Consider the following 57,671-nt stretch of genomic DNA (forward strand, 5'->3'; position numbering starts at 1 on the left):
TCACGAACTTTTCCTTACCGCCATTAAGTGCTACCAGTTTCTCAAAATCATGAGGCATGAACCAAGAGTAGGTCCAGCTGGTAGATTCGTAAAAATAATTTTTCCAAGATCCCGGATAAGTTTTAAAATCTATGTCCAGAAATTTCCCCGACAGCTCTTTCGGCACGATAAAACCCTTGAAGCCATCGCTTTGTGCATCCTTGTTCCATAAATTCACCCATTGCTTACTCCTGTCAAGGTATTTATGGTAATCGTCTGTTTTGCCCAGACCTCTTGCCACCAATGCGGTACAATAATCATTATAGGCATATTCTAGAGTCATGGAGCAGTTCATGATACCGGCAGGGATCCATCCTTTTTCTTTGTAGGTATTATTTGCGCTATCTTCCTTTCTCCATGCAAAACTTCCTAAGCGTTCTTGATCTGCATCATGCTTCAAAACCTTGTAAGCCTCTTCCCAATCAATCCCTTTAATACCTTTTAAGTAGGCGTCTGCTATAATATTATCCACATTATTACCACCCTGTTCGCTATTCATGTCATTACCATTTACAAAAGCATCTTTCACGACGCCATACTTTTTAAACCGGGCGATGAAAGAATTAACTGTTCCGCTAACCATATCCGGATTAATTAAAGTTTGCAAAGGGTACATGGTACGCCAAGTGTCCCAAACGGCAAAATGATTATCCCAAAAAGGCACATCTTTACCAAAATTTCGACTATCATTTGTTCGGTTGGCCGGCATTATTTGGGTATGGTACAGTGCGGTATAAAAAATAGATTTCTCCCTTTCAGTACCCCCTTCTACCTCAATTTTTTTCAAGGCCTTGTTCCATATTGATTTTGCATTACTTTTAACTTTTTCATAGTTAAAAGCCGGAATTTCCTGATTTAACCAAAGCTTAGCCTGTTCGATACTTTTAAATGAAACAGCAATTTTTAAATAAATCTCTTCATTTTCTTTGGTGATGAAATGAAGAATTGCCCCAACCCTATCACTTTTTTTAAGCAACTGTTGTGTGCTAGCGCCAGCCGTTATGTCTCCGTTTATCCAGGTAGAAATTTTAGATGGTTTTTTGCTAAGCTCAGCAACGAAATAAACTGGATAACTACCACCACCAAAACCACCTAAATAAACCCCGCTCCCAGTTATAAGATTTTCGTTGACGGTTATTTTCCCTTCAGAAACATGGCCGCCAATGCGGGTTTTAATATCCATTGGCAGGTTGTGCGTAATATCAACCAACAGACTCGCACTATTTGACTTTGGATAGGTAAAACGATAAATGGCACTATGATAGGAAGGGGTAACTTGTGTGGTGATATTGTACCTGTTTAATTTAACTCCATATTCGTAAGGAAAGGCTGTTTCGTTTGATTTAGGTGAGTCATGCGCAGCTTCGCCAACAGCAACTCCAATTTGCGGAGATAAAAACACCTGTCCATTGGTACCCCAACCCGTACCACTTACGTGCAATTGGCCAAAACCTCTTATGGGTTCTTTAGGATCGTAACCATCATCACTTCCATTTATGGTTTGCGGGCTTGGATTGATGGAACCAAAAGGCAGCTGTGGACCAACCACACAACTTGAGGCATCTGGACCGTCCAGTACGCCGATGAAATTATTTACATAATCTATTGGTTGTTTCTTTTGCGCATATCCTGTTGCTATACTACTTAAAAAAATGAATGCCCACATATAGAATTTACTGATCGGGCGGGCTGCCATGGGTAAAGAAAAAATACCTGTGCAATTATATGTTGCTGCATTGTTGAGCTTCATGAACGGATTTACTTAAATGTTTTTGCTTGAAAAATTACCTTAAAATACTCTCTTTGAAATTTATTGCCAGAATGCCAATTGGCTATATGCAATTGACTTATGTTTTGCCTAGCTCATATTATACCCCACTAACATTAGGGCTTTTTATTTTCCCATAACCTAAAATCATCCCAATATACCTGCAAGGTTTTTCCCTGAGATTTTACATAACTTATTAGTTCTTTAGATGTATAAAGCTTCATCGGGTTGTAACCAGTAAGTCCATTTGGTGCCGGGTCTTTCGTCATGTGGGTAAAATTATGCACATCAAAAACAACCTGCTTTGAGCCACCTTCTGGGGTAATGGCCATCCAAAAGCGGCCAGTTTTCGCATTACCTTCCTTGAAATAATACTCCATGGTAAACCATTTGCCTATTGGCACTTTTACCTTGGTGTTATTACCTGCCCACACTTCTTTTTGACCAGCATTTTCGGCATTTAGTATAAAGTTAAGCTCACTTGATTGAGCCGTAGGCTTGCCAATTCCAAGCGTTGTCCTAAACCCATAACGTTCGGTTTCTACCCACCACTCATTGTTCCAGAATTCTGTAATAGTACACCAGCTTATGCCATGGGGGTAGTTTTTTACCACCTCAAAGTCTTTAGTTAAAAAAACCCTTACCGATTGATAAATTTCTTTATATTCACCTTTTATCCCATACAAATTAGTTTGAATCCGGGCTTTCTGCTGACCTTCGGAAGCCAGCCATGAATCATCCAGCCAATACTTAAGCACGTGATTTTGGGGATTGCCAGGCTCGGGAACTACCTTTGCAAATCTTTTGGTAGAATCGCCACCAGTGTATTGCACCTCCATGTAACCGCCCTTTAATTCTGGAAACCAATCCTTATTCCAATTACTTTTACCCTTCAGCGAATTATCGTAACCTTCCATGTGTTCTTTTAAGGCACCGTGGTCATTGGTGTTTGGTTCCTGAACGACCTTGGTATTGCCCTCAAAGCCAGATTGAAAAACTAGCCTAGGTTTCGTTGTTGTTTTTTTACGCTTCTGAGCATCAACAGATAGTGTTAACAATCCGCAAATCAAAATGCATCCTAATGGTTTTAGTGACTTCATCATTGTGTGTTATGTTTAGTAGTAGTGTGCGTTTAGCCTAAAGTAGAAATGTAAAACAAGTCATCTGGGTTAATACAAAAGATCGCATCATGCACTTGTTATTTTTTTAACAACTTTTCTAGGTAAGCCAAACTAATGGGAACCTGAGTTGCTGTATGATCACTTTCATCTTCAATAAAATAATACTTGATGGCCGATGATTTTGCTGCTTTCATGACCTTTGAAAGGTTAATCTGACCCGTGCCAAGTGTCACATCATTGTTCACTGGCGTTACACCAGACAAATCACCTTTTACTCCTTTTTTTAAATCCTTAACGTGCATTAAACGGTACCTAGATCCATATTTTTTGATTAATGCTGCAGGGTCAGCTCCCGGATGAAAGGCCCATAACACATCTAATTCAAAACTTACATAGTCTGGGTCTGTATTGGCCATCAGATAATCGTAATAGGTTCCATCGCCATATTTGGCAAATTCATACCCATGGTTATGGTAACAGAATGTTAGGCCGAATTGCTCTTTTAAAATTTTACCAGCGGCATTAAAATCTTCTACCGTCTTTTTAGCGTCATTGATGGTAAAACCCACCTTATTATCATGAGGGACCCAAGCTACTCTTACAAAAGAGGCACCAAGTGTGCGGGCATTATTTGCAACCTCGTTTGTTTTTGTAACTAAATCTGAATAGGTAACACCGAAAGACGGACAAGACATCCCTCTATCATCCAGTAATTTACGTAATTCCGCCGCTGTTTTGCCGAAAAGGTTAGAAAACTCAATCGTATTAATACCCAATGTTTTAATATAATCTAAAGTAGCGGCAACATCCTTTTCAAAGCTTTTTCTAAAGGTGTAGGAAACCACCCCATAATTGGTGACTGCGCCAGTGGTCGATGTAAGCTCCTTTATTTTTATGTTTTTATAAAAAACCTTGTTCCCATGATCCTGAAGTAGAATATTCCCTCTGTTGATCAAGCCAAAGCCAGCAATATCCTTGTACTTACTCCCAGCCACCAACTGTTTAAAATACGTACCTCCACGTTCATATTCAATTAATTTTGTACCATTTAACCAATGCTCCACATGGTTGCCCCTAGCTATGACCCTAGCGGTGTTCCATTGGCCAACCGGCTTAACCGGTTTATCTACAGGTGCTGGAATCAGGTCATACAATGAACCTAGTTTACGATTACCGTCTTTCCCTAGCTTGGCATCCGGGTGGCGTTCATCATCCAACAGCTGAAACTCCAAGCCAAGGGCAGAACGTAGATTTTTAGGTGCCGGCTGGTTTGGATCCACAAAATATTTAATGCCACTGTTTGCACCTTCTGTAAGTTTAAAATCAATGCTGAGTTCAAAATCCCCATAGGTTTCTGTTGTAACAATATCGCCGCCATTTGTGGATTCAGCTCCGTCAGCAGGCTGCACGATCATACAACCATCCATAATTTCCCAACCAGTGGTTGGAAAACCACTTTTAAAAGCCCCTTTCCAACCATTGGTGGTTTTACCATCAAAAAGTATTTTCCAGCCCTGCTTTATTTCTGCATTAGTTAAGGTATTATCTTGGGATTTAGCCGAAAAGATGCTCATCATCAGTGTCAAACCGGCATAACATACTAGTTTTAAAAATTTCATTTTAGGGTTTTATCAGTTATTTAAAAATATACATAACCAAGGTATTTTGAAGATTATTTTTTACAAGTTAACACTAATGCATCGTTGCCTTTCAGTTGAACTCTAGTTCCCTTGGGTAAACTGCCATATAAGCTACCTGTAATCTTCCAACCATCTTTTAGCTTGATATCGCTATCGGCTTGCTGGGGATTATAATTAATAAGGACTATCACGGCTTCGCTTTCACTGATATAGTGTTCGGTAAGTCCCACCGATGTATTTCCCTGCTGTATGATGCGGTCTTTAATCAAAGGCTCGGCAATCTTTTTATAGATGGCACTGTAATTTGAATGTCCAGGCTCAAAGGAACCTGGCTTCTCGATGGCATTCATTTCCATGGGGAAGGTAAGTAAATAAATTTTACCTTTTCCGTAAGATGATTCGATGAATGCAGGGTTGCCGTCTGGTTCTTTTCCCAAAACCTTAGCATTTTTAGGGATGATGCTATACTTTCGAGCTGCTGGCATTTCAAAATTCAAACTTGCCCCTAATAAACTCGTAGAAGCGAATTTTAAAGCACCTCTCCTTTGTACATTGATGCTGATTTCTAAACCCAGTGGCTCTGCCAATGTAGGGAGATACGCATCATCTAGCGATAAATACAAAGTAGCACCCTGCTTTACCTTATCCAGTAATTTATACCAATAATCATTAAACACAGGATCGATACCCTTAAGTGAAGGAAGGATATACAAAGGTGCGTCCTTTAAATCCTGACCGGCTTTCTGAAACTGAAAATCAAAGCCTGCCTGTTTGGCCAATATGAAACCAGCATAGGCCACTGGCCAGCTTGCTTGCCCTTCGGTAAGGATATAAACCGCTTCTGTTTTGCGTGGAGGCAGGTTTTTAAAAGGTAGTTTATCGATAAATTCGCTAAATTTCTTAAACGCTGCAAGTACAGGCTTAGGCGTACGGTCTTCTCTTATAAGGCCTAGCTCTCCTTCTACCGATGCGTAATTATAGGGCGGATATTTAAAACTCACCTGATCATAAGCGCACCACCAGAAAGTGCCCCTGCAATCATGGGCCCAATTAGAAAACAATGCGGTTCGGGCAAATGCCACCTTTTCATTTTCTCCTCCTGTCATCGGCCCCATGACACCTGTTTCTTCCAACAAAGCTGGTTTTCCGCCAATATCACCGTACATTTTAGTTTCGGCTGCGCCATGCAAAATAGTTCTCATGGTGTTTATCCCGTCCTGACTGGCGTATGGTGTCCATAAGGAATACGGATGGGTCGTTAAAATGTCGGTAGTGGCAGCCTGGTCCACAATGCGCCAGGGATCTTTATTTGAGGGACTTAAACTATGCATACCCGATATGACTGGGCGAGATGGATCGGCACTCTTGATGGCTCCAGCCATTACCGCTGACCAAACATAGCCTTGATTGGGGTTCGTGATTTTTTCCATGACATTGCATTCATTGCCAAAATCCCAGGCAAGTATAGCCTCGTGATATTTGAAACGATTAACAAAGGTGCTTATGAATTTATGTTGCCAGGCCATGGATTCCGGGTCAGTTATGATATTTTTACCTTCCAGTGCAGGTGGAACATATAGTTGCCCACTCATCCAGCCGGTAATTAAACCTACTACCAGTTTAAGATTATACTTTTTAGCCAGATCTGCCATCGTTTTAAAATGATCCAGTTGCTCCTCACTCATCCCATTGGCAGCAGCACCTGTGGATGGTAAAGGTTGCCCGTTTTTAAAGGCGATGTATTTGCGCTCGCCTTCACCCGCATAAATCTGGTGTATAGGCTGAAAATCAGGCCAGAGTGGAAAAACCCTTAATACTTTTATGCCGTTTTCAGAAAGTTGTTTAAAATCGGCCTCTACCACTTGTGGCCTCCAATCACTCCAGGTATGGGTACCGGCATGTGAAGCCCAATAATTACATCCAATAAGAAAAGCGCCAGGAGTATTTAGCACATTTTCTTGACAATAAACTTTAGCTGGCAAGCCCAATATGGCAATCAGACCAAAGAAATAATTCCACTTTTTTATATACTTTAACATTCTTTTAAGGTTTTAAGCACATTTTAATCCAATTATTTTCAGTGCTTGAGTTGATTTTTTTATTATTATTCTTATATCGTTACACTTTTACTTCCCAACCTTTTTCATACTCCCTGCTCCACAGCTTCATGGCATCTTTATCGTTTAAAATATGTCCGTTCGCAGGGTCGCATTTGAGCTGCCTACCCACCCGATAGGAAATATTGCCCAATTGAGGTAAAAGCGTTGATTTGTGCCCTTCAAGAATGGGGGCATTCAGTTTTTCATTTCCTCGGATAGATTCTATAAAGTTTAACATGTGAGCTCCTTCTAATGCCGCCAATGGACTTACGGTGTTGGTGCCATCATATGGTGTGCTATCGTTCACTTCAAGCTTTAGCTTATTTTCAGAATCGTATACTTTATAGCTATTTCCGCCATTATAAACAATGGTTCCCTTATCGCCATAAAATACAACACCACGTTCTGATCCTTCTGATTTAAAGTTATTGCAGCTTCTACCCTCCCATGTACAGGCGGTGTTATTCGCAAACTTGTATGTAATTGTTTGTGTATCGGGAGTTTCCCAGTCATCCTGGAAATGAAAGCGCCCTCCTGAGGAAACCACTTCAGTCGGATAATCTACACCAAGGCCCCAACGTATCACATCCAATTCGTGGGTGCCATTGTTTAAAGACTCCCCTGTTCCCCAATTCCAGAACCAATGCCAGTTATAGTGCAAAACGTTAGAGCGAAAGGCTGTACGTGGTGCGGGGCCTTGCCACAAGTCGTAGTTAAGTTCTGCAGGTGGGGCAATTAATTTACCATGCCCTATGGTTTTGCGGTTATTGGTATACCATGCCCTTGCAAAATAGGTGCGACCGATGATGCCTTCATGAATAGACTTGATCATTTGCTTGACATTGCTAAATGTTCGCCTCTGGCTCCCCATTTGTACCATACGATTATATTTAGCAGTAGCTTGAACCAACAATTCGCCCTCACGGGGGTTATGACTGCAAGGCTTTTCCACATATACGTGTTTTCCAGCTTGTAGACCCAAAATTGCCGCAGGAGCATGCCAATGATCTGGTGCGGCAATGACCATGGCATCCATCTCTTTCACTTCCAGCATTTTTCTAACATCTGTAAAGCCCTTAGGCCTTTTCCCCGTCAACTTCTCAATTGTATCCTGGGTACGTGCAAGTACGTTTGCATCCACGTCGCATATAAACGCGACCTCGGCATTTGGCAATGCGGCAAAGCTTTTGGCCAAAAACGTACCCCTGCCATTTACACCCATGAAACCTACCGCTACCTTATTATTGGGCGAGCCACTAAAAAAGCTGTTGGCAGAAGATAGGGTTGGAGCCAATAGCATACTGCTAACAGCAACAGCTGTTTTTTTGATAAAATCCCTTCTTTTGTTGGAGTCTTCCATATTCGGTTCTACTTTATTTCATTTGTTTACCCGCCCATAAGCAGTGAGATAGCTGCTGGTACGTTGTAATGTTCACGTGCAAGCACCATAGACCTTATCTATGATACAAGCGAAACCCGCTTCACGAAATTCCATTTCAGAATTTGTTATCCTTATTTGCTTATAAAGAATGATTGTGTGCAGGTAGCCGTCACTACTGAAAGACAATTAAAACATGCCCAAGGAGTACAGGAAAAAATTTTTCAGCCAACAACAAGATTTTGATATATCCAAAGCCTTGATTGCATATTAAAAGGACCCAAATAAAACACTGATAATTAGCGCAAAGCCCATCAAACAACCTAGATCATTTAATTTTAGGCAAACTTGGAATGAAACCGTTCTGGATAAGAAAATTAACCCCTCTATCGAACCATTTGTCTGGAGTGGAGCCATTATTTAAACCGTAACCATGGCTACCGGATTGGTACAAGTGCATTTCTGCCTTTACATCTTCTTTTAGCAAAGCCTCATAAAATTTAAGGCTGTTTTGGATAGGTACATGTTTATCATTTTCAGAGTGGACTAAAAATGTTGGTGGAGTTTGTGGCGTAACCTGCTTTTCGTTAGAGTATAAGTCGATTTGTGCAGGGCTGGCATCCTGACCTAAGAGTTTTACCTGCGACCCACGATGAGCAAATTCGCCAAAAGTAATGACGGGGTAAATAAGCATCATGAAATCAGGGCGTATGCTGGTATTATTAGGGTTAGCAATCAGTACTTTGTTGAAATGTGTTCCAGCAGTAGAGGCCACATGTCCACCAGCAGAAAAGCCGATTATTCCAATTTTGGCAGGATTTAAGCCCCATTCCCTGGATCGCTCCCTTACCAGCTGGACAGCTCGTTGAGCATCCTGTAAGGAGCCGATAGACTTATCGGCCATGATTTTGTCGCTAGGCAGGCGATATTTTAAGACGAAGGCGGTAATCCCTATTTCGTTAAATTTTCTGGCCACCTCCGCCCCTTCGCTCTCTACAGCTAAAAAACCATACCCACCACCGGGACAAATCACAATCGCTGCCCCGTTAGCCTTATCGCTTGCCGGAAAATACGGGGTAATGGAAGGGTCGGTCACCATACGCACATTGTTCAATTCCCTTGTTTCCAAATAATCTGCTGGCGCTTTTTTACTATTGGGGACACCATTGGGATACAAAAAAATGGCGGGCTGCTGGCAAAAGATTTCAGTATTGAAGGTTAGCAAGGCTACGGCCAACAAAATAAATGAGCTTAGTTTCATAATTGCAGGTAATTTATAGTTATATAGGTAAGCATTGGTTTTGGTTCATAAAACCTAAAAAGTTGTTGTACTTAATAACATCTATAGTTATATTATTAATGCACAGTCAAAAAAAGACAAAGCTTAATCCTAAATAAAGTTAAAACATCTAAACATTGCAGGACATCAAATATCATCTGCTGATTTCAACTCTTTCTCGGGTGGTTTACTGCCCCACCATGTTGCAATTAAAGAGAAGGTTGTATTCATAATTGGACCATTTACTGCTGGAGCTAGGCCTACAGTAGCAATTTTACCCATTTGTACCGCAATGCCCGATGCCAAGCCCCCATTCTGCATACCAACCTCTATGGCAATAGTACGGCTGTTTAATTTGGACAGGCCAAATAGACGTCCTCCCCAGTAGCCTAATAACACGCCGATTGTCATGTGCAAGAACATCGCAAAAACCAGTGCCATACCTACGTGCAGCATGTTATCACGGCCTGCAGCTGTAATAATAATAATGATACATGCAATGCCAGCCATTGAGATTTTTGGCATTACCTTATCTATCCAGAGCGCTTTTTTATGAAAAAAATGATTGATGAAAACGCCCAGAAAAATAGGAATGATTACCAGTTTTAAAATATCAATAAACATGTCTAGAAAACTTACCGGCACAAATTGCCCACCCAAAAGTTTCATTAATAAAGGCGTCATTAACGGAGCAAGTAAGGTAGAAACAGCAGTTATCGTAACTGATAAGGGTAAATTAGCTTTCGCAATAAATGCGATAACATTACTTGCCAAACCACTGGGCATACAGCCCACCAAAACCACCCCTGCGGCAATTTCTGGCGGAAATCCAAACATTTTGGCAATGGCAAATCCTACAAAGGGCATGATGGTATAATGGCAGAGCACACCTACTAATACAGCCTTAGGCATTTTTAACACACCCGAGAGGTCATGCCAACCCATGGTACAGCCTACACCAAAGGTGATGAGCTGCAATAATGGAACAATTAATTTTTTGAGATGAAAATCACCTAGCTGAATAAAATACTGGGGAAACGTCATCGAAACACTAACTGAGGCCAAAATAATAACAGTGTAAGCAAACTTACCCAGGGCTTTTGTTTGCACCATGTAACCGGAAAGAAATAGCCAAAAAGCAGTCAGGATGAGGCCAGCCTCTATATTTTGATCACTAGCAAACAAGTATAGCGCTACAACAAGCAAGATAAGGGTTGCTACTAGAAATACTCTTTTAAGAATCATAATTTATAAGGATAAATCCATGTCAAGTAAAGCGGTGTTGATTATGGCTAACTCTGTAGGTGTTAGCTTAAAGCTTGCGGCTTTTACATTATCAAGCATTTGAGCGGCATCCCTGGCTCCTACCAATACCGAGGTAATGGCTGGTTGTTGCATTGTCCAGTTAATGGTTAATTGAGCCAAGCTGATGTTTCGGTCTGTAGCAATTTGCTGGATATTTTCAAGCACTTTCATCACTTCTTTATGGTTATGCTCTTTAAAGTATGGCGTGTTTGGCCTGTGGTCGCCTTCGTTAAAAATATGCCCAGGTTTAATTTTACCCGTTAATAAACCTTTTTGTAACGAAGTATGAGGCAAGATTCCAATCCCGTTTTCCATGCAAAAAGGCACCATATCTTTTTCTATACCGCGATTAACCATGCTATAAGCTAGCTGATTGGTTGAAATGGGTAATACCGCGTTAGCCCTTGTTAACAAATCAACTGGGCAATTGCATACACCAGCCGCCCTAATTTTACCCTGCTGTATTAAAATTTCCAAAGCCTCCATTGTCTCTTCAATTGGCGTGGTGCTATCGGGCCAGTGCATTTGCAGTAGATCAATATAATCAGTTTGGAGGCGTTTTAAACTACGTTCGCATTCTTCGATCACACTTTGCTTGCCGTTAAATTTGTAGACTTTTACTGGCTTACCGTCATTATCTTTAGTATCAAAAGCAAAGTCCCCATCTTCAGCATCCCAGATCATCCCGAACTTTGTTAATAATTGAACCTGATCCCGTTTACCCTTAACGGTGTTTCCAACAACCGTCTCGCTATGCCCCATTCCATATACTGGTGCAGTATCTATGGTAGTAACACCATTGTCTATTGCCGCTTCTATGGCTTTGATCGCCTCGCCCTCATCCGCACCACCCCAAAACCAGCCCCCGATAGCAAATGCGCCATAAGTGATGGGAGAAAGCATGATATTTGTACCCGGTAATTGCTTATTGTTCATGTTTTTGTCTTTATTTTTCTTTTTATTTTAATTGAAGTCCTTTGGCATTACTGGCCGAGGATGGATGACTATAGGTTTTTTTCTATATTTTCTATCTACATCAACTTACCCCGTAGGGTCTTATTTTTTTTAGGATGAATGCCGTTTTTCTGCAGCAATGGCCGGCCATCTTCGTTGACTGGGATCTTATAGCATTCGTTTGATTCTTTTACCATTTAATAACCACCGTCTTCAAATCAAGAAATAGGCTTTACGACAATGCCAAACTATCTCTTCCATATTCGGCTAATTCGTTGTCCTGCAACACTAAATCACCCTCTACTTTTTTACCTTTTCTGCCACTTACGCCGATGCCGCCAATTATCTGGCCGTTATAGGTAAGGATGATGCCTCCGGTAAATCCGGAAAAATTATCGTCCGTCCAGTTGCGCATGTCAAAATCAACCGTTTTTTCATTTTTAGGAAAGGAAGCCCAGTTGATAGTATCTTTTTGACCTAACACGGCAGAGTATGCTTTACTTTGCGCCAATTTGATACTGGCTGGAGCCACGTTATCCATGGCAGAAAAAGCTTTGAGCCGAGCAGCTGCATCTACCACGGCTACCGCTACGGGTGCTCCACCATCGGCTACTGCAACAGCAATAATTTTATTTACGATTTGCATTGCTTCAACTGTTGTAATGCAAAGTATGGTTAAAGGCATATTTTTATTTATTAATTGAAAACCCAAAAGGATTTTTAAAAGCCTTTTTGGGTGCTAAAACTTGCGTTCGTGTAACTCGGATTTACCTTGTCATTTCATCCGCTGCAAGCATAATGATGCCCGGTACAAAACCACGGAAGTTCTTGTCCATTAAGTCAACTTTCTTCTCTTCAGCAGTAACTGCCCAACCCGTATAGGCGTTATGAACCTTCCCTTCTGTATCTACACTTTGTTTGATATAGTCCCAACCTTTAGCACATAAACCGTTGTAGTTTGCCGGAATCCAGCCGTTTCTCATCCCCTCCTTCACAGAGGCAATGACCATGGCAATTCCGGTAACTTCTTCGGGCGATGAAGGATCATCAACCAATACGTGCAGTCCGCCGTTTTTACTTTGATATTTTACAGCACCATCTGCAATGGTTTTCATAGCAGCAGCTGCTACTTTAAAATACGGATGCGTTTTAGGGAGGTAGCGTAATAAGCCAGAAATTGCCCAAATTAACCAGCCTTGCGAACGGCACCAATAGGTTTTGGCTGGCTCGCCTTTAAACAAACCCGTACGTACAATACCTTTTTCCTTATCCAGAAAATATTTTATACCCTGATCTAATTGAAATATGGATTGTTTCCAATACATATCGGCAGAGCCTTTATCAGTACTTAATGAAGCGGCTATGGCGTTAGAACGGGTAGCCCAATAAGCGGTATCAGGAATCGCAAAATCCATATAGTTGTAATCATCGTGAGCCAGCATACCAAACCTATCCCGGCCTGCATAATGCAAGATAGCATCGGCCACATCAAAACAAACCCGTTTAGCTTTTAGGTCTTTTGTTTGCCTGTAAAGTTCGTGCACCGGAAAAGCAACGCCCAGATTGGCAGAATAAATAACGAAAGCAAGTGGACCATCTCTTAAAATACGAGCACGTGGGCCTTCATATTGTTTGTAGTATTCTTCGTCTGTTAATTTATTATCGTGCGTTACATGATAATCAAACCATTTTTTCGAATAATCCAATCCTTCTTTATATCCGCGATTAGCAAAACGAAGCAATCCTTCAATTTGTATAGTTCCATCCCAGTCAGTATTAACAGTTTTAAATTCTGCCTTTAAAGTGTTTCTTACTAGCTGTTTGATGTTGTTGGGGAGTTTATCGGGTAGGCCGGCAGCAGCTGTTAAACCATAAAAAGTTTCGGCATTTTCGGCCTTGCTTAATAATGGGGCCAACAAGCTGCCAGTTGTTAAAGACATGACTAATCCTGCAAATTCTCTTCTTTCCATTTTATTTTTTTGTATGTTGTATAACGGTTATTTCTATAGGATTAGCCAAACGGTCAGCAGTTTCCTGTAAGTATTTTTCAAAGCCTTCTTTGGTAGAAAACATGGTATCTGTTTTTTCCCAGCAAGCAAAAAAACGAAGGCTATTCATTTCCTTTTTTACTGGTTTCAAGGCAATGTATGATGTATTTGGAATACTATCGGCCGCAAGTGTGGTTGCATGCCCTGCATATTGGTTGGCCTGGAATAAAATGGCCAGTCCCAATTTAGTTTGGGTACCATCGGCCTGTGGGCCATATAGCGAAACAGAACTAAATTTTTTGTTATGCTTTTTATAAACAAATGGGTTAGTACCGAAATTGGCCATACCCGAAATGAGGTGTTGACTTTCGGCCAAATTAAGCTTAACCTGATTGAAGTAAAAATAGTCGCCCCTGGTTATTGATAATTGCTCTGTTCCATTTTTTAACAGTGCGGCAACATCCCAATTGGTAAAATCAAGTTTATAACAAGCTTTTAAGGGCCCCTCGTAAAGTGCTTTAAATGTAGTATTATCCGCATCGGCCAGACGGAAAATTTTTCCTTGTTGCTTAACACCAAGCGCACCGGCTCCCAATGAATTTCCGGTACGTAAAATATCCATACCCCAGCTTTGTAAAGTATGCCAGCTTCCGGTTAAGCCAACCTCATCAAGAACAGGTGTTGCCATCAGTTTACCATAAATATCTTTTCCATTACGCTTATCAAAAAAGCTCCTGAAAGCAATTTTATCATTTTCAATACCTGGACCTTCCATTTGATACGCCGGGTTAGCGATGTTTTGTGTAAATCCACGCTGCCGTTCTAAATAATTTATTTCTTTTTCAGGCTGCTGTGTTTTGCTTTTTAAACTGAAACGAATATTAGTAGCTTTTTCAAAGTTTGGGTAATCTACTTTTTTAATCCATATTACAGCAATTTTATCTTTGGCGAGGGCTTTAATGCTTACTTCAACTAATAGTTCATCCCATTGTCCGTCCATATCTTCATCAACCAGCTGGCTTATACACACTTTGTTTCCCTGTTTTAATAGGGGATAACTATGAACCGGAATGCTTGCAAAATCATTCTTATTAACACATATCACCTCTTTATCCCTGTTTATATTAAGTTTATTACTTATCAGGAGGTATTCATCAGCTTTAGTTTGTGAAAACCCAACCCTAGCCCCAAATACAGATAATAAACCTATTAAACCCATTTGTATAATTTTACCACTAAATGTCCATTTCAATAAAAATGAAGTATGCATTTGCAACGGTTCTATAATTTTTTCAATGTGAGTGTTATAAAATTAAGCGGCTAAGGCGTTATTGCCCCAGCAGTGGGCAACCTGTTTTCATGTATTTCAAGATCATCCCAATATATCATTAATGATTTTCCAGCATCTTGAAAAGGTTTAACAGCAGCCGCACTGCAATATAATTTCATCGGGTTAAAGCCGTTAAAACCAGTTGGATTGGTGTTAAGGCGATGCACGTTAGTAGCATATTTATCACAAAGCTTGTTCCAGACACCTGTATTGGTAGCATTTACATCACGTACCGCAAAATAACTTCTTCCTGAGTTTATATCACCTTCCTTAAGGTATATCTCTGCTTCCAACCATTTCCCGGCGGTTACTTTATAATTTAGATTTTCTACTTTCCATATATTTACTGGTGCTGAATTTACGCCCATCTCGTCACAGGTCATGATAAAATTAAACTTGGTTGTACTTAAATTATTCGGCCTGGTAATATAAACACATATCCTGGAATCCTTACCGGTGGTAGTGGGTACGTGATTCCTAAATTCCCATAACAACAACCAATCGCCTGCTCCCGGTATTGGAAAGCTGGAGGCCTGAAGCAAATTAAAATCAGTTGGAAGGTAAAACTTGACTTTTTGATAATATTCCCTGATATCAGACGATACTGCCTTGTCTGAAGTGGTGGCATTAGGTGCAAGCGATTGAGAAAACATTTCAGCAGCTACACGGCCCTTCATCACGCTACCCTCTGGAATTACCGCATTGGTGAGCCTGAAACTAAGCACATTTGCACTGCTATTGCTATTCACATCGCTCACAGGGTTGGGTATTATTTCGGCCCTACGGTCGGCATAATTGCCCATTTCGTAATTTAGACGGAACATTTTATATTTAACTGGACTTGAAGTTTCCAGGTTATCTATCCAATTACTATTGGCTAAATTAATAGTCGTACCCTTGATATCTTCCCCTTGGGCAGTCGGATTGGAAACAATTTGAGGATAGTTTGTATTAGTGATCATCCCAGGCTCAAAACCAGATTGAAACACTAAGGCCTCAGGCTTGGACGGAACGCTTGGAATAACGACTGGTGGCTCAGGATTTAGCGGTGTTTTTGTTGCCTTTTTACAGCCGAAAAAGGTTGCAAGTAAAAGAAGCCCTAAAAGCAAGTTATTTTTTATCATGACATGAACAGTTTATAGGTTATATTATCTTAATTATTTAAGTAAAGGTTTTTAATGAGCGACCGACAAAGGTGACTTATCAATGATAAGCGGACACCAGCTTTGTTATATTATGTTTCTAAATATAAATGTTAGACAAAATAGATTTTGCTTAGGAGTACATCGATAGAAAATATTTACACCAGTAGCAGGCAAATCAAAAAATCGCTTGTATGGTAACCCTGCTCAGCTTGCTTAGTGGATTGCTAACTCCAATCCACCCCGAATTTACGCCTGCTTATCAATTAGAGACATAAAGTATTGACTAATTGTTAGCAAAGCAACCAAAATGATAATAGTCCTGGCTTATATTGTTAGTGTTTCTTAAGCCATAAACACGGCATCTTTTTAATAACCATGTACCCTTTCCAATGGTTGGCTGTGTCTTGATGATGAACTTAAACATATTATAGATTGAAAAACATATTAAAAACAGCTGTTTTAGCAACCCTAGTCTTCTTGATGGCTGAGCCAACTTTAGCACAAGCGCAATTAAATGTTGCGAAGGAAATTAAATATGCAGAGGCGCAGTATAAAGGAATGCTGTTCACCCATAAGGATTTAAGCAAATTCCCACAGTCCATCTCTACAGATGGGAATGCCCGGGATATGCCTTCTGAATGGTGGTGCAGTGGTTTCTTTGGTGGGTCCTTGTGGTATTTATACGAGTACACAAAAGATGATTATTGGAGAAAAGCGGCCCACAAATGGACCATGGCCGTGGAGAAGGAAAAAGCTAATACCAGCACGCACGATTTGGGTTTTATGCTTTATTGCCCTTTTGGAAATGGCTATCGCTTAACCAAAAACCCTATTTACAAAAATATCATGTTGCAGGGCGCTCAATCCTTGGCTACCCGATTTAACCCTCGATATGGAGTTATCAAATCATGGGATGGCTGGAAAGAATACGATTACCCCGTTATTATAGACAACATGATGAATCTGGAATTCCTATTTTGGGCAGCTAAGACTTCGGGCGACAAAAAATTATATGATCTTTCGGTCGTACATGCCGACAACACCCTCAGAAATCATTTTAGAGATGATTACAGCAGTTACCATGTTGTATGTTACGGCGAAGCTGGAAAGGTGCTTGCCAAAAAAACACATCAAGGTTTAGCGGACAGTTCTGCGTGGAGCCGAGGGCAAGGATGGGCCTTGTATGGGTATACCGTTATGTACCGGGAGACAAAAAACAAAAAATACCTTGAACTGGCCGAAAATGTAGCGAAGTTTGTATTAAATCATCCAAACCTGCCAAAAGATAAAATACCGTATTGGGATTTCAATGCTCCTGGCGAGGAACGCGATGCTTCTGCAGCGGCGGTAATAGCATCGGGCTTACTGGAATTGAGCCAATACAGCAACCTCAATAGCAAGCTATATTTTAATACGGCAAAAATGATGCTTACCAGCCTAGCATCCCCAACTTACAAAGCAAAAATAGGAACCAATCGATCTTTTATATTAAAACACAGTGTAGGTTCTAAACCACATCAGTCTGAAGTCAACGTCCCTTTGGTTTATGCTGATTACTATTACCTGGAAGCATTGCTCCGTTACGATCTAATAACTAAAAAGAGAAAGCTAGTGTTTTAAGCTGTCTGGAAATAACATTTATCAATTTGCTATACGATGTCCTAAAGAATCCTGATTTTTACAAAGTACCTTATGTATCCTTTGGTCAAATCAAAAACCAAATTCTTCCTATCAGGTTTCTTTCTCTTGCTGTTGTCTTTGTTGATTACTTATTGATCGCCAACGATCGAACGACGCCGCTGCATTACCCCTAACTTTCGGGGAAGCATAAATTTTTAAAAAATGTTGGATTATATTTCACAGTCCCACTTACGGGTACCGTTAGCCTGATTAAATAGGCCTAAGGGCGATTTTTTTACCGAAATGAGTAAAAGAAATACGGATTGAAGTAATTGAAAATAGACTCCTTTCCTGTTCTTTGCTAAATAAGATTAACCATTTAATCATTCTGAACCAGTAATTCTAAAGTTGAAGTATTCCCGTGTGCAAGCAAAAAGCGGTAATACTTTTTCGATCTGGCGATAGTGCTTGAGGTGGTTTTAAATCAACCAAATATAATTCTAGTAGTATGTACAAGGAAAATTGTTATCAGGAAGAGCTTAGACTTGTTGAATTGATGGCTAGCGATAGTGAATATGCTTTTCAATTATTATATAACCGTCATCATAATCGTATTTATAGACTTGCCCTACGATACCTTAAATCTACTTTTATTGCTCAGGAAGTTGTGCAGGAAGTATTTTTAAAACTTTGGCTGCACCGTAAATCAATGATGGAAGTACGTTCATTGGAAGGTTGGTTAGTCACCGTTTCCAAAAATAACATTCTAAATAAGATCAGAAAAATTGCAAATGAATGGAAAGCAATTGATCAGTTAGCCCATACACAAGTTTTAGAAGATAATAGCATGCAGGATGGCATAACAGACGCGGATTACCAATTGTTATTAAATGACGCCTTAAAATCCCTATCTGTTAAACAATTGCAGGTATTTACGCTTGCTCGCACCGAAAACCTATCTTACGTTCAAATTGCAGAACATTTAAACATTTCTCCCTTGACAGTTAAAACACATATGTCCAGGGCATTGAGCCACCTTAGGGATGTTTTAAATCCAAATCATATTTTTTCCTGATAGCTTGGCATCAAATTATTTAACTCCTAGGGGTGTTTAGATGGTTTCTTTTTATCAAGCTGTTGCTGATATTGCGAAGGAGTCATTCCAAATTCTTTTTTAAAACTATTAGTAAAGTATGCTTTAGATGAAATTCCAACCCGATACATCAGTTCGGTTATCAAGACATCCTCATGGGTCATGATCTCCACGGCTTTTTTTAGCCGGATGGTCCTGATGAACTCGTTACCACCCTGCCCAGTAATATCTTTTATTTTTTTATACAATTTACTGTTGCTAACACCCATTTCTCGGCAAACAAAATCGATATTAAGATCAGGTTCTTCCAGCTTTTCTTCAATTAGACGAAGTAGTCTGTCCATAAAATCCTTATCCTTGCTCGTATGAACTAAATCCCTAGCTTCCACTTGATAATCCTTGAGGTACCGTTCCTTAATTTTTTGTTTCTGTTTAAAGAGGTTTTTGATGGTTAAAATCAGTAAATCGGTACTCACGGGCTTGCTAAAATAATAATCTGCGCCAGATTCAACACCCTCAATACGAGATTCTAGCGCATCCTTTGCGGTTAGTAAGATAAAAGGGATGTGGCTGGTTTCAAAATCTTCCTTAATATGTTTGCAAAAGTCAATGCCATCCATTAAAGGCATCATCACATCACTAATGATCAAGGCTGGGGAAGTTTCCTTGGCCTGCTGTAGCCCCTCGGCACCATTTCTGGCCTCAATAATATGGTATGCCGATTGAAGTATTTCTTTAAAATAGGCTCTTAACTCTTCATTATCCTCCACAATCAATACAGATTGTTTTAAGCCCGGGATTGGATCAGTTGGTAACATCCCAGTATCAACCAAATGCCTTCCAGAAGCTTTTTTATACTGTATGCTTTCAATCTGTACACCTCTCTCCATGTCATGCTCTGGCCATAATTCGTCTTTTTGGTAGTCGTTTTTATCGCAGGGAAGAGATATCGTAAACTGGGTGCCCTCATGGCGCTCACTGTGCACATATATGTTGCCCTTATGTAGAAAGACAAGACTTTTCACAAAGGCTAGGCCAATGCCTGAACCCAAATGAGTATCAGATACCCTAAAGAAGCGTTCAAATAAATGATTAATGGATTCCTTTGAAATACCTATTCCAGTGTCGCTAACACTGATAAAAATCTGGTTATTGCCCTTATAATCACTCTCGAGTTTTAAAGAGTTACCTAAAGACGGGTGAGTAGCATCTAGAGATGATGAAACATGAATGGAAATAGTGCCACCACTGGGAGTAAACTTAAATGCATTGTTAAGTAAGTTTAAAATAATTTTTTCAACCACCTGCCTGTCAAACCAAATACCCTCATAATCGGCATCAAGGACTACATCTAAGCTAATATTGGTCGCTAAAGCTTGATCTTTAAAATCCTGAACAATTTCCAGCAAAAAGCTAGTGAAGTTTCCGGGCATTACTTTTAACTTCAAAACACCCGATTCTACTTTCCTGAAATCCATCAATTCGCTAATTAAATGCAGTAATCGATTGGCGTTTCGATTTATGGTGTTATAATAACGGGTAAATCCCGAATCTGGATCTAATTTAAAGATCTGTTCCAAAGTGCCAATAATAAGGGTTAGTGGAGTTCTAAATTCATGTGATATATTGGTAAAAAACTGAAGCTGTAGCTGATACATTTTCTCCTTGTTCTCTTCATGTATTCCACGCAGTTCAGCCTTTCGCCGATAATACAAGACTAGAAATACCGATACCACCAACACAATAACAGCTAGTGTCTTAAACCATATCGTTAAATAAAAGGGCGGGGTAATGGTTAGATGAACGGATGCTGCCCTTGTATTCCAAAGACCGTCAGGACTACTTGATTTTACATGGAACGTATAATCCCCCGGATCTAAATTGGTATAGCTTGCCCTTCTCTGGTTGCCAACGTAATTCCATTTTTTATCAAAGCCTACCAGTTGATAAGCATAACTTGTCTTCTGCGGTGATACGTAATTTAGTGCGGCATACTCAAACGAAATAACCGATTGGTTGTGATCGAGAACTACATTGCGGTTTTCTGCAATGTACTTTTCTATTGTACCGTTTTTTTGCTCCTTTATGCTTTTATTAAAAATAGATAAATCCGTTATATAGGTAGGATAACTGTAATCTAAAGCCTTGATGCTATCCGGATAAAATGTGTTAAATCCATTCACACCCCCGACAAATACCTCTCCCTTACTAGCGAATGCAGCGTTCTCATTGAATTCAAGTCCCTGCAACCCATCAGCCCCGGTGTATTGCTTGATAAATTTTGTGTCAGGATTATACTGTATCAGGCCACTTGTTGACCCAAGCCATAAGTTACCTTTCTTATCTTCAATAATGGATACGATACCCTGGTCAGTCAATAACGGATTGCCCGAACAAAGCATGAACTTATTCTTTTTCCGGTCAAATAAATAAAGTCCTGTCTTACCTGCCCAAAGCCGTTTTTTACGGTCGCTATAAATGACGCGAACAGCGTCTCGCAAATCATTCTTGTCATCGTTAAAATAATGATAAAAATGTAGCCTATCGGGGGTTAAATAATTTAAGCCCTGACCTAACGTGCTAATCCATAATGCTCCATAGGCATCTTCATGGATGCATAAAACGTCATTTCCAATAAATCTGCTCTTACCATCCTGCGATGACAGTATCCTTTTAAAACTATTGGTTTTCGGATCGAAGAAATTAAGCCCCCCATAAAAATTACCAACCCATAACATCCCATTCTTATCAGGATAAATATTAAAGACAAAGTTGGAAGTGATGGAACTTGTATTTCCCGGATCATTAAGAAAACGTGTAAAATTCCGCGATTTACTATTATAGCGATTAAGTCCGCCACCCCAGGTAGCCACCCAAATAGTACCCTCCCTATCCTTCTTGATATCAAGCACGGCATTAGAGCTCAAGCTGTTCGCATCAGTTTCCGAGTGTTGAAAGTAGGTAAAACGACCTGTCGATTTATTCAATACATTTATTCCACCACCATCTGCACCTACCCAAATCTCACCATTATTGCCCTCGCAAAAGGTCTTAATATCATTAAAGGATAAGGCACCAGGCCATGTGCCCCTGCTGTAATTTTTAAATTTGGCTGTCAATGGCGAGTAGATATTTACCTTCCCATGATAGGTACCTATCCAAATATTGCCTTGGGCATCCTCCATTAAACCCAATGCAGTTGGACTGGAAAATGAAAAAGGCTTCCGCTGATCATTTTCATAACTTATAAACCCTTTATTCCCGGTTGGTTTAACGTTTAAGCCCCCATGTTCGGTACTGAGCCAAATGTTATTTTTATGGTCGCAAATAATATTCTTAATTATATTGCTTGATAAACCTCTGCTGTTGCCTTGCCCCTTTTGAAATTGCTCAATCTTATCTGTTGCTGGACTGTATTGAAAAACACCATTTCCTTGTGAGCCAATCCAAATAAAATCATTTAAGTCTTTCTTAATGGCATTTATCCTATAGTTTTTTAAGGTGTTTAGGGAAGAATTGCTCAAGGCAACAAATTTACGCCGATCTATGTCAAATTTTTCGATCCCACTCCCCTCGGTACCTACCAAAATGTGCTTATTGTCATAGTTTCCTATGCAATTTACTCGCCGAGTTTCAGCTATCCGATTAGCGATAAGCGCATTGCCATAATACTTGAATTTCTGTTGTTGTTTATCAAATAAATTTAACCCTAAAGATGTTCCAATCCAGAGGTTTCCGCGTTGGTCTTGATGTAGGCTGACTATAAAATTACTGGATATCGAGCCACTGATGTTGGGGTCGTGCATGTAGCGGGTAAATTTATCCAGTTTACGGTCATACATATTCAAGCCATAATTGGTGGCAATCCATATCCTTTGCTCTTTATCTTCAATAATATCGTTAATATAGTTGCTACTTAAACTGGTCGGATCTTTTTGCTTCTTTTTATAGGTAATGATGTCATAACCATCATACCTATTTAAGCCATCTTGGGTACCAATCCATATGTATTTTTGCTTGTCCTGGTATATTTTCATCACATTACTGTTCGACAATCCATCCTCTCTGGTTAAATACCGAAATTTAATTTCGCCTGGTTGGCCAAATACAGGTGTGAAATTTGAAAACAGCAACATCAGCATTGATAACATCCTGATATTGAAAAAATAAGATATGTAATAAGACTTGGGCATATTTGGTTAAAAGGAAATGCTAATTTAAGGTTTTAACATAAGTAAGATGCGATTATATAAAACATTCAGAGAAATTGCTAAATTAAAATATAAAATGGCACTCCCTATTGAAGCAAGATGGTTTACTAAAAGCAAACACTCACCTTAACTATTTTGTGTTTCAGAAATGAAGTGCACTTCCACCCTATCAGAAAAAACTTACTTATAGTTTGAGATTTTGGAACATCTTAAATCCAATAAATTTAAGGTTCCGCAGTTAGATGCATCATCATTTGCAAATTGGTTACTTAAATAATTCAGATGTAGCACTTATGAAGAAGGCTGGTAATTTTAATCAGGCACATTGCCATCCAATTCACCGTTAATTTATTAATATTGTAAATGGCCAGATCGCAGATTAAAGTACCCCAATACCGTCAGCTGTATGAAACCTTGAGGAAGCAAATTACCAATCGAGTCTATAAAGCCGGCGATCTGCTCCCATCGGAACATGAACTGTCGTTGGCCCATACCGTAACGCAACCTACCATTCGGCAAGCATTGGCTTTGCTTGTTAATGATGGTTATATTAAAAAACATCAAGGTAAGGGAAGTATTGTGCTCGAGCTACCCAAGGGGCTTGGTATTTTGTCTATCGAGGGTCGGTTGGCAAATTCAGAAAATGACGGCGATAATTTAACAACTAGAATTATTGATGGACCCAGGCTTACCAAGTGGCCTGCAGATATGATATTCACCCCCTCACAGGCCGAGTTAAAGCGGTCCTGTTTTTACATAGAAAGGCAACGTAAAGTAAATAATATCGTTGTTTTTTACGAAATACTTTATATCGTTAATCAAAACCTACCAAAATTTGCCTCCAAAAGCTTGGAAAATAAATCATTGTACGCCTTGTTAAGTAAATCTTATGAGATTGAGATAAAAGGTGGGGAACAAAAAATTTGGTCAATAGCCGCAGATATAAAAACCAGCAATTACCTTGAAATACAACTTGGCAGCCCAGTTTTACGCCTGGAACGCAGGATTGATACCAACCGCGAAAATTTCAGCATATATACCTCTCTCTACGTAAATACAGAACGATATTTACTACAGGGACAGATCTAACTACCTCTATTCCTGAGCTAAATTGTCATTTCTTACCTATAATCAATCAGACGATTTAGAAGACAAATGCTTTATTAACATCATTAACTTATTATACTATGTTTTTGTAACATATTGTATTGCATTAAATTGAATTTGTTTATATTTGACTTATTATAATAAGTTAACATATGAAATTGAGAACCTTCCGGCATTTATGGGGTATAACCGATTCCTTCGATCAGGTATTCCCACTGATTAAAAATGAAGGCTATGATGGTATTGAATACAAGGGAGCGGCAGCTGCCTCCAACCCCGCATTTAAGGGTTTATTAGATCAATACGGGTTTAAATTCATTGCACAAGTACATACCATCGGAGAAACCGTTAAGGATCACATTGAATCATTTAAACAAATTATACAAGCCTCACTTATATTAAATCCTATTCTTTTTAATAGTCAAAGCGGCAAGGACAGTTGGACGGTTGCGCAAAAGCACGAATTTATTACTGCTGCCCTAGCATTTGAAGCGGAAATTGGAATACCCGTAGCCCATGAAATACACAGGGGCAGGATTACCTACAACCCTTGGGATACGCGTGATTTCTTACTAGCCTTTGAAGAATTAAAACTTTGCTGCGATTTTAGCCACTGGGTTTGCGTTTGCGAAAGGCTTATCGATTCTGAAATGGAAATTATCAAACTATGTGCCCAGCGCTGTATCCACCTGCATTCTCGCGTAGGTTATGAGCAAGGTCCACAAGTGTCAGATCCACGGGCTCCTGAATACGAAGCTCATTTATTAGCACATGAGAGGTGGTGGGATATCATTTGGAAAACCCAAAAGAATAATGGAAACCTCATCTCTACACTAACCCCAGAATTTGGTCCACCAGAATATCAACATACCCTTCCATTTACAAAAACACCCGTATCAGATCTGTGGGAAATATGCACATGGATGAATAACCGTCAAAAAGAAAGATTTAATCAAAATAAATAGCACTAATATGTTAAAATCATCAGAAATTATTCAGCTACCTGAATTTCAATTATTAAGTGAGCAAAATAAAAAAGACTATCAAGAAAATGGTTTCCTGCTTATCAAATCCTTGTTTTCAAAAGAGGAAACCCAAAAATTAAGATCTATTGCCGAAAAGGATATACCACAAACTGAGATTCTGGTAAAAGGAGATCAGAGCGGCAACATCACCAAACTTAAAATGTGGGACAGGCCTGGAGATGATATCTATGGCATGTTTTCTAGGAACGAACGCATTGTGGATAATGTGGAGGTATTGTTTGCCGAGCCTATTTACATCTACAGTGCTAAAATGATTCTGAAAAACGCTAAAGAAGGCGGAGCTTGGGAGTGGCATCAGGATTATGGCTACTGGTATAATTATGGGTGTTTGTTACCTACAATGAATAGTTGCATTATTGCTATTGATGCGGCCAATAAAGAAAATGGTTGTTTGCAAGTGCTAAGAGGGTCGCATAAAATCGGCCGAATTAACCATGATCGCATTAACGACCAAACCGTTGCCGACAACGAAAAAATACAGGAAGCGATCAAAAAATTTGAACTCGAATATATAGAAATGCAACCTGGCGATGCCTTAATTTTTGACGGAAACCTCTTGCACCGATCAGACAGTAACCAATCTGAACATGACCGATGGAGCTTTATAGCCTCTTATAATACTGTTGCAAATAAGCCATATAAACGAGTCCGAGAATATGGTAATTACGAAGAACTGGTAAAGGTACCACGTTCTGCCGTGGCAGAATTCTCTTTATAGCATCAGTTAAAGTTTTCATCATCGTTCATAAAAAAATTTGTAATGAATATAACCGTTGGATTGCTCATACTCTTTATTGCTGGCTTTTTTCAAGGCAGCTTTATATTACCCATGACAATGACTAGAAAGTGGAACTGGGAAAATTCCTGGTTTACCTTTTCACTCTTAGGCATGGTGCTACTAAATTTGGTATTGGCTTTTGCTTTTATTCCAAATTTGCTTGCGGTATACCGTTCCGTGTCGGCAAATACACTGCTTTTACTACTCATATTTGGATTAAGCTGGGGCTTAGGGGCCGTACTTTTTGGTATTGCCATGAACAAATTGGGCATGGCCTTGGGCTACCCCGTTATCATGGGGCTTATTGCAAGTTTTGGGGCAGTTATCCCCATGCTTATATTTCATACCGATGAAGTGATCACTCCCAAGGGAGTAACCATCATGGTTGGTGCTTTAATTGTGGTTTATGGCATCGTGCTTTGCGCAAAGGCTCATTATTTAAAGGGAAATACCAGCAATGGTGGGGTTCATCAGAAAAAAAATCAGGATATTCTAATCGCAGTTGCAGCTGGCATTTTATCTTGCCTGCCGAATATTGGTTATTCATTTGGGCAACCTCTTATTGATGAAGCATTGAAGGCTGGCGCATCAAATTTTATGGCCGGCAATGCCGTTTGGGCTTTGTTTTTTACCATGGGATTTATCCCTAATGCTGCCTACACAATTTATCTGATTAACAAAAACCAAAGCTTTTCTTTATTCAACCAATCTCTGGCAAGGAATAGTTTAGCTGGATTAGCGATGGCATTCATGTGGATCGGGAGCTTTTATCTGTATGGTATTAGCACCATAAAATTAGGCACTTGGGGAGCAATTATAGGCTGGCCTTTGTTTATTTCACTATCCATTATTACAGGCAACCTTTGGGGTTTAGCAAAAGCAGAATGGAAAGGTGCTTCCGTTAACGCCCAAGTTAAATTAAAGCAAGGCATGATGGTTATTTTTTTTGCCATCATTATCATTAGTTTTTGCAATCTTTTATAATAAATTGCATTAACCAATTAGGCGTAAAATTGCGTTCGTTATTAGCATTTAGCACATAGAAATTGTAAACCATCTCAAGGAAATCATCATGAATGCCCCAATCAATTTGCAATGAACAAAAACTTGCTGCACATCATGGCTTCATTAATGTTAAAAAATAATTATTTCAATGAAAAATAAAAATATAGTGGTTATAGGCAGTTATCTGGTAGCACTGGTCATGGATACAGATCGTATTCCCTTAACAGGAGAAACTGTGCTTGCCCGTAATTTCCGACAAACACATGGCGGTAAAGGCTCTAATCAAGCAGTGCAGGCAGCACGTTTAGGAGCAAACACCTCTTTTGTGGGCCGCATTGGTAAAGACGCTTTCGGTGAATCGTTCATTAAACTTTGTGAACTCGAAAACGTAAATGCCGAGTTCGTTTTTCAAAGTACCGACATGCCAACTGGCGCAGGTTTTATCATTTGCGATGAGCTCGGATTTAATGTCATCACGATTGATATAGCAGCCATTAACCAATTTAGCCGAAAAGACATTGATACGGCCTTATCGCTGATCACTGACAATAGCATTGTCTTGTTACAGCTGGAAATTCCGCTGGATACCGCTTTATATGCAGCCGAAAAAGCTAAGCAAAAAGGGGCAATCGTTATTTTAAACCCCGCACCGGCACAAAACTTAATGGGTTATGATCTTTCGATGATTGATATTTTAACCCCAAATGAAACAGAAGCAAAAATATGTGCTGGCTTAGTCAATGATGCTGCTTACAGTGATGAGGAAGTAGCCCAACAACTTTTGAGCCTGGGGTGTAAAAACATCTTGGTTACACTGGGAGAAAAAGGAAGCTTTTTATGTAACAGTTCTGTAGCCATGCTCATACCCAGCATTTCAGTAAATGAAGTAATCGATACTACCGGAGCCGGAGATGCCTTCAACGCAGGACTAGCGGTCGCTTTATCCGAAGGTAAAATTATCATGGAAGCCGCACAATTCGCCAATGTAGTGGGTGGCTTGTCCGTAACTAAATCTGATACTATCCCATCTTACCATTTTAGAGCGCAAGTGCAGGAATACATGGATCGGTCGGCTCATGTTTAGCAATGCATCCTTATACACAATGAATGATAAAATTATCAAATGAAAAAATCCTTTAGATTAATATTATTGCTGGGCATTTCCCTGTTTCCCATTGCTGACGCTTTTAGCCAAAAGCAGGATTACCTAACTTTTCCTTTTTCGCAGTTTGCCATACGTAACGACTGGGATCCTCCAATGGTGTGGAAATACAGGCCTTTTAATGACATTGTTGAAACCGAAACCATTATTGCCCCGCCGGCGATGAACGAAGATTGGAATGCTTGGTATAAGAAAATGAAAGCCTACCAAACGCACCTTCGCGGTCACTTAAATGATACCTCCTCTATTTATCTGGAGCTAAAGATTAAAAACAATACCAAGGTTAGGCTACATTACAAACGAGTGCTTACTAAAATGCGCTTAAAACCAAACGACAAAATCAGGTTTGAAGGTTTGGCAAAAAATGAAAAGGGACGGTCGCAATTTTCTGTGGGTTTAATTTTTGTAAAAAAGGGACAGGAACTAAGCCATGCCATTGTTAAAGCACCTATAGTTGATTCTGTATCCATAACACAAAAATTGACCTCCCTACACAGCGAATTTAAAATTCCAGATTTTGATACTAAAAATTTAGTGGTACAGCCCGTTGTATATTTTAGCAGCACAGATACCGGTACCGTGAAGATTGAGGTGATGAACCTTAAATTAACTATTCCCTCCAGTCCTGAAAATTTGAAGGTATACAATGAGATGCGCCCTTCGTTTTATCCCCAAAACATTGGTGTGGACAAACAGATCTACAATCGCCCAGAAATGCAATGGACAAAAACCAATTTCATTTCTGGATTTGCCTATTTATGGGATAAAGATTTCTGGGATGCTGATAAAAAGGTCTTTACTACCCAAAAATATTGCGATAAGATGAAGCGTGAGTTTGGCGGATTCCAGTCGGTTCTAATCTGGATAGGTTATCCAAATATTGGTGTCGATGATAAAAATATCTGGGAAACCATAGACGCCATTCCTGGGGGGATCAAAGGCTTACGCGATGCCATATCAGTGTTTCATCAAAACAACGTCAAGGTATATTTCCCATATATGCCATGGGAAATAGATACACGCCGCTCCCCCATACCCGATGATAAACATTGGACACAAGTACTCAAGAGTACAGATGCTGATGGTTTGTTTTTTGATACCTGGTTTGATGGCGATAACTTTCAAAAGGAGCTTGACAAAAGCAAAAGAGGATTAAGCATCGGCACCGAACATCACCCAACACTTCAAAACATACAGGGCTACAATGCCATAACAACATCTTGGGGGCAAACACTATCGCGTTATAACAATAATGGGATTTCGCGGGTTAAGTGGCTAATCCCAGAACACTTGCAATGGATCATACAACGGTGGGAACATAGCCGGCAGAACAATATGGCTTACAGTTGGATTAATGGACAGGGCATCTTGGTTTGGGAAAACGTGTTCGGGCATGTAAATACCTGGAACGCCATTGACCGTCAAACCTTGCGTAAAATAAATGCTATTTACAAGCAGTTTGGATACCTGTACACATCAGATTCCTGGAAACCATATTTACCAAGCGGGAACGCACACATCCATCTTTCATCATGGGAAAACAGCAAAGCCCGTATATGGAACATCGCCACCGATAAGGAACATGCGGCAGGGAAATTTGATTTGCCCGTAGCGGATAAAACGATGACTTATTACAATTTATGGACGGGCGAGAAGCTAAGCGTAAATAAAAATACCGTAACTATTCCACTCGACAGGTTTTCATGTATACTGGGGCTCAAAACCAAACCCACCGCTGCAATAGTAAACTTATTAAACCTCAACAAAAGGGAAACAGCAACTCCTCTACCAGCCGTTGACAAACATACACAGTTTACGCTCACCACTGCAGCCAAGCCAGCTCCAAAAATGATGGCTTCTATGGTACCCTTACCGCCAAACCTATTGACAGTGAAGGCAGGGAATTATACCCTAGTGACCGAACATGTCAAACGCGAATCCGATTGTTACCCGGATAGTGGCGCCAGTAGTAATTACGAAAACAAGGTAGAAAATGGAATGATCGTCCATAAAACCAATGTTGCCATCCCAACCTTTCAAATCATGTCAAAAGCCGTAACAAACGTCCAATTTACTGAGTTTGTAAAGGCTGTTAAATATATTCCGCAGGATACTGTCAATTATTTGAAACATTGGAATGGCACAGTTTGCCCCGATTCTTTGCTAAATAAACCCGTTGTAAACATTACGCTTGAGGATGCACGAGCTTACGCCCGCTGGGCCGGGATGCGTTTGCCTACCGAATGGGAATGGCAGGTAGCTGCGCAGGAACATAAAAAGGATTTTATTTTTAATGAAGTATTTGAATGGAATGAAAGCGAACGATTTGATGGGCATAATACGTTCGTGACGCTTCGTGGCGGTTGTAAATACTGGACTCTACAAACCTCACGCTGGTATTTTCCCGGCACCCCAAATCAGAAACCCGCAGGCGGACCGCAACCTTATAATTCACACAGTATCTATTTTTTAATGCAAACTGGCTTCGATAGGGCCAGTACGATCGGCTTTAGATGTGTAAAGTAGACCTGTTATATTAAACCCATTAATCCATATCGTTAATTTTAAATTAGTTGAAGGGAAACCTGCATAAGTTATGCAGGTTTTTTCACTTATGGTGCCTGGGCACTTTAGCTATCAGCGAAGCGATTATCTTTGTAAACCCACGATATGAGGAGTTGAAGCCTGAATAACCCTACTCAAATATAATTTCAGTTGCCATCAATTGCATAGCCTTTAGTTACCTTTTCAATCTGCTGATAGCTGAATTAATACGATACCCAACACAGGATACAAACTGTCCAAAACATGCTTTGAACATCCACCGTCATAACGCAACCCTCTGGTCTAAAACTCCATAAAGGTATTTATTCAATGAGCTATTTCTTTAGCCAACTAAAAACATCGGAACATATAGCTGGATTTTTTTAATAAGAGAAATAGCTAACTTCCTAAAACACTCCTACTAATAAATTGAGTGCTTTTATGTTTGTCAGATGTGCATTGCCAAATTATAAAATCACATGACAACATATTTGTTGAGTATGTACACCATTGCTTCACTTGCTGGGTCTATAAGTATAATAAGCAATTAACCAATTATAAACCAGTCAATTAAATGAAAATGAAATTCTTTTTTAGCAGCATTCGTGCTGCCCTATTGCCAGTTGTGCTCTTAAGTGCATGTGCAAAAAATCCCGATTCCGAAGTAATGAAAAATCCTGCTGTTGGAACAAGCAGTACATCTTCCACCAATTTTGCCGCCCTTGCGGGCACGCCCTACCTGGTGTTTCGATCAGGTTTTGAGCCTGGCACAGGTAATACCATCGATTACCCTCGAATGACCGGAGGCAGTCATACCGGCCTTGGAGAGGATATTCAAGGCTTTACCACTAACTTCTCCTACAGTAAATGGGTAAACGACCTTGAAACATTACAACCATCAAAATATAAACTCTTTAGAATGAACTATGAAGGTGGAACCTATACAGATAGAAGGGCGGAAATCATTGCCAACCCAGTAAAAAATGTGAATAGCAACAACAGCAATACGGTACTCAGATTCCGCCTTACCAACGCTACCATTCCTGAAGGTAGTTATATGAAAGGGCGTGTTGCAGCAGAACTATTCTCCCAATCACTCGCACCTGGTGCCACGACCGCAGATAAAGCCGTAGCTTCAAATGTTACCGAATATTATCAAAAAGTCAAGTTTTACCTTCCAACTGATTTTAATCTACTCCAATCTTCAACATTTCCGGTACCGTATTCAGGCGATTGGTTGTTGCTATGGGAATTTAGAAATCATATCCCTACCACCACAGGGAAAGACTCCCGAGTAGCTATATATGTTACACGTGCTAATAATGCGAGTACGACGAAGTTCCACTTTATCATGACCTGTGATGAAATGGGCGTAGGTGGGCCACCCGTAAACATCTGGAAAGATGAGAATTTTAATTACACGATCAACTCTGGCAGATGGCTGGAAGCGGAAATCTATCTAAAACAAGGAGTTGGAAGTGCAGGTAGAAATTACTTTGCGATGCGCAACGTCAATGCGAATGATACCGGCACGTGGTATAAATTGACGGATAAATATGCTACTAACATCCACCATAATAATACAAACCCTCAGGGCTGGAACGGATGGAACCCGATGAAGGTATATTGCAGTGCCCCTGTTCTTACTCCATTTCAAAATGCTGGGAAGTCATTTGTAATGTATTGGGATGATCTTGAAATTCGAGAAAACCAGCTTCCTACACCTGGTGCAATAGCACCTTAACCAATTTAGAATTGAAAGTTATTGTATCTGGTATCAGATATAACAATTATATTAAAACATTAGGTGACAGCCATCCCCCTTTAATAGGTTTTTCCAATTTGGGGGATGGCAATAACCCCAACAATAACTTAATGCAGCAATGCTCGTGACGGGTCGGTTCAGATAAATTATTACCAAATCTTCGATAACCCCATCAATGATGTCAATGATCCAATAGTGAATTCATACCCTTAATTCAGTTGTATGCCAAACAACATTCCAATCCAGGGCTTACCCTGATAGATCCAGTTACCCCTGTTTTTATCCATCAATAAATCCGAACCAATGGCCAGCCCAAAGTTAAAGCGCTTGGCATCATAAATACCTGCAAGACCACCCTGTATCACAAAGCCATCATATTCATAATCAACAGTGTTTTGAAGAACAAAAGGATTCATGGTCACTGAGCCCACCCCAAGAAATGCACCAAATCCATACCCATGGCCAGTCAGCCTTAACTTGCCATTGTCTTTTGCCACCGTATAGATATCGTTTCTCTGACCCAAATATAACGCCCCATTAAAAGTTGCATTCATTTGCTGGGGAAAGCCCTCTACCGAAGGCCTGATCTTGAAGGGAATGGTAATCACGTCAAGGTCGAGGACAGTCCTTGTCAATCTCACCTTTTCTGAATCCTTGATCTCATTTACACTTAGGGGTGACAAAGATCCCGCATCCCGCAGGTAAAAGAGATTTTCATCCTGGGCGGACAACACCTGTAGGCGCTTGCCAGTAATGGCAGGCTTGTCAATAACCGGATTGATACTGCCATAGTCTTTAGCTGTCATGCTGTAAACTCCTTCAGGGAGCTGTTCAACTCGGTGCAGGGTATTACAGGAAGCTAAAATCACCACCAAAGCAGCTATCACTAAAATGCTCCTTACTTCTTTTCTTATCATTTATTAAAATATAGTGGAAAACCCCGAGGATTCTCCACCATGTGTTATTTTGGCAAGACCGGGGGATTGATCTTGTTAACCATCGTACTTATTGATTTCAGGAATGCTTCCAGCTGTTGTTGCTCTTCAAGCGTTAAATTTAACTTTCTCAGCATGGCAGATTTTGGGGCCTTCAATGAATCCGCCACCTTCAGGCTCCTCTGGGCAGCAATCGGGTTCCCTAGGTTGTAAAACTCAATCACATCCTTGATCGACGGGAAATTACCATGGTGCATCCAGGGCCCGGTAATATTGGTTTCCCTCAATGAAGGTGTCCTCATCTTGCCAACATCCCTTAAATCCTTGGTCACGTTATAAAGTCCCAGGTCCTCAAACCTAGAGCCCAAAAGGGCCTGTCCATCATTATGGAACCTGTTATCGCTGAACAGGGGTGTATTGTGGCAATTGATACACCTGGCCTTGGTACGAAACAGGTGCAAACCAACAACCTCTTCATCTTTTAAGGCTTTGGGGTTGCCCTTCACAAAAGAATCAAAACGGCTATTTGTACTTACAATGCTTCTTTCAAAGGTCGCTATCGCCTTTTGTATTTTATCTAGGTTAATTTCCTCGCTACCAAAAGCTAGTTTAAACAATGGTTTATATCCCTCAACCTGGTTTACGTTTTTAACCATTTCTTTGAGGTCCATGTTCATTTCCACATGGTCTGCTACTGGGAAACCCGATTGATGTTCAAGACTGTTCGCCCTGCCATCCCAAAAGAACTTTTTGTAAAATGCGGTATTGATAATGGTCATCGCATTGCGTTTTCCATTTTGACGATCGTGTCCATAAGCCACACGTTTACCATCTCCCCAACCTAATTCTGGATCATGGCAAGATGCACAAGCAATTTGTTTTGAGGATGATAACCTTGGGTCGAAGAACAACGTCCTTCCGAGTTTCTGTTTTTCTTCAGAAAATGGGTTATCTTTTGGATAGGTAGGTCTTCCTAAATAACCAATATCGCTAAATCCCTTTTTAGCTTCTTGATCTAAATCTGGTTTTGGCCACTTTGCTGGGTCGCCACTGTAAAGCTCACGCAACTCTGCAATGGTATATTCTTTTTCTTGCAAAAATGCAGAGCCAATTAAAAACACTGCTATAACTGAAAATATAACTATAAATCTTTTCATGGCTATTAATTTAAAACAAGTGCAACTGGGCTTATTTTGTATTTAATTGTTTGTGATGTTCCGCCAATGGCTGTTTCATTAAACTTAACTTCTAAATCTATCACCTTTGTATTCTCATCATAAGTACCTGAACCACTAATACCGATCTTGAATGTTGTTAAATTTGCCCTTGTTAAAGTAACATCTTGTACAACAACCTTAACAATTCCTGTTTTGGCGCCTACAAAGTCTGGAAAGAACTGTAATACTTTATCGGCATTTATTTTTACTGTTTTGATGTTCGTCGTACCTGTTTCAGCAGTATATAATTTAACCATATCAAACATAGATGTCCCGCTATCTGCAACTGCAGCATTTGTAAAGCCCAATGCCGTTGGATCTGAAGCAGGAATTGTAGAGAAATGACTAAGGATCCTAGCTGTCCACTTACTACTTGTTGGATCATAACGATAAACAAAAGGCTGATAGAATTGTACATTTTGATGAAATGTAGCTATTGCCGATATTGATGGCGTTGAAACTGGCTGATCTGGATATAAGTCTGCTTTAGCTGTTGGCTCGTCTTTTTTACATCCTACAAATAATATTGTAGCTAAAAGGATGGTGAATAGTTTTTTCATTTTAATTATTTGATATAACCAGGGTTTTGTGTCATATTTCTATTGGCGTTAACTGTATTTGCAGGAAGCGGCATAATTAATTTATCATCGTTAGTGTTAAGATTTTTAGTTACAGCGGTAACATCTACCCTAACAACATTCTTCTTTTTTCTTAACAAATCAAATAGCAAACTACCTTCAAACGCTAATTCCTTTCTTCTTTCTATAAGGATGGCATCAATTAAATCAGTTTTTACTGTTAAATTCAAAGTGCTAGCACTAGCATCACCACGTTTCCTTATTAAATTTAAATCTGCATTAGCTGTAGTAAAATCTGGAGTAGCTTTTTCAGCAGCAGCTTCTGCTCTTATTAAATGTAATTCTGATAGCCTTAATAATTTAATTGGTGTTGCCAATGGACCGCCAGCCGCGTACTTTTTAGTGAATAGATAATTTATGCCGCTTATTGCTACCGTATTAAACATCGAGGTATTTCTACGCACATCAGTATCACTGTATAAACCTAAAAGATCATTGGTTGCGGCAAACATCCTATAGCCAGAAGTATTATTAAAATCATAATAACCACCTAAACCAGTTGAATTAAAAGAGGTTTCTAAGGCCAGCTCAAAAATTGATTCTGATGATGGAACGCGACCTGTCCAACTGGCTACATAATTAGCATTTGTTAATAAAGTGTATTCATTGCTCTTGATCAAGTTATCTGATAAAGTAAAGGCTGCATCCCAATTGTTTTGGTTTAAGTAAACCTTGGCTAATAATGCAGTTGCAGACGATTTTGTAAAGTAGTTTTGTTTGTAACCTCCTTTTAAAATTCCCGTATTTGTATTATCGAAAGCTGTAATTGCATCATTTAAATCGGCAACAATTGCTTGATAAGTTTGTGCAACAGTAACCCTAACTGGCGATGGATCTGCAAACAACTGTGGTTGTAGAATAATGGCAATTCCGGGATGAGAAGCATTAGCGGTAAAGTTGAACGGTCTTGCAAAAATTCTAACCAAATCAAAGTGGATCAATGCCCTGATACACTTCGCTTCGGCAATTACCTTTGCTTTTTCTACACTAGAACCCTCTGCAGTTGGTGTATATTTAATGATGTTGTTTACATTATTTAACTCACTGTACAAAAACGAATAGGTGTCGTTCATTGAAGATTCTTGTGCATTTTGAGCAGCATTGTACACATCCTCTAAACGAAGGTTAGTGGTTTTACTGAACTTAATATTGCCTCCCAAAATATCCGCATAAACCATTAAATTTCTTTGATAGTGGCTTTCTTCTAATAAATTGTGGTATGCACCGGCCAATGCCGTTTTTGAACCAGAAACATCCTTAAATAAATCTTCCAAGGATATCTTATCAGTTGGTTCTTTATCCAATAGCTTTTCGCAGGATGATATAGTGATTGCGAATAGGGAAAGTAATATGATATAATATTTTTTCATCGTTTTATAATTTGATTTATTTATAATCCAACCTTAATACCGAACGTAAAGGCCGAAGTTTCTGGATACACAAACCTTCTTTCGGCTATGCCGTTTCTACCTTTTGTGCCAGCATCTTTATAAACATAAAGTAGGTTGGTAGCATTTGCAAAAAGCGATGCATTATTTAAATGAAGTCTATCAGAAACTGTTTTAGGCAATTTGTAGCCTAACGAAACGTTCGCTAATTTCAAATAGCTTGCATCGTATAAATATCGAGATGAATTTGCAACAACATCTCTGATAAGTAGAAGTTTGGGAATGTCTGTAATGTCCCCAGCTCTTTGCCATCTATCTATTAAATTAACACTCTGGTTTCTATTTTGAAGATTTCTTCCATCAGATTCGTCTACATAACTTACTAATTTACTAGCACCATAGCTGTATAAAATGGTAAACGATAAATTAAAATCATAAAGGTTAAATGCATTAACCATACCACCCTGAAAATCTGGTAACCGATCGCCCAAAACACTTGTAGAGCTTATTGGCAATGCTTGTATTTCATTTGCTGTTTTGATTTCTCCATTTGCATTAAAAAATTGTTCAGCACCATTCTGCGGATTTACTCCGGCCCATTTATACCCATAAATAGCAGTTGAACTGCTTCCAACTCTTAAACCCGCAGCATCTGTAGCAGCAGAATATAAGGCAGAGTAACCATTGTTAAATGATATCAATTTGTTTTTACTTGTACCTAAATTAAATGACAAATTCCAATTAAAATTTTTCCTTTCCAATATTTCACTATTGATAGACAATTCAAATCCGCTGTTTCGCATTTTGCCTGTATTTGCAGAGATTAATGAGTATCCTGTTTCTAAAGGCACATAAACGGATGAAATTAAATCTTCAATCGTATTGCTAAAATATTCTCCTGTAACCTGTAACTTGTTAAACAAGGTAAAATCTAGTCCAAAATTTAGTTTATAATTTTTTTCCCATCCCAAATCTGGATTTGGTGCAGATGAGTTCTCTGGATATGAAGCTACATTTCCATTATAACTGTTACCGGAAGCTGTTCCAAAATCATATAATCCTCTTGCGGCATAGGTTCCAATTCTTGAATTACCTGTAGAACCATAAGTGGTTCTCAATTTTAGAAAACTTAAGGTTTTATTGTCTTTTAGAAAATCTTCATTGCTAATTACCCACGCCAAACCTACCGAACCATTGAAGGCAACTTGCTTATCTCCACCAAAAATAGACGACTTATCTAAGCGGCCATTGATATTTGCATAATATTTTTTAGCAAAATCATAACCTAATTGAGAGTAGTAGGAAATTGTAGCATCTGAAGATGATGATGAAGCTGAGGTTTGTATAGCAGCAAGGTTAAGCACCCTCAATCTATCGTACGTGTAGCCAGAACCCTGCCCTCTTAATAAATCGGTGTTTTTATTTTCTACTTGTGTACCAACCAAAAAATTTACGGTATGTTTTTCCTTAAATACTTTGTCATAAGTAGCTTGAACAAAACCTGTATAACCTAAATAATTTCTATCGTAAATTTCTAATCTTCCGTTTGCATTCCTACCTGTTGCATTTAAGGCAGATTGATATTGCTTTTGCTTATTTTGATAACTATCGGCACCAAATGTAGCTGAAATGGCTATTTCATCGGTAATTTGATAATTAGCATTAGCATTGGCTAACAGTTGCATACCTTTGTTACTTTGCTCATTTTGTGCTAAAACTGCTAACGGATTTGGCACATTGGAAAAATCTGAGTAGGTTCCATCAGTATTGTAAGGTGCAAAATTAGGTGGCAGTAGTACATCACCATAATTAGAAAGCGCATTGCTTTCAGTAAAAGTTGGACTAAAATTGAAACCAACCTTAAATTTATTAGCCAGCTGGTGATCTACTCTTAAACGGACATAGATTTTTTCTAAGTCATTACCTAAAGAGCTAGCTTGTTGGTTACGATAACCACTTGCAAACCTAAAAGTTGTTTTATCTGAGCCACCAGAAACATCTAAACCAGCATTTTGATAAACAGCATTGCGTTGCGTTAGATCAAACCAATCGGTGTTTATGGTATTGCTACCCGCCAATTGAGTTGCCTCAGTTACTGAACGACCACCATTGATATAAGTTTCTCTCAATAAAGAATAATACTTTGGGCCGCTTAACCACTTATATTCATTTATAAAAGTGGCAACACCGGTATCATAACTAAAATTCAACCTTGTTTTGCCTGCACTGCCCCCTTTTGTGGTAATGATAATTACTCCATTGGCTGCATTGGCACCATACAATGCTGAAGCTGTTGCGTCTTTTAATACTGCTATGCTCTTTATATCATCTGGGTTGATATTTGATAGTGGATTTAAATAAGTCTCTCCATTAAAAACACTCGCCTCATTTCCTCTTTGTTGCTCGTAAGCTGGTATGCCGTCTATCACAAATAATGGTTGTGTAGAAGTTCCCCTACTGGCACCAAAAGTTGGCAGAGATCCTTGTCCACGAATGTTGATTTTAACTGGCGTATTTAGCTCAGTGGTAGTTTCTACCTGCACACCCGCAACCAAGCCCTCTAACATTTTATCGAAACTTTCAATTGGCCTGTCTGTTTGTAGTTTCTCTGCGCTTACTTGTGCAATACTACCCACAACGTCTTCCCTACGCTTTTCCTTGGTATACGAACCTGTAACTACAACTTCATTCATCCCGAAAACATCATCGGTCATTTCTACCTTTAAATAAGTTTGCTTAGTCAAAACAACCTCTTTGGTTTGCATGCCTATGTAGATGAATTCTAAGATGGTATTGTCTAGATTATCGCCAGTTAACCTTAAGGTAAACTGACCTTCGCCATTGGTTACGGCCCCTTGCCTAGTCCCTTTTTTAAAGATGTTTACACCAGGCGTCGGTAATCCATCGTTAATTACCAAGCCGCTAATCAATCTCACTTGGGGTGGAGTTTTCCTTTCGCCCTTGCGCACGGAAATACTGGATCCAGAAATCCCAAAATCTAAACCTAATTGCGACGAAAGTGCATCTAAGGTTGCTTTCAAGCTAGTTTTAGAAGTTATGTTAACCTGTTGTTTTAGATCAATTTCATTTTGATCGTAATTGAATTTGTAGCCGGTTTGTTGTTCAATCTCTTTAAAGACTGAAGACAATGGCTTGCCTTTTATGTTAATGTTTACGATCGTGGTTTGAGGTTTAACATTTTGCGCCCTTACAAGGCTGCAGATGCTCAACAAAAACACGACAGCAAAAATTGACAAAACATACTTGTTGTAGTTTTTCTTCATGTTAGTTTGTTAGGATAAAAGTTTGGTTGGTTTGTTTATAGTTAATTTTTTTGGCAAAACAGATGCTCTTGATGATAGTGAGGTAATCCATTTTTTCAAATTGCCCCGAGTACTTCCATTTTAAGCCTTTGGTGCGGTCTATAAGTTGGATACCATAGGTATTATGTAACCTTGTAGCAATATCTTCAAAAGATGCATTTTCAAAAATGATGCTTCCATCTTTCCAGGCGGAAATGTTAGCGGTGTTAAATGCCGATCTCGTCAAGCCACCAGTCTCCAGATTAAAAGTAGCCATCTCTGAAGGCTTCAAGGTCATTCTATCCCTTCCCCCAACAGTTTGTACTTCGACCTTACCCTCTACCAATGCCACATTAATCCTTGGCATATTTTTATAAGCAGACACGTTAAATCGGGTGCCTAATACCGTTGTTTTTATCCCATTGGCCATTACACTAAAAGGTCTGGTTTTGTCTTTTGCTACTTCAAAAAAAGCTTCACCATCTAATTCCACATCACGTTTATCCCCCTCAAATACCTTGGGATACCTGATCGTACTGTTACTGTTCAAGGATATCTTGGTGCCATCACTTAATACAAATTCGCTAATCTTTCCATTACCATTGTGAACGCTTACGTAGCTTACCTCATTAAATTGGCTTTGGTATAATTGATAACCCCCAAATGAAAATACCACAAACAACACTGCAGCCAAGGCCCATTTTGTGAATGCAAAACCTTGCTTTTTTTGAGCTGACAATGGAATAACGGCAATATGTTCCTGAGCCATAAAACCATCGAACCTAGCAAATTCATCTTGCAATTCTTGCTCATCCAACCTAAGACTTAACTTGGCCAGCAATCGCTCCGCATTATAAATCTCATCCAATTTCTCAGGATGGCGTGAAATCCAATCTGTCCAAAAGGCAATGGCAGCCGCATCGGTTTGATGGTAGTATGCGATGAAGGATTCATCAGCGGCAAAATCTTCAGAATGATAAAGGTTAGGGTTCATCTTTTGCTATTAAAATCTGATAAATAATAATTTATTCATCTTCAATTAATACTAAGAGTTTAAAACCCACAGAATTTACCAGGAAAATTTAAAAAAAAATTAATTTAGGATCTCAACTCATCCCTCAACGTGCAAATCGCACTATAGATGTGGTTATAAACCGTTCTGGGCTTAAGTTTGAGCATCAGGGAAATAGCTTCATAATTCAGATCCTCAAAGAACTTAAGCTTGATGATCTCCCTTTGCATCGGGGTCAGTTTATTGATGGCCTGCCACATCTTAACTTTTGCATCGGCATCAGTCTCTGCAGCAATCAAGAGCTGCTCATAAGAGTTTTCTGTCAAGTGCGCAAAATCTTGATCATTAATTAGATCTGTTTTTTGGTCTTGCTTTATTTCCTTGAGCAACTTGTTGCGAACGCAGGTTTTTAAGTATGCCTTTGGATTATTGACTTCCCCTATCTGCATCCTTCTTTGCCAGATATCACAAAAAATCTCATGCAGACAGTCCTTCACCTTGTCCTTATCCGCAATCATCCTAAATCCAAAGGCAAAAAGCTCCTGATAGCAGCTTTGGTACAATGTTTTCATTGCATCAGCATTTCCATTTCGGATATCTTGCCAGGTTTCTGAATTCATTCGATTGATTGAAAATGACTGTATTGATTTCAACCACATCTAATGTTGAAGTTACAATGATCGCATTTTAAGATTAAGAAATGAGACGCTAAATTAATTGTTTTTTTGGGTAATTAAAAGTAGAATTTAAAAGGGTGTTAAGAAATCACTCAACCAATAAAAATCAGATGTAAGATATCTAGCAGGAGGCCGAATGCGTACATAGCTACATGATTTACTCAATCACCTAAAACCTGTAATTTGCAGTCTGTTCCATCTGAAAATTCGAGAACAGCCAATTATTGAGCGTCTCATACTGCTCTCCATAGGCCCAATGTCCAGTGTCTGGAAATGGCTTGAGGATTTTGATGGAAGAAATATTATTATAGGCAGCGTACATCGATGTTGGAGGACACACCTCATCATTGAATCCCCAAGTAAAAAAACCTGGCACCTTTATCAACTGTGCAAAATTAGCCACATCATAATAGCCGCATGTACTTATTTTGTCTTTTTTGTTGTTGAATTCATAATTATAGGATTCAAAATACTGTGGCCATCCCGCGGCTCTCTTTTTAAACGTTGCAGTAAGGTCGCTCAGTGCAGGGTACATTGCCGCAAGACAGGTTACCCTATTGTCCAGGGCAGCAGTCACGACCGACAGGGCACCGCCCTGGCTACCACCTGTAACCCCAAGATCCTTTCCATTGAACTGCGATAGGGATACCAGGAAATCGTTTGCCCTTAAACAGTTAAGGTATACCCTTTTATAGTAGAATTTGTTTTTGTCATCCAAGTTAAAGTTCTGGTAGTTGTTAAGTGCTCCACCCGCCAAACTCGCATATACATTAGGCTGCATGTCCACAGGAATACCATGTATACCGATCTCAAGGGTGATCATTCCTTTTTCTGCAAGAGCGATGTCCCCGGCATACGGCCTTATCCCTGCTCCTGGAACTTTAAGAAGTGCGGGATATTTTCCTGGTTTGGTCGGTATGCAAAGGATGCCGTACACCCGAGACCCCTTGCCATACCCTTGGATATTGACCTGAAACACACTTGCTTTTTCTGTACATCGCTCAGGGATGAGCACCATTTTTGCATCTAGGGGATAATCCGAAAGTTCCTTTTTTCCCTGGTCCCAAAACTTTGAAAAATCCGCTGGAAGTTCGGCAACAGCCTTTATCCGCTCTGGCTCAAAGCCCACGGTGGCAAGACCTTTATACTTTACGCCATTAACCTCCGCCGTGACAATGCAACGGAGGAAACCCGGTTCACGCAGCGTCCCCCCGTCAAGCTCCATGTTACCTAAAAAAGGTATACCAGTTTTCTTGACTGTTGGTTCCAGTCGCTCTTGCCCTATTTGATAATCGAGTTTTAGGTCCCTGACCGGCACGTTGAATCTTGTTACTTTGACCACGAACTTTACTTTTTCACCCACCTTATAAATCCAGTCAGCATGGTCAGGGCTAATGGTAACCTTGATCAACTTCTCTGGAGGAATCTGGGCAAAACAAGTTAATCGAATTGAAGCAAAAATCATGATAAATAGAATGCGGTTCATATGGATTTGGTTTATATATAATGTACTTTCAGTACCATTTAGTTTGGAGAGCGACCGAAAAGATAGCTCCCGTAAACCAAAATAGTGCAACTTATAAAAATAGTATAATGCCCAACATCAGCATCATACATTTTTTGCAGTTTGTTGAATTTGGTTTGCAGCTGAAAACCAACTGCATCGTCAAACGAAAATCGAAGATTCATCTTGACATGAGCCCTCTCCTTATTTGTTTGATTTACTAAAGGTAACTGAAATATTAGTACCTCCATACTTAAGGCTAGCCATTACGCCGTACCGATGACGATCTTACCAATAGATCGGAGTCCAATATGACCGTCTTATTAACCACCTGTCCTCCCTCTGCAGTCAATTGCTCAATGACAAGTTCCCCGATCGTTTCGCCCATCTCATACCCTGGATAATGGATCGTAGTAATTGCTGGTGATGTGACCCTTGATATCAAATCATTGTTAAAACCAACGATAGCCATGTCATCAGGTACGCTAAGACCCTCTTCCCCTAATATCACTTGTGCAATTGCCGCACATGAATCATTGGTGATGAACAGCGCATCCGGCCTGCGATCCCTTTTCAATACATCATTCAGCAACACCGTTCTCAATGCAGGTTCCGTCAATTCGACGCTCAGCATCAGGCTGGGGTCAAATGCAATGCCATATTGATCCAAGGCCTTTCTGTAACCTTCAAAACGGTCTTTATAGACACTATGCGTCATACTGCCTGTAATGTGAACAATGTCTTTATACCCTTGCATGATCAAGTGTTCAGTAGCGATATAACCAGCCCTGAAGTTATCGATCACCACCTTTGTCGAAGGAATTTGATCGGTTACCCTGTCAAAAAGTATAATCGGTATTTTCTTCTTGAGAAAACCATCAAAGTGCCCAAAATCTTCTGTCTCCGTGGAAAGGGAAATGATCAGTGCATCAACCCTACTGTTAAACATCGTTTGAACATTGTTTTTCTCCTTTAATTCCTTTTCAAAAGATTGGCTGATGATCAGGTTATAATTAGCCTTATTTACGATTTTTTCAATCCCCGAAAGAACCGATGAGATAAAAAGACTGTTAAGCTTGGGAACGATCACACCAATGGTATGGGTCCGCTGTACCCTTAGGTTACTTGCGAACTTGTTCCTTTGGTAACCAAGTTCTGTAGCCAATTGCTCAATTCGCAGTCTGGTTTTCTTATTTATTGCCTCATAACCACGCAAACCCCTACTCACCGTAGTGGCAGAGAGGTTTAATTGCTTTGCCAGATCATAAATTGTTATTTCTTTATTATTCATCATTAGTTTGACTAATTATTGTTTTACCTGAGCGGACAAATAAGTATTTATTTGGATTCATTGCCTATGAGGCAGCAATCCATGCTGTTTTAAGATCCATTGCTGCTAGACGAACCTATTCCTGAGGTTGCCAAAGGGTCACTGCATTCATCTACCAAGTATAAAACGGAAAGATAATCCATTCCAATGGCATCACTTAGCGCCATCTCGCAGGTCTTTGATGAAGAATAACAGCCATCGAAAACCAGGTTTTTAAGCTCAGCCGCCTGACCCGCGTTGGCCGCCCTTGTCAGTTCGGGATATAGAAAGCCACGATCCCCAGCCATACCGCAACATCCGGCTAACAGGGGCTGGGTAACCGTTTTGGAAAAATGCTTGGCCAGTGCCAAGAGCTTATCCTCCAGTCCCTTCATTTTCATCAACGAACAAACATTATGCAAGACAATACGTTCCTTTCTCTGAGTTATCTTTAGCCTCTGAAGCACCATGTCATACAAAAAATCAATGCTATCCATGAACCGCAGCGCATCAAACCTAGACTTGTTAGTTTCAGAAAGTACTCCTCTACAACCAGTGATGGTTTGTGTACATGAACTGATATCAAGCACCACTGGATGAAGCCCCTGCTGGGTCTGTGACCACAACAGCTCGATCGTATCATTTGCAGATTGGGAGAACGCATCCTTGAAACCCTTGGAAGAATAAATCTGCCCGCAACAGTTATGATCAACTTTCCGAGGGATCAATACAGCAATCCCAGCCTTGGCTGCCACATCAACCAAGGTCTGCATAACCCCCTTCTTCCCCTTGTCACGCTCTCCCAATAGACGGGAGATACACGTTGGAAAATAGACAACCTTAAGTGGTCCAGCCTCAGTTGTTGCAGGAATCCCTCTAGCCAGCGCAATCTGCCCAGTCCATATCGGAAATGAGGGCATTAAACGGCGGAATCCCATGGTAAGGCGGAACATCGTACCCTTTCCAAATAGCTTATTGACCAAAAGCCCAGAAACAAGGGCAAACCTGACCATATGGGAAACAAACTTGAAGTTTTTAGCAATCAACAAGGCAATATGATTAGCCAAGGGAGAATGACTTTCCCGGCGGAGACGCTTAACCAGGTCACCGGTATTGATATCTACCGGACAAGCAGTGGCACAAAGGCCATCCACGGCGCAGGTATCTAAGCCCTGATATTGGTACTGTCCAAGCAACTCCCTGTACTCACTCCCATTGCCCTCAGCTTTTAATTTCATCAATTCCCTTCTTACAACGATTCGCTTTCGAGGGGTCAATGTCAGGTCCCTACTAGGGCATTTCTGCTCGCAAAAACCACACTCCATACATTTATCCACTTCCTGCTCAACTTGGGTAAGTGTTTTCAGGTCCATGACATGCGCATTTCCGTCAGCATTAAGTATAACCCCAGGATTGAGCAGATTAAGGGGATCAACCAGTTGCTTAACCTCCTGCATCAGCTGATAAATCTCAGTCCCCCATTCAGCTTCTACAAAAGGAGCCATGTTACGTCCGGTTCCATGCTCAGCCTTCAAGGCCCCATCATATTTTTTCACCACCAACTCGACCAATTGTTCAAGAAAGGCCTTATATCTTAAAACATCCTGCTCACCATCAAAAGCCTGGGTAATCACAAAATGAATATTTCCATCCTTGGCATGTCCAAAAATAATCGCATTTAGATAATCATATTGTAGAAAAAGAGCTTGAAGATCATGGATGGCCTCCCCCAAAACCGAGACAGGGAACGCGACATCTTCCAATATCACGGTAGTGCCCCTGGCCCTGACCGCCCCCACAGATGGAAACATACCTTTTCGAACTTTCCAAAGCAATGCCTGTTCTGACCGGTTTGAAGAAAAAGTTGCGGGCTCTAAAAGCGCAACTCCTGCCTCCATCTGCCTAAAAGCGGTTACACGCAAATCCAAAGCTTCAGTATCTTCTTCCTGATATTCTATCAAGAGTGCAGCGGCCCTATCTGGCAACAGCCTTATCTGTTCAGGGATTCCCTCTATGTGGGCTATAGACTTCAAAGCCGCCCTGTCCATCAACTCTATTGCCGCAGCTCCAGATTCAGTAAGCAACGGAATCGCCGCACAAGCCTGGGTGATATCTGCGAAGTAGAGCAAGGCCGTCGATTTATGTAAATGATCTGGGATGGTACGGAGCATAGCTTCTGAAACAAAGGCAAGTGTACCCTCTGCGCCAACGAGCAACCTGGCTAAAATCTCTAGCGGCTCACCATGATCTAAAAAGGCATTCAGCCCATATCCCACCGTATTCTTGCTCAGGTATTTATGGCGAAGCCTACCTATAATCTGGGGACTGGATACAATCCGCTCCCGCAAGGCTGATAATCCATCATGAATTTCCGGGCATTCAACCATGAACCGATATTTATCCAGGGGCTCAGCCGTATCATATGTTTTTCCATTTGGCAATACAAACCTGATGGAATGGAGCGTATGGTAAGTATTATCTTTTACCCCACAACACATCCCACTGGAATTATTTGAAATGATCCCACCCATCATGGCAGAACCAATACTTGCTGGGTCGGGACCGATTTTTCTGCCAAAGCAAGAAAGTTGGGCGTTTGCAATGGCTCCAATGACCCCAGGCTGAACTCGAATGAAGTTACCATTACCCTCCACGCTCACCTTTCTCCAATGCCTGCTTAAGTCAACCAAAATTCCATCGGTGATGGATTGGCCTGAAAGGCTTGTGCCAGCACACCTAAACACCAAGGGAATACCCTGTGATTGAGAGAATTTAAAAAGCTTAATAATTTCGCTTTCGGAGACAGGATAAACAACTGCCACTGGCCTTAAATAATAAAATCCAGCATCTGATGCACTCGCGACAAGGTCAATCAATTTGCACTTGACCCGTTCTTGGGGAAGAATTTCTTGTAATAGCTCGCCTATGTCCCGTTGTTTCATGTTCCTTTTAACTGCTTCGGCAATCGTGCACACGCACATCATCCAGTAATATAATCATATCAGAGGAGATTATCGCCATGTAATGTTCCTAACAGGATTATTTACATGCCCAAATCATCTGAAAAGTTATTTCTAAACTAAACTGTATCAGACAAAATTATCGCTAAAAAGTATGTTAACCATTTAATTTCTTTGCCATTGCTTGAACTTATTTTGCACATTATATACCTGAGGATTTCAAGAGCTTATATCATTTAATTTTTTCCAATTCGAACAATTCACCGCCATAGACAACATCGATACTTACTGGAAATCCATTTTCTTTAAGTTCCTTACCTGTTGAGGTTGCAATTATATTTCCACCCATGGTCATAACCTTATATGTCGCCAGGGGATCTAAGTAGTTTATAGTGATGATTCTTCTTGCCTCTATTGCCCCATGCCTAAAAACACCAATTATTCCACCAGTTTTAGATTCTGTGTTAATTCGTTGAAATCCATCCCACATCCCTTCTACTGGCTCGCCAAACCCTGGGAGGTCTTGTCTAAACATCATGACCTTATACTTGGTTTCCATGTTCTGTAACCAATCTGCGTAACCTCGATATGTTTTCAATTGTACAGCACTAAGTTTCCTTGGGTCACCCAACATGATAGGCAACGCCCCTGCCAGGGACTTGATATGTAATTCCCAATTTTCATCTTGCATTTCAGGATTACCAATTACCAAAGCAGTTGCAGGTATAGCTGGCGATCGCCACCAAGCCATATTTCTTATTTTAAGGTCTACATTCTCATCATGGCCACCAAAGTTTGAAAGCCAGTTTCCCTCTGCATGCTTAAGCATGGCATAATCTATTAACTGCAGCCCACCCATCGCTTCAAAAGTACAGTCAATGAACAGGCTTGGTTTGGCTTTATGCAGTTCATCAAAAAGTTGCCAAACACTTTCATAATTTACATATAAAGATTCCCGCTGATCTTTATGGCCTGTATGACTCGTTGAATAACAACCAGCTTCTTCATTATTAAATCTATAGGGACTCGTAACTACGGCAAAGTCTAGCTTCAAGTATTCTAAACCATAATCGAGTGATAATTTCATTAGGATGTTTTGGATATAATCTTTCCACCCAGTACTGAAACACGCTGAACGAACATCCATACTGTTACCGCTAATTTGTAGGTTAGCAAATTCTCCTTTTTTATCTTTTACAAACCATTCGGGGTGTTCTCTGTAAACCTTACTTACTGAGGAAGCACTACCTACACTTACCCATAAACCCGGCTTCATCCCCAATGATTTGATATAATCAAAAACAGGTTTCAATCCGTTAGGAAATTTCGTTTTATCTATTCCCCAATCGCCATAATTATCTTGCCACCCATCATCAATCACAAATTCTTTCATACCTGCTGCTGCAGCAGCCCTTGCCAATTCCATCACCAATTTTTCGTTGATGTTTGTGGTAAATGGAGTCCAGGTGTTATAAACAAAAGTGGGTTTGGTTGCCAGCTCGGAAAGCCTAATACCCATATGCTTGCGTAGGTAATCTGGCACCACCGTGTTTAAAGTTTCATTCGCATCTTTTTGGTTTCCATAAACAATGGTAAAAACCTGTGGGCTAGAAAATGACTCCCCCTTACTCAAATTTCTCCTGAATGGAAACCGATCGTTTTTATGGCTTAGGCCAGACACTATGGTTGGTTCCTGCCAAAAAACTGAAGTATGCTTGATTACTCCAGACGCTTCATTGCCAATCACGATTCCTTGCTTCCAATCGCTGTTGTGTACCGTAACCAAAGCATCTTGCATATTGCCTTTATAGGGGCCAATGAAACGTCTACGCCCATAGTCGTGAAAAATCCAACTAAAAGTGGGGCCGTAGTAATCCACCACTTCAAACTTCTCTACATCAACAGATTCTAATCTTACACTTTGTTCAGTTAAGTTTTTAATGATCAGGTTCTTCCTGATAAGTGGTAAATTTGGATATAGCAAAAACTGAATGGTTAGTTCTATTTTTTTATCCTCACTTAGCAATTTGACAGCAGCTCCATTGCCTTGCCTTGTATCAGTAAATGTTTTTATATCTCGTAATCCCCAACTGTCTGTGCCTGTATAAATCTTATCATTTACTTCAAACTGAAAATCGGGATTTGTTTTTTTAAAATATTTGAATTCCTGATTTAAGGGGGCATAACTAGTTGTTAAAAAATTGCCTTTTTCTTCTGGCAGTTTAATTATCCTTCGTACTAGCCCGTTATTCAGTTCTATTGCTTTTTTAGTCCAGGTAGCATATGAAGTTTGGGCATTCGCCAATGAAGAAAGTGTTGTTAAGATCAATAGCAATACGAGATTTATATTTTTAATCATCATTTCATTAATTGACTACGTTGGTTAGCTTTTTGGTTTGTATTTAGGTTTTTATCCTATCTATTTAATAGCAAGACCATAGCTTGCTAATTTTTCAATAACTTCTTTACGCCTCCTGGAATTGCCCTTAAAGTTAATTTTCCTGAGGCATTGGCTGGCGTGTTCACCTTGAACAAAATGCGACTGAGTCCTGGATTTGGTGAATCCTGAGTCTTGGTTGAGGCTGACACGTCTTGTATCTCAACAGTTACCAGATTTAACAGGGCGGGATTTATACTGAGCAGCAAACTTTCCCCATTCTGAACCAGCAGCAACCCGTCTGTACTTCTGGTAACACTGGCTTTGGTAAGCCACTGAAAGGTAACCTCGGTAGCTTGACCTTTGACTTGCCATTCATCGATTAACGTTACTGATCGATCTGGGTTCAGTAACACCGTACGATCGACCCTACTCGCCTGGTCAGCATATAGGGAGCTTAAATCAGCCCTGTTGCCCACAACCCCGTTTTGAGTTGGAAGTTCGATGACCTCTCCTTTCCCATCTATGAGCTGGTATTGACCATTGAACCTCAGTATATTGTGACTCTCAGGGCCTGCCCTGAAGGCAGTCCATCGATTACTGTTCTGGGTATAGTTCCATAGGTCCAATTTGGCGGCACGCATATTGCCATAATTTTCTGTACCTAAATCAACGGCCCACCTTACCCCATCTGCCTCAAGGATAAAACTTCCCACATCCATGTGCGCGTGGGAATTATTCGGCGTCCCACCCTTTATGGCAACATAGGTTGCCCTCGGATCGTCCCAAGAGCTTCGCATCACCCCCATGGACAAATGACCCCGTGGCGACCAGTGCAATGGTGGCCTGGCAGTAGCCGCTGCTTTTAAAAGTGATGGATCCCACCATATGATCTCCAATGGGGTAAGCCTGCCAAGGGCAACATTTTTACCACTTTTGGCATTCTTCCCCGTTGACAGGAATTCATGGTAGCGATCAATGTCGGTAAGTTCATCGCGGATCAGGTCAGGGCGCTTCAACTCCTTGGCGAACCAAGCCATAATGGGCTCGTTTTGAAGTTCAACATGGTAATCAGAATAGTTGTAATCCTGTCCTGTTGGACCTACCATCTGGTTATTATAATCTGCTGTCTTTAAAAACCCGGGCATTTGCTCCAGTCCACAAGTCTTACCGAAGGTAGAGCGCAATGCCTCAACGGCTATCACATAAAAACTCGTTCCATAGGCCCAGTAGCTTGGCCCCTCCGGAAATGCACCGTCAAAGGCATAAGTCGCTCCGGCATAAGGGATGTTCTTTATTGCACGCTCGGTGGCGGTCTTTGATAGTTCTGGCTCCAGTTCGGCGATAGCCAGCGCGGCAACCATAACGCCACCATTGCACACTGGATTCCAGTTAAAGTTACCCCTCACCCAACTGTCTCCTCCTTCTCTTGTTGCCAAGGCAGGAAGGATGGCTAGATTCTTTATTGCTGAGGCTATTTTAACTCTTTCCCCGGAAGAAAGGTGATCATATAGCCAGTCAAAACCTATTCCGGCTGCAAACGCAGCCTCGCCTACATCCAAAAAATGGCCAGTGCCCCAATTCTTGAGTTCGCAAAGAGCCAGTAATTCAGCCCGTGCCCTTTGAAGGCTTCGGGCCTCACCTGTTAAGCGATAATCCAGCGCCAGAGACAAAATCCTTCCCTGTACGTTCCTGGCAGTACCCATATTATTGATTCCTTCTGGATAAACTATTACCGATTCCTTTAGCTTTCGCTCTACATCAGAGCGAAGTATGTACCTTAGCTTTAGCGATACACTATCACTTTGTTTCTTGATCCTTTCAATCACAGCGCTATTGGCAAACAACCTGGGGTGCGCTGGTAGGTGGCCCCAATCCGCTTTGGTAAGACATTGTGGAGCCGATAATTCAGGGTGCCGCGCAACAGCATGTAAAAAAAACAGAAAGAGGCAAAAAAAGGTGGTGAAGCGTATAGTCATCTGTTAGTATATTTGGTTAATAGGTTAATTAATGGCCACAGTAGCTTTCCTAAGATATTGGCCCTGGTATCTACCCATTAATACAAAAGCTGCAAGGCTGAGATATTGACCCTTGTTAGCCATACATAAAACTATTGCAATGATTCATATAAAAGATAGAACATTCTTTGCTGTTTATTGAATTTAATTTGCTCTCAAAACCTACTGCTCTAGCTAACATTCAATGAGAAAACGCCTACCATATATCTTGATGATCATGGCTCATCATTACCGTGATTTCAATGAGAACCAGAAATAACAGATTGGATCGGAAAAATTTAAATACCACTCTTATTGGGCAATTTTATATGGGAAGACAAAGATCAATTAGCGAAATGAAGAAGCTTCCCATAAACGATTTCTGGCTTTTTCCATACCTCATTATCATTAAACAGCATTTCAGATTTGGCAGCAGTACTTGGCCTTAAAAATCCCTGTGCCGCAAATTTTTCACGTAAACTCAACATACCCTGAAAACTATCACCATAAAAGATATTGTTCATTATTTTCCAGTAACCACTCAAAAGATAACAACCTTCTTTCCATTGCATTGGATATGATACCTTGATTTCCTCAGCAGAGCCAACGCATATTGACAGGTAAACCGCTTGTGCCTTTTCCTGCTTGGTACCCTTTGTAATTTTCGATAAGATCTCTTTTCCCATTAAATTTTTGAGATGGGAAATTTGATCTTTAATAGCTACCAACTTCAAGACTGGAGCAGGACTTTCTCGCATGATCGTATAAGTAATGACCTTATTAATCACAGATTTTTTTCCTCCATTCTGCTCATTTATAATTTCAAATAAATCAATTAACCGGTCAGCAAAACTTGTAATGGTTTCATCCATAGGCATTTCATCACGATTGGTATTTCTGTACCTGTCCGTAATTTGCCATCCCTTACTTAGCATATCGCGGTAACCGTCAATCGTGCCAATAATCGTACCCACCGTAGCTGCATTACAATCAGAATCGTAACCAAAGTTAAATGCATATCTTATGGATTCAGAAAAATCTCCTTTGCCATACAGTAATGAGGCAATGATTGCAGCTGTATTAAGTTCAGAACCATTTCTATTTCTAGTCAAGTTTGCATGCGTGGCATATTTTGAATGAATAAGCTTGCGTACCTCTTGCCAGTTATTTGGATTAGCATTATGCCATTTTCTCACATCACCAATAATTCCATTCATGATACTTGAAGGATCTAAGGCCAAAACCCCCGCGTCAATAATTTTTTCTATGCTGTTTTCTGTAAATGCCGTAGAAACCATGGCCGTAAACAACTGTGTGGTTTGGGCGGGTTCTTGATCAATAGCCACTTTTGTATAGTGAAGTCCAATCTTCGCAGCGGTTTGAGGCATTGCAGGAGAAATTAAGCCATAGGTCTCCGACAAGAACTGACCAGACAAATTGAATTCGGCCCAAGGATTTAACGTGATGTTTCCAGTTAACGGTGGTTGGATCCCCAGGTCCATGAGGTGTCGGGCAAAACGATTGGCACACCAAATATTCCTATTGATACGACTAGTCCATAATGCATTGATATCTTTATAGGGGATAAAAGCATTTCGACTTTTTTGCATTTGGTAGATGTAAACCCATTCAAAATCTGTATCATCATCAGTTATTCCCCCATCCGGCAAAGCAGGTCTGTAGGTTTCTACGGCTCCAGGCGTCTCAAAATACTTAAATTCATGTGGCATCCCGTTTATGTTACCTATGATCTGCCCCAATAAACCACCACGAATTTTATCAACCATTATTTCAGCAGCAATCGAAATAGTTTTTCTATCACCCTTAACCTGGGTATAAGCACTATAAGGTGTGCCACACAGAAAAAAAGCTACAAAAAGTACAATATTGATTTTATTTTTCATGGCACCTATTTTAACATGTCTTGTAAACGCTCTCCAAATTGGCACAAAGATTCTTACTGCTTTTTTAACCAAGTACTCACTTCACCACCTGTTTGGCTCGCATCAGCATAGGGAACCAAAATAATATTCTCGGTTTTGCCACCCGCTTGTGCTTTAACCTGATAAGCTTGCGTACCTACCCATTTAGCAGGCAATACGCCTGGTGCATTCTCTAATTGAACCCTATTTGCCTGCACAGTAAATACTTCTGGTAAAGTGGGATTTAATTTTTTATCAAAAACCAGCACCTGTGGTCCGCGTTGGAAAGCGATTGAACCAGGGTAACTTACCCCGCCATTTAATACAGTTAGCGGCAGCGTAAAGTTGACCGCGATCCTATCGCCTTTAGACCATACACGGCTTATAGAGATTGTTTCTTTATTTGTTACATCCTGTGCTTTACCATTTACCGAAATGCTAAAACTACCTGCCCAATATGGCTTACGCAACAACACTTCAAATTTGCTGCTTGAAGATGGATTTACTTCAATGGTTGCATTTCCAGCTTCTGGGAAAGTGGTTTTTGTGATAAACTCTACAGATGTCTTGTCGCTCAATACGGTTTTGTATACGCCAGGTTGATAAAATAAAATTGACGGGACGTCGTTGGCTTTACCATTCGCAAAAAGTGGAATCATGGCTATGCCACGAGGTACGCTAGACATACAGCAGGTAATTACTGTTCTGTATGGCTTAACTCCCATTAGTGGCGTGTAATAGCTTACTCCCCCAGTTTGTGGATTCTCGGCACCGGTTAAATGATTGTATACTGCCCGTTCCAGTTCATCTACATATTCCATTTTGCCAAATAGGTTTAATAGCTGCATGTTTAATTGCACCCAAGTTGTGGTTACGCAACCTTCACCCATGTTATCTTTTGCTGTTGCAGGTAATAGATGGTCGTCATGAAAATGCTCAAACGAACTTGTTGTGCCAGTTATATACATGCGATTTTGGGTGATATCTTTCCATGCCGCCAAAACAGGGTTGAGGAATTTTTTATCATCCGTTACTCGGTATAGCTTCACTAATCCAACCAGGTTTGACATCATTTCATACGCTTTCGCGTTGGCTGTTTTATCAACTCTCCCTATAGAATCTAGCGTCGAAATTATACGTGGCCCATCTTTGCCATTATAGCTTTCGGTAATGTAATAACAGAAATCCAGGTATTCTTTTTTACCGCTAAAACGGTACAGGTCTGTCATCGGATCAATTACACTTGTAGCAGCCATGCCTACGTGTGCACCTGCTTTAATGATATCTAGTTGCCCTTGCTTGGTTCCGAAACGGTTGTAAAGCAAATTTCCAATTTTTTCTGATGCAACCAGAGCAGGCTTATATCCCGACATTTCGTAATAACTCAACAAGCCTACCAAATCGTATTTATGCGACCACACATCCCAACTTGTCCACTGGCTTGCCGAATCATAAGTACCTAAATACCCATCGTTCAATTGTGCTGCAATTAATTGCTGAGCTGTGCGGTCTATTTGTATTTTAAGGGCTGCATCCTTAGTGTTTAAATACGTATTGCAGGCTGCTTCTAAAAATTTACCAACATGTTCGCCAATCCACGGATGTGCTCCTGGCTTATTAATGAACCCAGCAAGCAAGCCTGCCTCATCCACTTTGTATAAACGTTGTTCTTTGTTGGCCTTAAGTCTTTCGCCCAGCCAGCCTTGTATGTTTTGTTCTGCAAGTTTTGCGTTACTGAAAATCTCTTTGGCTTTGTACGCTACCAAGGGATGCACCGGCCTGTAAGTAATATCAGTATAACCATATTCATCATTCCAATTGGTTTTATAAGTATATATGGGAATGGATAATGAATACTGAATTTTCAGAAATGACGAGGTCGACTGATATGGGAATTTAAATGTATTGTCGCCAGTTTTTAAGCTGATTGTTTTTTTTACAGATTTAAGTTTCTTCTGATTAAGGTCGTAAAAGTCTGCAGTGAGTTCAGCATTTACTGTTCTATCTGCCTTATTTTTTATGGTGCATATATATACGGCATTTTTACCGTTTACTTTTTGCTTATTGGTTACTCCTTCTGCAAGGGAACGCATTAAAAATATTTGCTCAGGCGTAGCTGCCAAAATAGCTGGATTACCTTCTATAGCGCACACATCTCCCCAATGCCTGATGCGAATGGCGATGGTATTCTCTTTATCCCAAAGAATGTCCCCATAATTTAAGATATAATTTCGCTTGATATCGCCAGAACCCGTTGTACCAACTAGTTTCCCATTAAGATAAGTATTGTCATCTTGCTTAATGCGCCCTAGAGATAGCATCAACGCACCGCTTTTTTGCAGTTCACTCTTTAGGGATGATGGGATAATTACCGTTTTTTTTACCCATACAATACTACCGTTTGAAGCAAGATCAGCCTTCTCCCATTTTAGCTTGGTACTTTCAGTTGTTTTCCAGTCTAAAAATGCCTTATTCGGCTGCGCATTCGTCATGTCATCTTTCAATGAATAACTCCATTTACCATTTAATGGCAGTTGTGCTACTGAAACCACTGAAATGAATAGTATAGCTATTAAAAGGCTTAATTTTATTTTCATGATATTATTTTTATTGTAGAACCAAGGATCAGATTTCTCCAACCCTCATGATAATTTTATTTTTAATTTAAGAACCGGAAAATATCAGCAGTGCCAACCCAAGAATAAAGAACAGAAACATGGCACTGACAAGTATATTTGTTCCCTTAGGGGCATTTTTAAACTCTTTCCAAACAAACACACCCCAAAGAGCGGCAATCAAAGTGGCACCTTGCCCCAATCCATAAGAAATGGCAGGGCCCGCCTTACCCGCAGCGATAAGATTTAGAGAGTTTCCCATACCCCATATCATTCCCCCAAAAACACCAGTTAAATGAGTCTTGAAATTTCCATTAAAATAGGCTTTGTAACTAGTAGGTTCGCCAACAAATGGTTTTTTAATGAGTATGGTATTGAATACAAAGTTGCTTAAAAATATGCCGATGGAAAATATGAACACCGCGGTATAAGGCGTCATCTTACCAACAGCAGGGGAAACGAAATTATCAAGATCCATTGAGCTGGCAATAAACCTGTAAAAGAACGACATCAACACCCCAGCAATTAATGCCAGCAATATTCCCTTGCCTGAAACCTTTTGACTTGTTGTGCTTTTTTTCTTGTAGGCCGCTGCATTTATTAAAATGGCAACCATGACAAGTGCTACGCCGGCAAAGAGCAGTACTGGATCCCCATTTTGTGCTGCAGAATAGTTAATGATCACTCCTAAAACCAGCGCTAGCCCAATTGCGATGGGAAATGCGACAGCCATGCCTGCAATAGCGATAGAAGCAGAAAACAATATATTTGCTGCATTAAAAATTATCCCTCCCAAAAGCGCACTCAACAGACTAGAAAAACTAGCTTGGTTCAAGTCCGTTATAAATCCTCTTCCTTGTTCGCCAAAGCTACCCATAGTGAGTGCAGACACGATGGAAAAGAGCAAAATACCTATCACATAGTCCCAGTAAAACAACTCGAAACGCCAGGTTTTTGCAGCGAGCTTTTGTGTATTTGCCCAAGACCCCCAACATAACATAGTTATAAAGCAGAATAAAATGGCAGTAGCGTAAGATTGTATGATAAACATTATTTGGAATTAAAAGTTAAAAAAAATTAAATATCGGCATGATGAACCTTTGAACTTATTTCATTACGGTAAGGGGCAGAAGATTGTGCGCCCAAGCGAGTTACGGCAATGCCAGAAGCCTTGCATGCAAAAACTGTAGCATCTTCAATGCTCTTTCCTTCGGATATTGCTACTGCCAATGCGCCATTAAATACATCACCAGCGGCCGTTGTATCTACAGGAATTACTTTCTCTGCAGCAATGTAAGTATAATTTGATTTGCTATATACTAATGCACCAGCTTTTCCCAATGTAATAATTACATCTTTTACACCTTTTTCATGAAGAACTGCCGCAGCTAATTTAGCACCATCAACATCTGTAACCGCTATTCCCGTTAATAGTTGTGCC

38 protein-coding genes (2 of these 38 cut by a window edge) are annotated in these 57,671 nt (G+C 40.2%); 9 read left to right on the forward strand and 29 right to left on the reverse strand.

The window, feature by feature from the left end; genetic code table 11:
* From EZ428_RS18795 to EZ428_RS18850, 12 genes are all read right to left on the reverse strand, one after another.
* Nucleotides 1-1,705, reverse strand: the 5' portion of a protein-coding gene (locus EZ428_RS18795; protein WP_165501823.1) for a GH92 family glycosyl hydrolase. 461 nt of this gene lie to the left of the window's left edge; 1,705 of the gene's 2,166 nt are visible here — the first part of the coding sequence; it begins with the start codon at nucleotides 1,703-1,705; the stop codon falls past the left edge of the window.
* Between the two features lie 218 nt (nucleotides 1,706-1,923).
* Nucleotides 1,924-2,910 (reverse strand): hypothetical protein, encoded by a 987-nt coding sequence (locus EZ428_RS18800; protein ID WP_131554748.1) that lies wholly within the window; start codon nucleotides 2,908-2,910, stop codon nucleotides 1,924-1,926.
* A 95-nt stretch (nucleotides 2,911-3,005) separates the two neighbouring features.
* Nucleotides 3,006-4,547 (reverse strand): family 16 glycoside hydrolase, encoded by a 1,542-nt coding sequence (locus EZ428_RS24120; protein ID WP_205945756.1) that lies wholly within the window; start codon nucleotides 4,545-4,547, stop codon nucleotides 3,006-3,008.
* Between the two features lie 53 nt (nucleotides 4,548-4,600).
* Nucleotides 4,601-6,607, reverse strand: a complete 2,007-nt coding sequence (locus EZ428_RS18810; protein WP_131554749.1) for a glycoside hydrolase family 2 TIM barrel-domain containing protein — start codon at nucleotides 6,605-6,607, stop codon at nucleotides 4,601-4,603.
* Between the two features lie 79 nt (nucleotides 6,608-6,686).
* Nucleotides 6,687-8,027 (reverse strand): Gfo/Idh/MocA family protein, encoded by a 1,341-nt coding sequence (locus EZ428_RS18815; RefSeq protein WP_131554750.1) that lies wholly within the window; start codon nucleotides 8,025-8,027, stop codon nucleotides 6,687-6,689.
* A gap of 346 nt (nucleotides 8,028-8,373) precedes the next feature.
* Complete coding sequence (locus EZ428_RS18820; RefSeq protein WP_131554751.1) at nucleotides 8,374-9,306, reverse strand: alpha/beta hydrolase; 933 nt, start codon at nucleotides 9,304-9,306, stop codon at nucleotides 8,374-8,376.
* A gap of 165 nt (nucleotides 9,307-9,471) precedes the next feature.
* Complete coding sequence (locus EZ428_RS18825; RefSeq protein ID WP_131554752.1) at nucleotides 9,472-10,569, reverse strand: bile acid:sodium symporter family protein; 1,098 nt, start codon at nucleotides 10,567-10,569, stop codon at nucleotides 9,472-9,474.
* A gap of 3 nt (nucleotides 10,570-10,572) precedes the next feature.
* A complete protein-coding gene (locus EZ428_RS18830) occupies nucleotides 10,573-11,565 on the reverse strand; it encodes an aldo/keto reductase (protein ID WP_131554753.1) in 993 nt (330 codons plus the stop codon).
* A gap of 250 nt (nucleotides 11,566-11,815) precedes the next feature.
* The gene (locus tag EZ428_RS18835) at nucleotides 11,816-12,268 is read right to left on the reverse strand and encodes a GlcG/HbpS family heme-binding protein (protein ID WP_131554754.1); all 453 of its coding nucleotides are present in this window, start codon (nucleotides 12,266-12,268) and stop codon (nucleotides 11,816-11,818) included.
* 82 nt (nucleotides 12,269-12,350) lie between these two features.
* Nucleotides 12,351-13,553, reverse strand: a complete 1,203-nt coding sequence (locus EZ428_RS18840; protein ID WP_131554755.1) for a glycoside hydrolase family 88 protein — start codon at nucleotides 13,551-13,553, stop codon at nucleotides 12,351-12,353.
* A 1-nt stretch (nucleotide 13,554) separates the two neighbouring features.
* The gene (locus tag EZ428_RS18845) at nucleotides 13,555-14,841 is read right to left on the reverse strand and encodes a DUF4861 family protein (RefSeq protein ID WP_131554756.1); all 1,287 of its coding nucleotides are present in this window, start codon (nucleotides 14,839-14,841) and stop codon (nucleotides 13,555-13,557) included.
* 50 nt (nucleotides 14,842-14,891) lie between these two features.
* Entirely contained in the window at nucleotides 14,892-16,025 is a 1,134-nt protein-coding gene (locus EZ428_RS18850; protein WP_131554757.1) for a hypothetical protein, read from the reverse strand.
* Between the two features lie 453 nt (nucleotides 16,026-16,478).
* Here EZ428_RS18850 and EZ428_RS18855 point away from each other — a divergent pair, with 453 nt between their 5' ends.
* Both EZ428_RS18855 and EZ428_RS18860 read left to right on the forward strand, forming a co-directional pair.
* The gene (locus EZ428_RS18855) at nucleotides 16,479-17,666 is read left to right on the forward strand and encodes a glycoside hydrolase family 88 protein (RefSeq protein WP_225871095.1); all 1,188 of its coding nucleotides are present in this window, start codon (nucleotides 16,479-16,481) and stop codon (nucleotides 17,664-17,666) included.
* Nucleotides 17,667-18,174: 508 nt separating this feature from the next.
* On the forward strand, nucleotides 18,175-18,741 hold the full coding sequence (locus tag EZ428_RS18860; RefSeq protein WP_131554758.1) for an RNA polymerase sigma factor: 567 nt from the start codon (nucleotides 18,175-18,177) through the stop codon (nucleotides 18,739-18,741).
* 26 nt (nucleotides 18,742-18,767) lie between these two features.
* On the opposite strand, the gene EZ428_RS18865 is transcribed toward EZ428_RS18860, so the two are convergent.
* Nucleotides 18,768-22,952 (reverse strand): hybrid sensor histidine kinase/response regulator transcription factor, encoded by a 4,185-nt coding sequence (locus tag EZ428_RS18865; protein WP_131554759.1) that lies wholly within the window; start codon nucleotides 22,950-22,952, stop codon nucleotides 18,768-18,770.
* Nucleotides 22,953-23,333: 381 nt separating this feature from the next.
* On the opposite strand from EZ428_RS18865, the gene EZ428_RS18870 reads away from it, so the two are divergent.
* From EZ428_RS18870 to EZ428_RS18900, 7 genes are all read left to right on the forward strand, one after another.
* Nucleotides 23,334-24,059: a GntR family transcriptional regulator gene (locus tag EZ428_RS18870; protein ID WP_131554760.1), complete on the forward strand. Its 726-nt coding sequence runs from the start codon at nucleotides 23,334-23,336 to the stop codon at nucleotides 24,057-24,059.
* A gap of 170 nt (nucleotides 24,060-24,229) precedes the next feature.
* Entirely contained in the window at nucleotides 24,230-25,042 is an 813-nt protein-coding gene (locus tag EZ428_RS18875) for a sugar phosphate isomerase/epimerase family protein (protein WP_131554761.1), read from the forward strand.
* A 7-nt stretch (nucleotides 25,043-25,049) separates the two neighbouring features.
* Nucleotides 25,050-25,841: a phytanoyl-CoA dioxygenase family protein gene (locus tag EZ428_RS18880; protein ID WP_131554762.1), complete on the forward strand. Its 792-nt coding sequence runs from the start codon at nucleotides 25,050-25,052 to the stop codon at nucleotides 25,839-25,841.
* Nucleotides 25,842-25,883: 42 nt separating this feature from the next.
* Complete coding sequence (locus EZ428_RS18885) at nucleotides 25,884-26,885, forward strand: L-rhamnose/proton symporter RhaT (protein WP_131554763.1); 1,002 nt, start codon at nucleotides 25,884-25,886, stop codon at nucleotides 26,883-26,885.
* 169 nt (nucleotides 26,886-27,054) lie between these two features.
* A complete protein-coding gene (locus EZ428_RS18890) occupies nucleotides 27,055-27,990 on the forward strand; it encodes a ribokinase (RefSeq protein WP_131554764.1) in 936 nt (311 codons plus the stop codon).
* Nucleotides 27,991-28,029: 39 nt separating this feature from the next.
* Entirely contained in the window at nucleotides 28,030-30,594 is a 2,565-nt protein-coding gene (locus tag EZ428_RS18895) for a formylglycine-generating enzyme family protein (RefSeq protein WP_131554765.1), read from the forward strand.
* Nucleotides 30,595-31,354: 760 nt separating this feature from the next.
* Complete coding sequence (locus EZ428_RS18900) at nucleotides 31,355-32,356, forward strand: hypothetical protein (protein ID WP_131554766.1); 1,002 nt, start codon at nucleotides 31,355-31,357, stop codon at nucleotides 32,354-32,356.
* 230 nt (nucleotides 32,357-32,586) lie between these two features.
* Here EZ428_RS18900 and EZ428_RS18905 read toward each other — a convergent pair whose 3' ends face one another.
* From EZ428_RS18905 to rbsK, 16 genes are all read right to left on the reverse strand, one after another.
* Nucleotides 32,587-33,294, reverse strand: a complete 708-nt coding sequence (locus EZ428_RS18905) for a hypothetical protein (RefSeq protein WP_131554767.1) — start codon at nucleotides 33,292-33,294, stop codon at nucleotides 32,587-32,589.
* 44 nt (nucleotides 33,295-33,338) lie between these two features.
* Nucleotides 33,339-34,469 (reverse strand): cytochrome-c peroxidase, encoded by a 1,131-nt coding sequence (locus EZ428_RS18910; RefSeq protein WP_131554768.1) that lies wholly within the window; start codon nucleotides 34,467-34,469, stop codon nucleotides 33,339-33,341.
* Nucleotides 34,470-34,474: 5 nt separating this feature from the next.
* Nucleotides 34,475-35,089: a hypothetical protein gene (locus EZ428_RS18915; protein ID WP_131554769.1), complete on the reverse strand. Its 615-nt coding sequence runs from the start codon at nucleotides 35,087-35,089 to the stop codon at nucleotides 34,475-34,477.
* A gap of 5 nt (nucleotides 35,090-35,094) precedes the next feature.
* Nucleotides 35,095-36,537, reverse strand: a complete 1,443-nt coding sequence (locus EZ428_RS18920; protein WP_131554770.1) for a RagB/SusD family nutrient uptake outer membrane protein — start codon at nucleotides 36,535-36,537, stop codon at nucleotides 35,095-35,097.
* 20 nt (nucleotides 36,538-36,557) lie between these two features.
* On the reverse strand, nucleotides 36,558-39,839 hold the full coding sequence (locus tag EZ428_RS18925) for a SusC/RagA family TonB-linked outer membrane protein (protein WP_131554771.1): 3,282 nt from the start codon (nucleotides 39,837-39,839) through the stop codon (nucleotides 36,558-36,560).
* A gap of 1 nt (nucleotide 39,840) precedes the next feature.
* On the reverse strand, nucleotides 39,841-40,851 hold the full coding sequence (locus EZ428_RS18930; RefSeq protein WP_131554772.1) for a FecR family protein: 1,011 nt from the start codon (nucleotides 40,849-40,851) through the stop codon (nucleotides 39,841-39,843).
* Nucleotides 40,852-40,955: 104 nt separating this feature from the next.
* A complete protein-coding gene (locus EZ428_RS18935; protein ID WP_165501825.1) occupies nucleotides 40,956-41,489 on the reverse strand; it encodes an RNA polymerase sigma factor in 534 nt (177 codons plus the stop codon).
* A gap of 226 nt (nucleotides 41,490-41,715) precedes the next feature.
* Nucleotides 41,716-43,032, reverse strand: coding sequence for an acetylxylan esterase (locus tag EZ428_RS18940; protein ID WP_131554774.1), 1,317 nt, complete (start codon nucleotides 43,030-43,032; stop codon nucleotides 41,716-41,718).
* A 277-nt stretch (nucleotides 43,033-43,309) separates the two neighbouring features.
* Nucleotides 43,310-44,344 carry a LacI family DNA-binding transcriptional regulator gene (locus tag EZ428_RS18945; RefSeq protein ID WP_225871096.1) on the reverse strand — a complete coding sequence of 345 codons (1,035 nt, stop codon included), beginning with the start codon at nucleotides 44,342-44,344 and terminating at the stop codon, nucleotides 43,310-43,312.
* An 86-nt stretch (nucleotides 44,345-44,430) separates the two neighbouring features.
* A complete protein-coding gene (locus EZ428_RS18950; RefSeq protein WP_131554775.1) occupies nucleotides 44,431-47,301 on the reverse strand; it encodes an FAD-binding and (Fe-S)-binding domain-containing protein in 2,871 nt (956 codons plus the stop codon).
* Between the two features lie 250 nt (nucleotides 47,302-47,551).
* Complete coding sequence (locus EZ428_RS18955; RefSeq protein ID WP_131554861.1) at nucleotides 47,552-49,678, reverse strand: alpha-galactosidase; 2,127 nt, start codon at nucleotides 49,676-49,678, stop codon at nucleotides 47,552-47,554.
* Nucleotides 49,679-49,764: 86 nt separating this feature from the next.
* The gene (locus EZ428_RS18960; RefSeq protein ID WP_131554776.1) at nucleotides 49,765-51,675 is read right to left on the reverse strand and encodes a heparinase II/III domain-containing protein; all 1,911 of its coding nucleotides are present in this window, start codon (nucleotides 51,673-51,675) and stop codon (nucleotides 49,765-49,767) included.
* Nucleotides 51,676-52,037: 362 nt separating this feature from the next.
* Complete coding sequence (locus EZ428_RS18965) at nucleotides 52,038-53,597, reverse strand: ADP-ribosylglycohydrolase family protein (RefSeq protein WP_131554777.1); 1,560 nt, start codon at nucleotides 53,595-53,597, stop codon at nucleotides 52,038-52,040.
* A 53-nt stretch (nucleotides 53,598-53,650) separates the two neighbouring features.
* Entirely contained in the window at nucleotides 53,651-56,212 is a 2,562-nt protein-coding gene (locus tag EZ428_RS18970) for a beta-L-arabinofuranosidase domain-containing protein (RefSeq protein WP_131554778.1), read from the reverse strand.
* A 67-nt stretch (nucleotides 56,213-56,279) separates the two neighbouring features.
* Nucleotides 56,280-57,281 (reverse strand): GRP family sugar transporter, encoded by a 1,002-nt coding sequence (locus tag EZ428_RS18975; RefSeq protein WP_131554779.1) that lies wholly within the window; start codon nucleotides 57,279-57,281, stop codon nucleotides 56,280-56,282.
* A gap of 26 nt (nucleotides 57,282-57,307) precedes the next feature.
* Nucleotides 57,308-57,671, reverse strand: partial view of a ribokinase gene (gene rbsK, locus EZ428_RS18980; RefSeq protein WP_131554780.1) — the final stretch only. 563 nt of this gene lie beyond the right edge of the window; the window shows 364 of its 927 coding nt (coding positions 564-927); its start codon lies beyond the right edge, outside the window; the stop codon is at nucleotides 57,308-57,310.

The organism is Pedobacter frigiditerrae (assembly GCF_004331645.1).
Taxonomy (GTDB): Bacteria; Bacteroidota; Bacteroidia; order Sphingobacteriales; family Sphingobacteriaceae; genus Pedobacter; species Pedobacter frigiditerrae.

Bases quoted from the DNA above. Each gene is read 5' to 3' on its own strand.
- EZ428_RS18895 (WP_131554765.1), top strand. From the start codon at position 28,030: ATGAAAAAATCCTTTAGATTAATATTATTGCTGGGCATTTCCCTGTTT.
- EZ428_RS18940 (WP_131554774.1), bottom strand. From the start codon at position 43,032: ATGAACCGCATTCTATTTATCATGATTTTTGCTTCAATTCGATTAACT.
- EZ428_RS18930 (WP_131554772.1), bottom strand. From the start codon at position 40,851: ATGAACCCTAACCTTTATCATTCTGAAGATTTTGCCGCTGATGAATCC.
- EZ428_RS18830 (WP_131554753.1), bottom strand. From the start codon at position 11,565: ATGAACAATAAGCAATTACCGGGTACAAATATCATGCTTTCTCCCATC.
- EZ428_RS18960 (WP_131554776.1), bottom strand. From the start codon at position 51,675: ATGACTATACGCTTCACCACCTTTTTTTGCCTCTTTCTGTTTTTTTTA.
- EZ428_RS18915 (WP_131554769.1), bottom strand. From the start codon at position 35,089: ATGAAAAAACTATTCACCATCCTTTTAGCTACAATATTATTTGTAGGA.
- EZ428_RS18965 (WP_131554777.1), bottom strand. From the start codon at position 53,597: ATGAAAAATAAAATCAATATTGTACTTTTTGTAGCTTTTTTTCTGTGT.
- EZ428_RS24120 (WP_205945756.1), bottom strand. From the start codon at position 4,547: ATGAAATTTTTAAAACTAGTATGTTATGCCGGTTTGACACTGATGATG.
- EZ428_RS18910 (WP_131554768.1), bottom strand. From the start codon at position 34,469: ATGAAAAGATTTATAGTTATATTTTCAGTTATAGCAGTGTTTTTAATT.
- EZ428_RS18845 (WP_131554756.1), bottom strand. From the start codon at position 14,841: ATGCATACTTCATTTTTATTGAAATGGACATTTAGTGGTAAAATTATA.
- EZ428_RS18905 (WP_131554767.1), bottom strand. From the start codon at position 33,294: ATGATAAGAAAAGAAGTAAGGAGCATTTTAGTGATAGCTGCTTTGGTG.
- EZ428_RS18870 (WP_131554760.1), top strand. From the start codon at position 23,334: ATGGCCAGATCGCAGATTAAAGTACCCCAATACCGTCAGCTGTATGAA.
- EZ428_RS18850 (WP_131554757.1), bottom strand. From the start codon at position 16,025: ATGATAAAAAATAACTTGCTTTTAGGGCTTCTTTTACTTGCAACCTTT.
- EZ428_RS18860 (WP_131554758.1), top strand. From the start codon at position 18,175: ATGTACAAGGAAAATTGTTATCAGGAAGAGCTTAGACTTGTTGAATTG.
- EZ428_RS18880 (WP_131554762.1), top strand. From the start codon at position 25,050: ATGTTAAAATCATCAGAAATTATTCAGCTACCTGAATTTCAATTATTA.
- EZ428_RS18935 (WP_165501825.1), bottom strand. From the start codon at position 41,489: ATGAATTCAGAAACCTGGCAAGATATCCGAAATGGAAATGCTGATGCA.
- EZ428_RS18885 (WP_131554763.1), top strand. From the start codon at position 25,884: ATGAATATAACCGTTGGATTGCTCATACTCTTTATTGCTGGCTTTTTT.
- EZ428_RS18920 (WP_131554770.1), bottom strand. From the start codon at position 36,537: ATGAAAAAATATTATATCATATTACTTTCCCTATTCGCAATCACTATA.
- EZ428_RS18810 (WP_131554749.1), bottom strand. From the start codon at position 6,607: ATGTTAAAGTATATAAAAAAGTGGAATTATTTCTTTGGTCTGATTGCC.
- EZ428_RS18955 (WP_131554861.1), bottom strand. From the start codon at position 49,678: ATGATTAAAAATATAAATCTCGTATTGCTATTGATCTTAACAACACTT.
- EZ428_RS18970 (WP_131554778.1), bottom strand. From the start codon at position 56,212: ATGAAAATAAAATTAAGCCTTTTAATAGCTATACTATTCATTTCAGTG.
- EZ428_RS18890 (WP_131554764.1), top strand. From the start codon at position 27,055: ATGAAAAATAAAAATATAGTGGTTATAGGCAGTTATCTGGTAGCACTG.
- EZ428_RS18835 (WP_131554754.1), bottom strand. From the start codon at position 12,268: ATGCCTTTAACCATACTTTGCATTACAACAGTTGAAGCAATGCAAATC.
- EZ428_RS18840 (WP_131554755.1), bottom strand. From the start codon at position 13,553: ATGGAAAGAAGAGAATTTGCAGGATTAGTCATGTCTTTAACAACTGGC.
- EZ428_RS18945 (WP_225871096.1), bottom strand. From the start codon at position 44,344: ATGATGAATAATAAAGAAATAACAATTTATGATCTGGCAAAGCAATTA.
- EZ428_RS18950 (WP_131554775.1), bottom strand. From the start codon at position 47,301: ATGAAACAACGGGACATAGGCGAGCTATTACAAGAAATTCTTCCCCAA.
- EZ428_RS18865 (WP_131554759.1), bottom strand. From the start codon at position 22,952: ATGCCCAAGTCTTATTACATATCTTATTTTTTCAATATCAGGATGTTA.
- EZ428_RS18825 (WP_131554752.1), bottom strand. From the start codon at position 10,569: ATGATTCTTAAAAGAGTATTTCTAGTAGCAACCCTTATCTTGCTTGTT.
- EZ428_RS18875 (WP_131554761.1), top strand. From the start codon at position 24,230: ATGAAATTGAGAACCTTCCGGCATTTATGGGGTATAACCGATTCCTTC.
- EZ428_RS18925 (WP_131554771.1), bottom strand. From the start codon at position 39,839: ATGAAGAAAAACTACAACAAGTATGTTTTGTCAATTTTTGCTGTCGTG.
- EZ428_RS18820 (WP_131554751.1), bottom strand. From the start codon at position 9,306: ATGAAACTAAGCTCATTTATTTTGTTGGCCGTAGCCTTGCTAACCTTC.
- EZ428_RS18800 (WP_131554748.1), bottom strand. From the start codon at position 2,910: ATGATGAAGTCACTAAAACCATTAGGATGCATTTTGATTTGCGGATTG.
- EZ428_RS18975 (WP_131554779.1), bottom strand. From the start codon at position 57,281: ATGTTTATCATACAATCTTACGCTACTGCCATTTTATTCTGCTTTATA.
- EZ428_RS18815 (WP_131554750.1), bottom strand. From the start codon at position 8,027: ATGGAAGACTCCAACAAAAGAAGGGATTTTATCAAAAAAACAGCTGTT.